Origin of the sequence: Mesobacillus harenae (assembly GCF_013343715.1) — a bacterium.
Lineage (GTDB): Bacteria > Bacillota > Bacilli > Bacillales > Cytobacillaceae > Mesobacillus_A > Mesobacillus_A harenae.
The window spans coordinates 57,672-115,342 of the sequence record NZ_JABUNR010000006.1 but is presented as its reverse complement, the minus strand read 5'-3'; the positions used below and the strand labels follow the sequence as shown (position 1 = coordinate 115,342).

General features: G+C 39.6%; 55 protein-coding genes and 2 pseudogenes. 10 read left to right on the top strand and 47 right to left on the bottom strand.

All coding sequences use genetic code 11. The annotated features are described in order from the left end of the window. Window positions 1-42: 42 nt before the first annotated feature. Window positions 43-831, bottom strand: a complete 789-nt coding sequence (locus HRJ06_RS09175) for a PAS domain S-box protein (protein ID WP_174732251.1) — start codon at window positions 829-831, stop codon at window positions 43-45. A gap of 254 nt (window positions 832-1,085) precedes the next feature. Here HRJ06_RS09175 and HRJ06_RS09170 point away from each other — a divergent pair, with 254 nt between their 5' ends. Further along, the gene (locus HRJ06_RS09170) at window positions 1,086-1,259 is read left to right on the top strand and encodes a hypothetical protein (RefSeq protein ID WP_174732249.1); all 174 of its coding nucleotides are present in this window, start codon (window positions 1,086-1,088) and stop codon (window positions 1,257-1,259) included. A gap of 39 nt (window positions 1,260-1,298) precedes the next feature. On the opposite strand, the gene HRJ06_RS09165 is transcribed toward HRJ06_RS09170, so the two are convergent. The 9 genes from HRJ06_RS09165 to HRJ06_RS09125 all read right to left on the bottom strand — a co-directional run bounded on the left by HRJ06_RS09165 (window position 1,299) and on the right by HRJ06_RS09125 (window position 9,836). Continuing rightward, a complete protein-coding gene (locus tag HRJ06_RS09165) occupies window positions 1,299-1,505 on the bottom strand; it encodes a hypothetical protein (protein WP_174732247.1) in 207 nt (68 codons plus the stop codon). Between the two features lie 89 nt (window positions 1,506-1,594). Then, window positions 1,595-2,884 carry a DUF2254 family protein gene (locus HRJ06_RS09160; RefSeq protein ID WP_174732245.1) on the bottom strand — a complete coding sequence of 430 codons (1,290 nt, stop codon included), beginning with the start codon at window positions 2,882-2,884 and terminating at the stop codon, window positions 1,595-1,597. A 267-nt stretch (window positions 2,885-3,151) separates the two neighbouring features. Further along, entirely contained in the window at window positions 3,152-3,268 is a 117-nt protein-coding gene (locus HRJ06_RS09155) for a YjcZ family sporulation protein (protein ID WP_174732243.1), read from the bottom strand. Between the two features lie 158 nt (window positions 3,269-3,426). Beyond that, entirely contained in the window at window positions 3,427-3,753 is a 327-nt protein-coding gene (locus HRJ06_RS09150; RefSeq protein WP_242035179.1) for an inner-membrane translocator, read from the bottom strand. Window positions 3,754-3,973: 220 nt separating this feature from the next. Beyond that, the gene (locus tag HRJ06_RS09145) at window positions 3,974-5,347 is read right to left on the bottom strand and encodes an amino acid permease (RefSeq protein ID WP_174732241.1); all 1,374 of its coding nucleotides are present in this window, start codon (window positions 5,345-5,347) and stop codon (window positions 3,974-3,976) included. A gap of 92 nt (window positions 5,348-5,439) precedes the next feature. Beyond that, window positions 5,440-6,195, bottom strand: a complete 756-nt coding sequence (locus HRJ06_RS09140) for a class I SAM-dependent methyltransferase (protein ID WP_174732239.1) — start codon at window positions 6,193-6,195, stop codon at window positions 5,440-5,442. A gap of 146 nt (window positions 6,196-6,341) precedes the next feature. Then, window positions 6,342-7,331 (bottom strand): DUF3231 family protein, encoded by a 990-nt coding sequence (locus HRJ06_RS09135; protein WP_174732238.1) that lies wholly within the window; start codon window positions 7,329-7,331, stop codon window positions 6,342-6,344. Window positions 7,332-7,531: 200 nt separating this feature from the next. After that, window positions 7,532-8,989 (bottom strand): glycoside hydrolase family 1 protein, encoded by a 1,458-nt coding sequence (locus HRJ06_RS09130; protein WP_174732235.1) that lies wholly within the window; start codon window positions 8,987-8,989, stop codon window positions 7,532-7,534. 442 nt (window positions 8,990-9,431) lie between these two features. Next, entirely contained in the window at window positions 9,432-9,836 is a 405-nt protein-coding gene (locus HRJ06_RS09125) for a hypothetical protein (protein ID WP_174732233.1), read from the bottom strand. A 336-nt stretch (window positions 9,837-10,172) separates the two neighbouring features. Between HRJ06_RS09125 and HRJ06_RS09120 the strand changes: the two genes are divergently transcribed. Then, window positions 10,173-10,853 carry a serine/threonine protein kinase gene (locus HRJ06_RS09120; RefSeq protein ID WP_174732231.1) on the top strand — a complete coding sequence of 227 codons (681 nt, stop codon included), beginning with the start codon at window positions 10,173-10,175 and terminating at the stop codon, window positions 10,851-10,853. A 29-nt stretch (window positions 10,854-10,882) separates the two neighbouring features. Here the strand turns inward: HRJ06_RS09120 and HRJ06_RS09115 are convergent, their stop codons facing one another. The 7 genes from HRJ06_RS09115 to nadB all read right to left on the bottom strand — a co-directional run bounded on the left by HRJ06_RS09115 (window position 10,883) and on the right by nadB (window position 19,487). Beyond that, a complete protein-coding gene (locus HRJ06_RS09115) occupies window positions 10,883-11,602 on the bottom strand; it encodes a LutC/YkgG family protein (protein WP_174732229.1) in 720 nt (239 codons plus the stop codon). Next, the gene (locus HRJ06_RS09110) at window positions 11,599-13,029 is read right to left on the bottom strand and encodes a LutB/LldF family L-lactate oxidation iron-sulfur protein (RefSeq protein WP_174732227.1); all 1,431 of its coding nucleotides are present in this window, start codon (window positions 13,027-13,029) and stop codon (window positions 11,599-11,601) included. The genes HRJ06_RS09115 and HRJ06_RS09110 overlap by 4 nt, the downstream gene beginning before the upstream one ends. 3 nt (window positions 13,030-13,032) lie before the next feature. Further along, a complete protein-coding gene (locus HRJ06_RS09105) occupies window positions 13,033-13,761 on the bottom strand; it encodes a (Fe-S)-binding protein (protein ID WP_174732225.1) in 729 nt (242 codons plus the stop codon). A 300-nt stretch (window positions 13,762-14,061) separates the two neighbouring features. Then, window positions 14,062-15,507, bottom strand: a complete 1,446-nt coding sequence (locus HRJ06_RS09100; RefSeq protein ID WP_242035178.1) for an alkaline phosphatase — start codon at window positions 15,505-15,507, stop codon at window positions 14,062-14,064. 482 nt (window positions 15,508-15,989) lie between these two features. Beyond that, window positions 15,990-17,096 (bottom strand): quinolinate synthase NadA, encoded by a 1,107-nt coding sequence (gene nadA / locus HRJ06_RS09095; RefSeq protein ID WP_174732223.1) that lies wholly within the window; start codon window positions 17,094-17,096, stop codon window positions 15,990-15,992. After that, window positions 17,093-17,950: a carboxylating nicotinate-nucleotide diphosphorylase gene (gene nadC, locus HRJ06_RS09090; protein ID WP_174732221.1), complete on the bottom strand. Its 858-nt coding sequence runs from the start codon at window positions 17,948-17,950 to the stop codon at window positions 17,093-17,095. Before nadC ends, nadA begins: the two co-directional genes overlap by 4 nt. Continuing rightward, entirely contained in the window at window positions 17,919-19,487 is a 1,569-nt protein-coding gene (nadB, locus tag HRJ06_RS09085) for an L-aspartate oxidase (RefSeq protein ID WP_174732219.1), read from the bottom strand. The genes nadC and nadB overlap by 32 nt, the downstream gene beginning before the upstream one ends. A gap of 102 nt (window positions 19,488-19,589) precedes the next feature. On the opposite strand from nadB, the gene HRJ06_RS09080 reads away from it, so the two are divergent. After that, a complete protein-coding gene (locus HRJ06_RS09080) occupies window positions 19,590-20,732 on the top strand; it encodes an IscS subfamily cysteine desulfurase (protein ID WP_174732217.1) in 1,143 nt (380 codons plus the stop codon). Window positions 20,733-20,899: 167 nt separating this feature from the next. After that, the gene (locus HRJ06_RS09075) at window positions 20,900-21,436 is read left to right on the top strand and encodes a transcription repressor NadR (protein WP_174732215.1); all 537 of its coding nucleotides are present in this window, start codon (window positions 20,900-20,902) and stop codon (window positions 21,434-21,436) included. 46 nt (window positions 21,437-21,482) lie between these two features. Here the strand turns inward: HRJ06_RS09075 and HRJ06_RS09070 are convergent, their stop codons facing one another. The 4 genes from HRJ06_RS09070 to HRJ06_RS09055 form a co-directional block, all read right to left on the bottom strand. Beyond that, the gene (locus HRJ06_RS09070) at window positions 21,483-21,677 is read right to left on the bottom strand and encodes a hypothetical protein (RefSeq protein WP_174732213.1); all 195 of its coding nucleotides are present in this window, start codon (window positions 21,675-21,677) and stop codon (window positions 21,483-21,485) included. Window positions 21,678-21,881: 204 nt separating this feature from the next. Next, complete coding sequence (locus HRJ06_RS09065; protein WP_174732211.1) at window positions 21,882-22,889, bottom strand: CE1 family esterase; 1,008 nt, start codon at window positions 22,887-22,889, stop codon at window positions 21,882-21,884. A gap of 297 nt (window positions 22,890-23,186) precedes the next feature. Then, window positions 23,187-24,161, bottom strand: coding sequence for a bile acid:sodium symporter family protein (locus tag HRJ06_RS09060; protein WP_242035177.1), 975 nt, complete (start codon window positions 24,159-24,161; stop codon window positions 23,187-23,189). 211 nt (window positions 24,162-24,372) lie between these two features. Further along, window positions 24,373-25,026, bottom strand: a complete 654-nt coding sequence (locus HRJ06_RS09055; protein ID WP_422392722.1) for a 2OG-Fe(II) oxygenase — start codon at window positions 25,024-25,026, stop codon at window positions 24,373-24,375. 342 nt (window positions 25,027-25,368) lie between these two features. Here HRJ06_RS09055 and HRJ06_RS09050 point away from each other — a divergent pair, with 342 nt between their 5' ends. Together HRJ06_RS09050 and HRJ06_RS23680 are read left to right on the top strand one after the other, a co-directional pair. Continuing rightward, a complete protein-coding gene (locus HRJ06_RS09050; protein WP_174732207.1) occupies window positions 25,369-25,533 on the top strand; it encodes a hypothetical protein in 165 nt (54 codons plus the stop codon). Between the two features lie 200 nt (window positions 25,534-25,733). Then, window positions 25,734-26,033, top strand: a pseudogene (locus tag HRJ06_RS23680) (DUF7010 family protein). A 165-nt stretch (window positions 26,034-26,198) separates the two neighbouring features. On the opposite strand, the gene HRJ06_RS09045 reads toward HRJ06_RS23680, so the two are convergent. After that, on the bottom strand, window positions 26,199-27,095 hold the full coding sequence (locus HRJ06_RS09045) for a LysR family transcriptional regulator (RefSeq protein WP_174732205.1): 897 nt from the start codon (window positions 27,093-27,095) through the stop codon (window positions 26,199-26,201). A gap of 332 nt (window positions 27,096-27,427) precedes the next feature. Here HRJ06_RS09045 and selD point away from each other — a divergent pair. Further along, window positions 27,428-28,411, top strand: a pseudogene (selD, locus tag HRJ06_RS09040) (selenide, water dikinase SelD); the annotation flags it as partial. 525 nt (window positions 28,412-28,936) lie between these two features. Next, window positions 28,937-29,509 (top strand): class I SAM-dependent methyltransferase, encoded by a 573-nt coding sequence (locus tag HRJ06_RS09035; protein ID WP_174732201.1) that lies wholly within the window; start codon window positions 28,937-28,939, stop codon window positions 29,507-29,509. A gap of 206 nt (window positions 29,510-29,715) precedes the next feature. On the opposite strand, the gene HRJ06_RS09030 is transcribed toward HRJ06_RS09035, so the two are convergent. After that, entirely contained in the window at window positions 29,716-29,919 is a 204-nt protein-coding gene (locus HRJ06_RS09030; RefSeq protein ID WP_174732199.1) for a hypothetical protein, read from the bottom strand. A 266-nt stretch (window positions 29,920-30,185) separates the two neighbouring features. On the opposite strand from HRJ06_RS09030, the gene HRJ06_RS09025 reads away from it, so the two are divergent. Continuing rightward, the gene (locus HRJ06_RS09025) at window positions 30,186-30,539 is read left to right on the top strand and encodes a hypothetical protein (RefSeq protein ID WP_174732197.1); all 354 of its coding nucleotides are present in this window, start codon (window positions 30,186-30,188) and stop codon (window positions 30,537-30,539) included. Between the two features lie 69 nt (window positions 30,540-30,608). On the opposite strand, the gene HRJ06_RS09020 is transcribed toward HRJ06_RS09025, so the two are convergent. The 7 genes from HRJ06_RS09020 to HRJ06_RS08990 form a co-directional block, all read right to left on the bottom strand. Beyond that, on the bottom strand, window positions 30,609-32,588 hold the full coding sequence (locus tag HRJ06_RS09020; protein ID WP_174732195.1) for an acetoacetate--CoA ligase: 1,980 nt from the start codon (window positions 32,586-32,588) through the stop codon (window positions 30,609-30,611). Window positions 32,589-32,788: 200 nt separating this feature from the next. Beyond that, window positions 32,789-33,424: an O-methyltransferase gene (locus HRJ06_RS09015; protein ID WP_174732193.1), complete on the bottom strand. Its 636-nt coding sequence runs from the start codon at window positions 33,422-33,424 to the stop codon at window positions 32,789-32,791. Between the two features lie 490 nt (window positions 33,425-33,914). Continuing rightward, the gene (locus tag HRJ06_RS09010) at window positions 33,915-34,379 is read right to left on the bottom strand and encodes a DUF2062 domain-containing protein (RefSeq protein ID WP_174732191.1); all 465 of its coding nucleotides are present in this window, start codon (window positions 34,377-34,379) and stop codon (window positions 33,915-33,917) included. A gap of 222 nt (window positions 34,380-34,601) precedes the next feature. Then, the gene (locus tag HRJ06_RS09005) at window positions 34,602-35,225 is read right to left on the bottom strand and encodes a histidine phosphatase family protein (RefSeq protein ID WP_174732189.1); all 624 of its coding nucleotides are present in this window, start codon (window positions 35,223-35,225) and stop codon (window positions 34,602-34,604) included. A gap of 312 nt (window positions 35,226-35,537) precedes the next feature. Next, on the bottom strand, window positions 35,538-36,041 hold the full coding sequence (locus tag HRJ06_RS09000; RefSeq protein WP_174732187.1) for a hypothetical protein: 504 nt from the start codon (window positions 36,039-36,041) through the stop codon (window positions 35,538-35,540). A gap of 472 nt (window positions 36,042-36,513) precedes the next feature. Continuing rightward, the gene (locus HRJ06_RS08995; protein ID WP_174732186.1) at window positions 36,514-37,515 is read right to left on the bottom strand and encodes an LLM class flavin-dependent oxidoreductase; all 1,002 of its coding nucleotides are present in this window, start codon (window positions 37,513-37,515) and stop codon (window positions 36,514-36,516) included. A 108-nt stretch (window positions 37,516-37,623) separates the two neighbouring features. Continuing rightward, on the bottom strand, window positions 37,624-39,015 hold the full coding sequence (locus tag HRJ06_RS08990; RefSeq protein ID WP_174732185.1) for an MFS transporter: 1,392 nt from the start codon (window positions 39,013-39,015) through the stop codon (window positions 37,624-37,626). 325 nt (window positions 39,016-39,340) lie between these two features. On the opposite strand from HRJ06_RS08990, the gene HRJ06_RS08985 reads away from it, so the two are divergent. Next, the gene (locus tag HRJ06_RS08985) at window positions 39,341-39,997 is read left to right on the top strand and encodes a nuclease-related domain-containing protein (protein ID WP_174732184.1); all 657 of its coding nucleotides are present in this window, start codon (window positions 39,341-39,343) and stop codon (window positions 39,995-39,997) included. 355 nt (window positions 39,998-40,352) lie between these two features. Here the strand turns inward: HRJ06_RS08985 and HRJ06_RS08980 are convergent, their stop codons facing one another. The 17 genes from HRJ06_RS08980 to HRJ06_RS08895 all read right to left on the bottom strand — a co-directional run bounded on the left by HRJ06_RS08980 (window position 40,353) and on the right by HRJ06_RS08895 (window position 57,339). Continuing rightward, window positions 40,353-40,808 carry a redoxin domain-containing protein gene (locus HRJ06_RS08980; protein ID WP_277874665.1) on the bottom strand — a complete coding sequence of 152 codons (456 nt, stop codon included), beginning with the start codon at window positions 40,806-40,808 and terminating at the stop codon, window positions 40,353-40,355. A 158-nt stretch (window positions 40,809-40,966) separates the two neighbouring features. Then, complete coding sequence (brnQ, locus tag HRJ06_RS08970) at window positions 40,967-42,325, bottom strand: branched-chain amino acid transport system II carrier protein (protein ID WP_174732182.1); 1,359 nt, start codon at window positions 42,323-42,325, stop codon at window positions 40,967-40,969. Between the two features lie 332 nt (window positions 42,326-42,657). Continuing rightward, a complete protein-coding gene (locus HRJ06_RS08965; protein WP_174732181.1) occupies window positions 42,658-43,716 on the bottom strand; it encodes an LLM class flavin-dependent oxidoreductase in 1,059 nt (352 codons plus the stop codon). Between the two features lie 159 nt (window positions 43,717-43,875). Further along, window positions 43,876-44,754 carry a proline iminopeptidase-family hydrolase gene (locus HRJ06_RS08960; RefSeq protein ID WP_174732180.1) on the bottom strand — a complete coding sequence of 293 codons (879 nt, stop codon included), beginning with the start codon at window positions 44,752-44,754 and terminating at the stop codon, window positions 43,876-43,878. Window positions 44,755-44,911: 157 nt separating this feature from the next. Beyond that, window positions 44,912-45,097 (bottom strand): hypothetical protein, encoded by a 186-nt coding sequence (locus HRJ06_RS08955; RefSeq protein ID WP_174732178.1) that lies wholly within the window; start codon window positions 45,095-45,097, stop codon window positions 44,912-44,914. Between the two features lie 126 nt (window positions 45,098-45,223). After that, window positions 45,224-45,463 carry a DNA-binding protein gene (locus HRJ06_RS08950; RefSeq protein WP_174732176.1) on the bottom strand — a complete coding sequence of 80 codons (240 nt, stop codon included), beginning with the start codon at window positions 45,461-45,463 and terminating at the stop codon, window positions 45,224-45,226. 162 nt (window positions 45,464-45,625) lie between these two features. Continuing rightward, window positions 45,626-46,084 carry an SMI1/KNR4 family protein gene (locus HRJ06_RS08945; protein WP_174732174.1) on the bottom strand — a complete coding sequence of 153 codons (459 nt, stop codon included), beginning with the start codon at window positions 46,082-46,084 and terminating at the stop codon, window positions 45,626-45,628. Window positions 46,085-46,352: 268 nt separating this feature from the next. After that, the gene (locus HRJ06_RS08940; RefSeq protein ID WP_174732172.1) at window positions 46,353-47,750 is read right to left on the bottom strand and encodes a M20/M25/M40 family metallo-hydrolase; all 1,398 of its coding nucleotides are present in this window, start codon (window positions 47,748-47,750) and stop codon (window positions 46,353-46,355) included. Window positions 47,751-47,808: 58 nt separating this feature from the next. Continuing rightward, window positions 47,809-48,855: a helix-turn-helix domain-containing protein gene (locus HRJ06_RS08935; RefSeq protein WP_174732170.1), complete on the bottom strand. Its 1,047-nt coding sequence runs from the start codon at window positions 48,853-48,855 to the stop codon at window positions 47,809-47,811. Between the two features lie 328 nt (window positions 48,856-49,183). Further along, window positions 49,184-50,062 carry an aminotransferase class IV gene (locus HRJ06_RS08930; RefSeq protein ID WP_174732168.1) on the bottom strand — a complete coding sequence of 293 codons (879 nt, stop codon included), beginning with the start codon at window positions 50,060-50,062 and terminating at the stop codon, window positions 49,184-49,186. A gap of 3 nt (window positions 50,063-50,065) precedes the next feature. After that, window positions 50,066-50,962 (bottom strand): acetamidase/formamidase family protein, encoded by an 897-nt coding sequence (locus HRJ06_RS08925; protein WP_174732166.1) that lies wholly within the window; start codon window positions 50,960-50,962, stop codon window positions 50,066-50,068. After that, window positions 50,959-51,924 (bottom strand): branched-chain amino acid ABC transporter permease, encoded by a 966-nt coding sequence (locus tag HRJ06_RS08920; protein ID WP_174732165.1) that lies wholly within the window; start codon window positions 51,922-51,924, stop codon window positions 50,959-50,961. Before HRJ06_RS08920 ends, HRJ06_RS08925 begins: the two co-directional genes overlap by 4 nt. Beyond that, window positions 51,912-52,793: a branched-chain amino acid ABC transporter permease gene (locus tag HRJ06_RS08915; RefSeq protein WP_174732163.1), complete on the bottom strand. Its 882-nt coding sequence runs from the start codon at window positions 52,791-52,793 to the stop codon at window positions 51,912-51,914. Before HRJ06_RS08915 ends, HRJ06_RS08920 begins: the two co-directional genes overlap by 13 nt. Before the next feature lie 13 nt (window positions 52,794-52,806). Beyond that, window positions 52,807-53,517, bottom strand: coding sequence for an ABC transporter ATP-binding protein (locus tag HRJ06_RS08910; protein WP_174732162.1), 711 nt, complete (start codon window positions 53,515-53,517; stop codon window positions 52,807-52,809). Window positions 53,518-53,528: 11 nt separating this feature from the next. Further along, window positions 53,529-54,230: an ABC transporter ATP-binding protein gene (locus HRJ06_RS08905; RefSeq protein ID WP_174732159.1), complete on the bottom strand. Its 702-nt coding sequence runs from the start codon at window positions 54,228-54,230 to the stop codon at window positions 53,529-53,531. Between the two features lie 58 nt (window positions 54,231-54,288). Continuing rightward, entirely contained in the window at window positions 54,289-55,527 is a 1,239-nt protein-coding gene (locus HRJ06_RS08900; protein WP_174732156.1) for an ABC transporter substrate-binding protein, read from the bottom strand. Between the two features lie 240 nt (window positions 55,528-55,767). Beyond that, a complete protein-coding gene (locus HRJ06_RS08895) occupies window positions 55,768-57,339 on the bottom strand; it encodes a sigma-54 interaction domain-containing protein (protein ID WP_338421069.1) in 1,572 nt (523 codons plus the stop codon). Window positions 57,340-57,671 lie beyond the last annotated feature (332 nt).

Here is a 57,671-nt window from a genome sequence, read left to right as displayed (position 1 = left end):
TCATTATCCTCCAGCAGTTTTTTTCTTGTTTAATTTACATAATCACTTTAAACTTAACTGTTTGATCGCTTGCTGTACGGTTGCCATTTTTTTCACAGAGGATAGATCCACTCCGAGATCTGTAACGGTCTGAGCAAGTTCTGGCCGCAAGCCTGTTAAAATAGATTTGACACCAAGCAAACTCATAACAGTGCTCATTTTCAGTAAATAATCAGCTACTAATGCATCAAAATTATAAACACCAGAAAAGTCGATAATTAAATGTTGAACATGCAGTTTCTGAATTTTTGAAGGAATGCTGTCCAAAAGCTGTTTGGCCCTGTCAGAATCAATTGATCCGACAAGCGGTAAAATGTAAACTCCGTCTAATGCGGGCACGATTGGTGCAGAAACGTCATTTATTTGTTTTAGCAGTTCCTTATGTTTTTTTTCAGCTTCTCTTCGTTCAGTAACATCTCTTAATACAGATTGAATTGCTGGTTTGTTGCCAAAGATAGTCGGTTTACAGTTAACTTCCGTATCGAATGGTGAACCATCCAGTCTAAGCATGGTTTGCTCAATAAGTTCAGCTTGTTTATTTTCTTCCATCACCTTTTTAATTCTTTGTCTTATTGCCTCTTTATGGTCCTCCTGTATTATATCGAGCACGTTCGCACCAATAATCTCTTCCTTGGTCCCTCCCAAAAAACGTGCACCAGATTCGTTAATATATAGTACTTTATGGTCAGCATGTATAATAATGATTTCAATTGATTCTTCAATAATTTGACTGTAGATCTTTTCTCTTTCGATGATTGCCTCAATAGACTCTTGCGGGGCTGTTTGTTCCATTGTCGATCACTCCCTCCCCATAAGTTTATACGAGCCATTGAAAATCCACAAGTGAAAAGGGCAAGTGCAAGACTGAAACTGATGGAAACAATCCTACTAATCCCCAGGCTGTACGTTTAACAGAATATCTTTTACACAATCGATCCACTAGAATAACTAGCTTCTTTTTTGGACTCCTCATAACAACCTGTTCTCCCCCCATTTAACTCTTTATGGTAAAATATAGTCTAATAGACATTTTCTGAGGTGATACCATGCTTAGTACAATTATAATGGCCATTGTGTTAGTGCTAGTCGTATTCGCTGTGATTGCAGCTTGGCTGAATACACAGTTAATCTTAAAAGACTTAGCAATGATTAAACAAGAGCTCGGGATAAAGGATATAAAGAATCCTTCTTTTCTTGACGATGACCTCGATAAAAACTGATTAAGCACTATTTCGAATTGGTTTGGGATGTTTGTTCCTTCAGATAAGCTTGTTAACCTCCTTTGCCCGATCTTTTTTTGGGAAAGTTGCTGATAGCCTATTATGTATGTTGGTAAGTAAATACAATCCTCTGAATAGACAGCCTGCAATAATTCCAAATGCAAGCAATCCTCCAAACAGCGGGCCAGCCATTAGCAAAACATAGCCTAATAGTGTGCTTAGAACGATTGATAAAAGCAAATACATATTTCCACCCCTTCCTCTTTAACTTAACATATTTTACCTATTTCTAAACATGAAAAAGGATTCCGGCAGCTTTACCGGAATCCTTTTTATTACTCTAATAATTCATCCAAACGGCTTTTCTTATTTTTAATAATTTCTTTGTCCAGCTTAGTAAAAGAGCCAGGATCAATTTTCTCAACTAAGTAATCACTAAATTTAACCGTCTTCTCTTTAATCGAGACTGAATGATCCTCTGCAATGTCATACAACGCATCAAAAATAGCTGTAATAACGGAAATATCATTTTTTCCATAATGGGCAATTTGATAAAATGAAGATCTTAGTAAGTCTTCAAACGGCCTCTGAGGTATAGATACTGCTGGACGATCAAGTTTGTCGTAATAAACAAGATAAGACCCATCAATTTCGGAAGCGGCTCTTAAACATAAACCGAGATGACGAATACATTGGATTGCCGTATTGGGATCGTTTATCCCCGGAGAAACAGCTCTTAACGCTACCTCTGTGATTTTTTGGAGGCCAAATTCCGTATCCTGCATGGTTGTCCGTTCTTTTCCGATTGTTAAATCCTGACCATCAAGCTTTGCTTCAGATTGGTCACCGTAAAAAACAGTCATGACAGGTTTGCTTTCTAATGTGAAATCACCAATTTTTTTAGATATTTCTATGTAACACTCTTGCTCATTGGCCTTTTGAAATAGTTTTTTCTCATTTATAAGCTGAATATATCCAAATTGCTCGCTTCTTATATTTGTGTTTTTTGATAGGTTGATTGGAGGTACCGGTGGAACATGCAAGAGAGAAATATGCTCGTTCTCTTTTATATGGTCGGCTCTCTTATTTATAGTTTCCAGTGAGTCTTTAGCTAGACGTTCAATTAGCATGCTCACTTGGACAGAAGATGCAACATGGTGAATAAAATAAGCGAAAATAGCCACGCAAATAAAAGCAATGAGCACTCCGACTGATGCAGCTCCTACGTGATTATCAACCGATCGTTCTCTCATAAACAGAAGGGAGAAAATTGAATAAACAAATCCCCCTATAAAAATACCTAGCACACGCATGGTTACATGGTCCTTAATAAAGTTCTGAAGCGTCCTAGGTGAGAATTGTGACGAGTAGGTTGTTAAAACTACCATAATAATTGAAAAGGTAATCGTAGTCATGGTCAGCAACGAACCAGCAATTGTCCCTAAAATCGTCTGGGCCAAGTCAACACTAACTAAAAAAATAGAGGGAAAAACAGATGATGCTTCTTCAAGATAATAAATATCAAGCCAAACCACAGCAACAGCCAGTAAAAAGGCTGTCAAAGATAAAAGAGCGGGCATAAGCCATATACTATTTTTTATACGAAGAAACACACGATTAAACACGATTTACCTCCATGAAATTCCTGACGTCTAGGTTAATTGCCCTATTCCTTCCTAATCTAAACTTAGCAAACTGAGCTTCTAACTTTAAAAGATACTCTGCAATTAGGGGGTTCATCAGAATTTGGTTAAGTCCTTAAGTGCCTGCTCATATCAAGTTATAGCCTATTTCTAACATAAGCAACCCCGAAAAATAAAAAGCTTACCAGAACCAGAGGTCCCGGCAAGCTGCAACCCCTAAAGGGCCCGTTCTGTGTTAACTTTTAATGACTAGTAACCACCGTATCCTCCGCCTGAAAAGCCACCGGCACCAACGATGATCAACAAGATAAATAGGACGACAATCAACGCAAAGCCTCCACCTGCGAATCCTCCATATCCACTCATCTATATACACCTCCATATTTAAGACTTCTCTTTATCTTATACAAGCTTCAGTCATTATGATTGGACTTTCACCGCGAATCAGCTGAATAGACTGCCGAAAAGCATCAGTGAGGCATAATCAATGAATAAAGTTTAGGTGAGTACGTGCGTAAGGCCGATTACTTTCTTTTGATAAAAGTTAACGTCCACTTAATCAGCCCTGTGCCTAATATGAAAAGCCCGTTTAAAAACGTAAGCAAACCGATAACAGCACCGCCGATGCCTGCCCCCTCTCCGGTTCCCCCTTCACTCCATTCATAAAAGTGCAGAAAAGCTGACCCGGATGAAAACCCAAAAATAGGCGCTAGAAAGATCATAATAATTCCGGAAGTCACAAGGTTTACCTTTTTATGTTTGTGAAGAATATAAATTATGATATTAAGAGAAGTAACGAGGATAAGAAACAAGAATAAAATAACGAGGTCCATTTGCCGTGTTCCTTTCATAATAAATTTTCCGGTCCATAAGTGCCTTTTCATTAATGGAAAACTTCTAAGCTGCAGCATTAATAATATGTATTAATATCCTTTAAATTTATGACATGCCCTCGATTCTTCATATTTCGCCATTTCCATAAAAAACCCTTCCCATAATAAACAGGCTGCCCTTATAGAGGACAGCCTTAATTTAAAACAAAGCAAACTGTGGAATGCTCCTTCCAGCCTGCTAATCTGCCGAATGATTTTCTTTCTCCCATACCTTCTTCTGCATAATTACTGCAACAATTCCAATGATACCTACAAACATTAAACTGACAAAAAAGCCAAAGCGAATGGTTTTTTCTGCGAGGGTTCCGCTAACTGCAGCGACAATTAGCGCCAGGCCTATAAAAGCCATTACTTTCCCCATCACCTTCGTTTCCAAAATCCGTAGTGACGATAAGATAATGAAAGCCCAATTGAACAAAATTAGGATACCAGCCGCTGTTGTAATATATTCATAAATCTTCCCTGGCAAAAGTAAGGCAGTGATGATCGAAACTAACAGTCCTGCTGTTGCCAATCCTAATGATGGGAGAGGCAGGTGATGGAACTTTTTCAGTTTTTTTGAAAACAAGGCGGGGGCGTTCCCGTCCTCTGCCAGAGTAGCCAAAAGAGCTGTTACTCCAAACAGGGCAGCCGTCATGGTCGAGAAACCAGCAACAATGATCGCACCATTAAATACATGAGGGAAAAATGCGAGATCATACTGGCCTAGCGCCGTAACAAAAGGACTTTCTTTTTCATGAAAGGCACCATGCTGAGCCATGAAAACGGCTAGCCCAAGTGAAATGACATAAATGACAACAAGGACAATTAGCATAATTACTCCCGCTTTGGGAGCGTCTTCTTTCTTTTTAAGCCTAGTCGCCATCAATCCGATAACTTCAATCCCACCATATGCATAATAGGCATAAATCAAGGAAGACCAAAAGCCCCTTAACCCCTCTGGAAACAGCTGATTAGCTGAATCTGGTATTCCGGCATGCTGAGCATCTCCACCTACCATTCCAAAAATTGCTGCTGCAGCAAGGATGATGAACATGACGATGGCTGATGTTTTGATGATGGCCAAAACATTTTCAACCTTATCAAAGCCTTTATTTCCCGTTAACACAACGAGAATTGAGAGGATTGCATACCCGGCTGCAAACAGCCACAGAGGAACATTTGGTAACCAAAACCTTGATAATATCGATAAAGCTGTTAGCTGGCTCCCCATAATGAGGATATTTGAACTCCAATAATTCCAGCCGGCACTAAAGCCTGCCCATTTTCCGTAGGCCTTTTCTGCATAGTAACAAAAGGAACCATCCTGAGGATCTTCGGCCGTCATTTTAGCCAGTAAGTTATAAACAATATAGGTGCCGAAAGCTGCCAGCATAAAGGAAAAAACAATCGATGGCCCAGTTATTTTAATGCCGATGGCTGATCCAAGAAAAAATCCTGTTCCGATGGTACAGCCCACACCAATTAACGACAATTGCCACCATTTTAAAGTCCCTTTACCGCTGCCTTTCCCTTTTTTTGAATTGCCGGAAACAGGAATAAAAAATTGCATGCAATACCCTCCTCTAGGGTAATAGCATTCGATTCCAGTCAGCTTTTTATTCGCCTTTTGACCAGTGTTATTATGTAAAATAAATGGTGGTTTTACCTGCGATTGGCCTCGAAAGTAATTACTTGATTTGAACCAGTCGGGTATTTTCCATATTTGTAGTCAGCTGAAATGAGGACATCTGAGTATCCAGTTTGCTCAAGAAGCATTTTTAATTCTTCAACACCATACCATCGAAGGGGGAACTCTTCTAATTCTGTTTGAATTAATTGTCCATTTCGCCATTTTTCATAGCGCCCATGAGATAGGGTGTACTGGTTGATATAATCAACCTTGACCGTTTTGTTTTCTAATGTGATAGTGTCACCATTCTCACATTCCCATGATCTAGTTGATACTATACCTGTCGTAAAATCAGTTGGTAAAAACGTATCAATTATTAATTTTCCTCGTTTACCAAGATGCTTATGGAAGTTCTTTAACGCTCTTATAGAGTCTTCTCGTCTATGCAGCATCAAAAAGGAACCAGCTGGAATGATAATAGCCTCATATTCTTTATCTAAGACAAATGACTCCATCTTTCCTTCGAATAAAATTGGGAGAAGCCCTCTTTTTTCACAGTTCCTACGGCATATTGTCAGCATTTCTGTTGAAGCATCGATCCCTTCCACTTTTAAGCCTTTTTCTAAGAGTGGAATAAGCATACGTCCAGTTCCCGTTCCTGGTTCTAGTATACTTCCAGTACAAGAAGAGAGCCTTTCCTGATAAAACTCCACATCTCCAAAAGAACGGCCAATGAACTTATCTAAATCATATACTTCAGAAGAAAGCTTACTATAGTACGCTAGCATGAATTGTCCTCCCTTCATTAACCTAAGCCATACCTTAAATTCGTTGTAAACAAACCAATATCCTTTCCACTCTCTAAAAAACAAAAAATGCATTACCTCAAACGGAAGTAATGTAGCAGGTAAAATGATTTCAGTCTCCTTTTCAATTAGGATGAGTTATTGTTTTTGGCTAAAGGAAGATGGTCCATGAAACCGTGCTTGATCATAAGATTGGCACTGTCTTCTCCATATTTTAAAACTTCGGCGATTAGGCGTGTATAATGTCCCCCTAAGTCTCTCCTTTGAACTGAGGAAAGCGAAGTTCCATATCTACCGGATGCTTCGGAAGCTAATAAAGTCATTTTGTATAACATTAACCTTTCTGAAAATGGAGTCACCTTAGTATTGGTGAGTTCGCTCTCCCATGTAGGCAGTCTTGGCAGTCCGTTTTCCGTAAGAATAGACTGGAAAATGTCTAAGTGCTTTTCAAGAATGTCAGCTCCACGATGAAAATGCTTCTGTATATCTTTTGATGGGGTAACTTTTGCCAAGCTTTTAAGAAAGGTTTTATGGAATTCTGTCGCTCTGAAATTGTATTCAAGTTGGGTAATTTCCGCAGAATTAACCGACCGGCGTTCACCAAACCAGCCATCTAAAAAGTGTTGGTCACTGACTTTTTCAGCAATATTAGGAGTTGAGATATAAATTGGAGGCTGATGGAGCCCTTTTTTGATAAGAAAGTCTGCTAACCGATTGAAAAGCTCGGCTGAGTTTTTCAAGCATTCCTGATAAAATTCACGGATATCCTTACGTGTTGAGGTGCTTAGCGACAGGGAATAAACAATATGAGCAGCCTGGCATAACTGGTATTTAATGATGGCTGTAAAATTATCTGTACAAATAGCTGGAGCATTCAAATCCACATCAGTTTTACCGAATTTTTGCGGGAGAGGTTGATTTGCTTTCACTAAAAAGCTTTCCGATTTATCCACTTCAATTGAGGCTATTTCTTCGGCATATTCTAAAATTGCGTGTAATTCTTTGTCCTGTGTTTTAGCGATAAAATATTGTGTGACCCAAAATGTCATCGTATTGGTTAAATAAGAGTTCCATAAGTTTGTGATTTCAGCAGCAGTTAATTTGTTTATCGGTTCCATCCATATTCCTCCAAGTACAATTAGGCTTCTAGTGAAACTGTCGAAAAATGACAAAATCATTCTTATTATCCTCGTTTGTTTAAGCGTTTATCCAATGAATTAAGTAATAAAATCACAATGTTTTTTAAAAAAACAAAAAAGCCGCCTTAATGGCAGCTGATCTTGTCGAATTGCACCTATAAGTTGATCAAGGAATGATCTTACAGTTCTTCCCCATTGCTCTCGATCACTTTTTTGTACCAGAAAAATGATTCTTTCCGGCGTCTTTCCAATGTACCATGGCCTTCATCATCCTTATCCACATAAATAAAACCATAGCGCTTTGACATTTCACTTGTAGACATGGACACTAGATCAATCGGCCCCCAAGAAGTGTATCCGAGTAACTCTACACCATCACCAATAGCTTCTTTCATTTGTTCAATATGCTGTCTTAAGTAATCGATTCGATAGTGATCGTTGATTGAACCATCATCTTCCACCGTGTCATAAGCACCTAACCCATTTTCTACAACAAAAATAGGCAATTGGTAACGATCATACATTTCGTTTAACACGACCCTTAACCCAATGGGATCAATTTGCCATCCCCAGTCCGATGCCTGTAAATAAGGGTTTTTCAGGGTGTTCATTAAGTTCCCTTCCGTCCGGGCTCCTTCTGGTGAAGCTGAAGACAGCATTGACATGTAATAACTAATTGTTATGTAATCGACTGGATGCTGTTTTAAAATCTCATCATCACCAGTTTCTCTGACAATCTCAATATCATTTTCAATAAAGAACCGCTTGATATAGTTAGGGTATTCACCGCGGACATGTACATCTGTAAAGAATAGATTATCTTGATTATCTTTTTGTGCTTTCAAGACATCCTCAGGGTTCGGTGTATAAGGATAGTGGCTCATTCTTGCTAACATACAGCCCATTTTTCCATCTGGAATAATCTCATGAAGTCTCTTGGTAGCAAGCGAACTTGCAACAAATTGATGATGCAAACCTTGATATTTTGCCTGCATTGCATTTTCCTCTTTATCTGACAGAATTCCCCCTCCAGTAAAAGGGCTAATCGTGATCATATTTATTTCATTAAAGGTAATCCAAAATTTCACTTTGTTTTTATAACGGGTAAAGACAGTTTCTGCATACCGAACAAAGTGGTTTATGACTTCACGGCCAACCCAGCCATTGTACTTTTTCGTTAAACCATACGGTGTTTCATAATGAGATAAAGTCACAATGGGTTCGATATTATGCCTTGCTAATTCATCCAAAACAGAATCGTAAAATTGCAAGCCTGCTTCGTTTGGTGTTTCATCATATCCGTTCGGAAAGATTCTTGACCAATGAATCGAAAAACGAAACGCTTTAAAGCCCATCTCTGCGAGTAAGGCGATATCTTCCTTGTAACGATGGTAAAAGTCAATTCCTTCCCGCTTCGGATGCCGAGCCTTCGATTCCCCGCTCAAGGTTTTCCTTATTTGCTCTGACGTAATCTCCATCGCATTATCTTTCGTCCGCTGTGCTTTTGGTATGTATTCGACAAAGTCAGCTGCAGACAGTCCTTTTCCGCCTGCATCAAACCCGCCTTCAATTTGGTTAGCGGCCGTTGCACCGCCCCAATAAAAATTCTCTGGAAATTCTACTTTAAACTTTGCCATGCTATCTCTCCTTGGTATTAAGCTTTAATCTTAAAATAAGATCAGTCTATTTTACCTTACTCTTGCTTCATTCACTCATCATTTGCTTAAATGGTAAAACGGCTGTTATTTAAGAAAAAGCATTTTGTTTAGTTATCGACTCAAAGCAAAGATGATTTCATCGATTTCTGCTGCTATCCATCAAGTTTCTAGTCTCGTTGGATCGCTAGCTGTTACATAAAAGGTTTTTCATCAGAAGAATGACCCGTTAGTCGATGTCGTTCGATATTTTGTCTGTAAGTACTGAATGAATCAGATTCACTCAATAACTTTGTCGTTTTCAAAGAGAGACTTAATGGTTTCCAAATGATCAGTCTCGCTGACTATTCGATAATCATTTATATAGTTGCTATCCATATCCATGGTAAGGCTGGCAGTAAGGGAATGATCGTCTTCAATTTTGTTAGTAGTAAGAATATTCTTTCAGTAATTGCCGGGCATCTCGATCCCTTTTTAGTTTAACTTCTGAGAAATCATCTAGAATCTGTTGGAGTGTTTCCTCATCTACAATCGTTACCCTGCTTGTCTTTTGGTTATTCTCAACCAGCCCGTTCTTCCTAATCGTTATACTTCTCACGGTACTTTCCTCATTGAGCTCCTCTGAAACAAGCTTTTGAAAGGTTGTATACTGCAACCTATCGAGTATAAAAGTGCTTCCTAAAATAATTACCATCATAGCAGCCAATAAAGTCATCTTCTTTTTAAAAATAAGGCTCATTAAAAATGTAACTAAAACCAATAAGATTCCAATTAGCAGGACATTGGACAGCTCCCAAAAAATATTGATAATCTTATTTATCCATTCCATCTATTCAAGTCCCCCCTCCTACTTAATTATTTCAAATTTGTGTCAGCTGAGCAACAGCGAACGGGGTAGTGAGTCTAAGGGGGTGAAACCTGCTTCCTGTGGGATATTAGGTAGATTTAATATAATTCAACTGTAACATGTCTGCCATATCAGCCGAATATATTGTAAAAGTACGTTTGCCTTCTTATAAATTTGTGAAAGGGAATAAAGAACTATATGATGAGTAATACAGTCCCTAAACAGACCTTTGCGGCCGAATATTTTAATTAGAATTAACTAATAATTAACATGATTTTTTTATTGATAGTGTTTTATATAGGCGAGGAGGAACAATTCGTGGAACAAGACTGGAGCGGAGCAGCAAACGAGCTCTCTAAAATCACCATTACTGCAAACCCCAATAATGAACCAGTTACGATACATGGCAGCTCAGAAGATTTATGGTGTATCGGTGTGGGAACAGATGCAGCTGTTTTTCAATCGATTCATGCACCTGGATATGCTTTTAAAATATACGCGGAAGGAAGACGCTCTAAAATTGAAACAGAAGCTTATGTGTATCAACAATTAGGTGATTCGGCCTACTTTCCAACATGTTATGCTTTCACGGACAAATATCTTGTTTTAAGCTTTGAAGAAGGGACAACCCTGTATGACTGTATCCTACAGGGCATTCACATCCCTGAGCAAATTGTGCAGGATGTCGAGGATGCGAGAGATTATGTCCGGCAAAAAAGCTTGAATCCCCGTGATATTCACCTAAAAAACATATTATGGCAAAATGGCAGAGCAAAAATCATTGACGTTTCCGAGTATGTTTTGCCGGGAAATGATTTTCGTTGGGAACATTTAAAAAAGGCATATTACGAATATTACCATTTGATTGATGGCAGGTCTGTTCCTTCTTGGTTATTAGAGACGGTGCGCAAATGGTATAACCATTGGACCGCCTCAACTTCTACTTTTGATGAATTTATGAAAAATATCCTAAAACTGACCCATTTCAAGAAGAATTAGCCAGCAGAACATATATGACTGATCCTAGCTTACATATCTGTAACTACGATATAAGCTGCCTTTACCGGGCCGTGCACTCCGACAACAAGATTCATTTCGATGTCAGCGGAATTGCTTGGTCCGGTAATAAAATTTATACAGGATGGAAGATGCTCTCCCTTTTCTAATTTTTCTCGTAAAAACCGGGCTGCCTGGGTCATCCTGGGAACAAGGCTGCTTTTAGGGATAATCGCAATAAAGTGGGTTGGTAAAAAGTTTACTGAGCGGCCTTTATTCATGCTGCTTTGCAAAACAACAGTCCCTGATTCAGCAAGCGTCATATCACTAAATACGATTCCGATGTTGGCCCGCTCTGCTTTTTGAACGTTATGGTCCCCCCTAGCAGGATCCCAGACATGAACATCTACATTCTGGTTTGGCCATTCCCTGTCCAGCAGTTCATTTATTCCGTATTCAGTGAACCGTTCATCCTTTACGGCAACAACTGAGCTCCCTCCATATGATTCAGCAATACTCGCTAATACATCTTTTAAGGAAGAAAATTTTGTTTCCAGCAAATCAGTATGAATGTTAACACACTGCTTTTTCAAAACTTCCAGCAATTCATCTGGTGAAGCATCTTTTAATATACTGTCTTGCGGATTATAGGTCCATTTCGGTCTTGTAATAGAATTAGGCGCTTTTTCCCTGCCAAGGCGATTTGAGATCCTTGCAAGAAATGAATCGCGGTTTGAAATCAACCCAGTCATGATTGATCATCCTCCTGTTTGCGGTTTTTAAACCAGTCCCTGAACCGCTCTTTATTTGGAGCAGGAAATTCACGAATGTCTGTCCATGCTTTTAATGGTCCCGGACCTTTTGAAATCCACCCATCATTCGTAAACGGGTTCATTGCTGTTGGTGCCAGCTTCGATCCCCATTTATACAGAGACGGGGAAGCCGCTCCTAGCCCAAATGCCCTCATCGCTAGTTTTTCAGAAATCGGTGCTTTTCCTTCTTGTTCTACAATGACCTGACGGTGCTTATGCAACAGCTCATGAAGCGGGATTTTCACGGGACAGGCTTCCGAGCAGGCTGCACAAAGCGTTGAAGCATATGGAAGTTCCTTAAAGTCCTCGTAACCGCCGAGCAATGGCGAAAGCACCGCTCCAATTGGGCCAGAGTAAATGGATCCATACGAATGGCCGCCAACATGGCGATAAACAGGACACACGTTCACACATGCAGCACAACGGATGCACTGAAGCACACTCTGGAATTCACTTCCGAGAATTTTACTTCGTCCATTATCAACTATGACTAGATGGAATTCCTCTGGTCCGTCCACATCCCCCTCATCACGGGGTCCTGTTAATACTGTAATATAGCTGGTTAGCTTTTGTCCTACAGCGCTTCTGGTTAACATGCTCACTAAAACGTCGAGCTCATCAAAGGTTGGCACAAGCCGCTCCATTCCCATTACAGTGATCTGGGTCTTCGGAAGTGCCGTAACTAGATCGGCATTACCTTCATTTGTGACAATGCAGATTGAACCTGTTTCAGCGACTGCAAAATTACAGCCGGTAATCCCAATGTCAGCTGTTAAATATTCGTTCCGAAGCATTTCACGTGCATGCCAGGCAAGCTCTTCTGGCTTGGAGGTTTTCTTGTAATTAAGTCGCTCTGTAAAAACATCCTTGATTTGTTCTTTGTTTTTATGAAGGGCAGGTGCAACAATATGGGAAGGAGGATCATGGTCATCCACCTGGAGAATGTACTCTCCCAGGTCGGTTTCTATCACTTCACAGCCTGCTGCTTCAAGGCTTTGGTTCATACTGATTTCCTCAGTGACCATTGATTTTGATTTGACCACCTTCTTAGCCTGCTTCTCAGTTGCCACCTTTGTTATATATGCATTGGCTTCTTCCGCTGTTTCTGCAAAAAAAACATGGCCGCCGCGCTTGGCAACATTTTCACTTAGCTGATTCAGGTAATAATCAAGATTCTCAAGAACATGCTGCCGAATCTCTTCCCCAAGTGACCGCCAATCTTCCCAGTTACCAAGCTCAGCCGCTGCGCTAAGGCGCCGATCCTGAAGCCGTTCCTGTGCTCCGCTGACAGCATTCCGCATAAACGTATTGCTAATGCCACCGTCGACGCGTCCATTAAAATCATCCGAGCCGATCTTCATAGGCATCGTTTATTCCCCCTTCTCATTGCTGTTTAGAACTTCAGCAATATGCAAAACTTGAACCGGCTTCCCTGTTCGCTCGATACGTCCGCCGATGTTCATCAGGCAGCCGGCATCGGAGCCTATTAAAAAGTCAGCATGGGTTTCATCTATATGTAATACCTTTTCATCGACCATCTGTTCAGAAATGGCTGCCATTTTTACAGAAAAAGTGCCACCAAACCCGCAACAATTTTCCTTCCCAGGCAGTTCCGTCAATTCTAGTCCTTTTACATAGCTTAACAATTTCATAGGAGCATCCTTCACGCCAAGCAGCCGCGTCATATGGCAAGAAGTATGATAGGTGGCGCGACCGGTAAAGCTTGCACCCACATTCTCTACTTTCAGAACATCAACTATAAATTCGGTGAGCTCAAAGGTTTTATTGGCGAGCTCTTCGGCTTTTCTCTGCCAAATCGGATCACCCTTAAACACATGCGGGTACTCGCGGAACATAGCAGCGCAAGAACCCGATGGTGACACAACATATTTAGCGTGATCAAAAGCTTTGATCATTCTTTTCATTGCTTCCTTGGATTCCTTCACATATCCGCTATTGTAAGCCGGCTGACCACAGCAAACCTGAGACTCAGGAAAATCAATCTCACATCCCAGCCGCTCTAGAAGCTCGACGGTGGCTTTTCCAACATTACCATGAAATAAATCAACAAGACAGGTTGCAAATAATGAAACCTTCATTAAGGAACCCTCCCCTTCAAACTGCTTCTCTATTAGTTCAATTATAAAGATTATTGTTGGTGATTTGTTAACTTTATCAGAAAAAACAAATTGTTTTCCTTTATCCTCAAATTAAAGGACAAAGATGGCTGATTCGGACAGCTCAGCCTGGGAAAGTAACGGTGAGTCCGAATGCGTAGCTGATCCGGACAGCCAGACCGTGAATATTCTTATGTTTCTAAGAAAACAACTATTTACCACAAAGTAAAGAAACCCTATTAATAGACAGTGTGCCTATTAATAGGGTTTGTGTTAACTTTCTTATTTACCGCTTGGTTGGGCATATTCATGCCGAGCAGCTTCAGCGATTAATTTAATAACCTCGGTATTATCCAAGACACCCTCAAAACGTTCTGAACCAAGACCTGTTGCAAATACAGGTACCATATTTCCTGTATGTCCACCAGTAGCGCCTTCTGCACGAATTTCTCTGCTCACAACACCTACATTATTGTGTTTAGCAATTACAGAGCCGATTTCCCAGCCTGTACGATAGGCAGCATACACCTTGCCGTCTGTATCCTTAATGTTATTCTTTAATTCCGCTACTTCTGCCTCTGTCAAGTCGATGTTTGCATATTCCTTAAAGACACTTTTAATACTTTCGTCAGTAACAGTTCCATTTTCTTGTACCAATTTACCTGCCATAAATTCAGGTGAAACATCGATTGCTTTTAAGCCCTCAATATCCATCGTTTCTGTTGCTGAAATACCCATCGTTTCGTGGTCAGCAAGAACAACTACAAGAGTATCGTTCCTGTCTTTCGCCCAGTTGACGACTTCTTCTACTACACTATCAAACTCGACCGTTTCCTTCCAGATGCCTGTCGCATCAGCAGCGTGTGAAGCATGGTCAATACGAGCACCTTCGACCATCAGGAAGAATCCGTCTTTCCCTTGTGATAAAACCTCAATGCCTTTTTTTGTCATTTCGTTTAATGTTGGTTCTTGGCTATTAACATCATCTTTATCTGTTTTGTAGTTCATATATGAAGAGTGAAAAAGGCCTAGCAATTTATCAGGTGTTCCTACACTATTTAATTGATCACGATCACTAGCAAACGCATAGCCATTTTCTTGGAATTCTGCAACTAGATCGACACCATTTTGTTTTTTAGGGCCAAAATAACTTGCACCGCCTCCAAGAAGAACATCATATTCAGCTGCAAGCATTTGTCTTGCCACTTCTTCCTGTCCGCTCCAACGGTTAGCAACACTAGCTGTGAAAGCCGCAGGAGTTGCATCTGTTACCGTATTATTAGAAATGACACCCACTTTCTTTCCGCGTGCTTGAAAGGCATCGAGCATACTTTTCACTTCATTGCCCTCAGCATCCACACCGATCGATTCATTGTTTGTTTTCGTGCCAGTAGCAATCGCTGTGCCGGCAGCGCCTGAATCTGTAACATTATTATTAGCAGAATAAGTGTGCATAAGTGCGACATTTTCAAGAGACTCCATAAATAAGCGGCCATCTCTGCCATGCTCCAACAGCCTGGCAACCTCTAGCTGACCGATCCCCATTCCATCTCCGACCATCACGATCACGTTTTTAGGTGCTTTTTGGCTAACATTAGCCTTTGATACTTCTGCCTTTGCAGCTACGGTCGCAGCAGGCGAGTTTGATAGATTGTTAATCCCAACGAAACCGCCAGCTGCAAGAGTACCAGTTAATGTAACCGCTAACACTTTAGATTTTAAAGACATCTGTTTTTCCTCCCAGTTGAGTTGTTTATGTACAACTATTAATTTACTTTATAATAGAGAAGGCGGTCAATGGATCTATTTACTTAAATCTCTAGGGCTATTTTAATAGAATTTGCTGCTGATTCCGTCTCTATTTCTTATAAAACCCTTTAATAACACAGAACAAAGGAAATACAGAGGTTTCTATTAAAAACAGTTTAGTGCCTTTCGCATAGCCGAATAGTCCCACGAAATAGGTTTTAAAAAATTCATCATGTTAGTTTAAGGTTAATCGAATCATATTTATTTGCTGAAAAATCTCATTTGCAAAATATCGCTTTAAACAAGTAGCCTAAATAAAATTTCTCGTTACTTATCTCACTCTAAAAGGAGATCGGTCACTCCAGAAAGCAGTCTATCGAATTGGTTCTATGCTAATCCTTTATTCCAGAACTCCTTAACACACAAAAAAAGAGCCACAACGGCTCTTAAATCAAATTCTATTATAACTTTCTGTTCAGCATCCGGTCGAGTGCAAGCTTTGCATCTTTCGCGATTTCTTCACTCACTTTTATGATATTGTGCCCTTCCGCAGATTCCAGGTTTTCAAGCGACCACACTAAATGAGGAAGGTCAATCCGATTCATCGTCAGGCAGGGACACATATGCGGATTAAGAGAAACGATATGTTTGTCTGGGTGGTTTTCAATCAGCCTGTTAACGAGATTCATTTCTGTTCCAATCGCCCATGCTGTACCTGATTCCGCATTTTTAATGGCATCAATAATATAACTGGTTGAGCCAGCCATATCAGACAGCTCTACCACTTCACGACGGCACTCAGGATGAACGATGATTTTCATATCAGGATAATACCGCCGAGTGTTCATGATATTCTCAACTGTAAAATTTTCATGGACTGAGCAATGTCCTTTCCAAAGGATTACCTTGATATTAAGAGGGTTTCCCTCATATTCCAATGTATCAGTGACCGGATTCCAAACGGCCATCTCATCAAGAGGGACTCCTAGATTCACGGCTGTATTTCTGCCAAGATGCTGGTCTGGCAGGAATAAAATCCGCTCCTTTTGTGAAAAAGCCCATTCCACCATTGGCTCTGCGTTGGAGGAGGTCACAGTTGCGCCTCCGTTTGCTCCGACAAACGCTTTAATTGCAGCTGTGGAATTCACGTATGTTAACGGTAAGATGGTATCTCCGAAGATTTGTTGGAGTTTAACCCAAGCTCGCGCCGTCTGGTGGATATCGGCCATATCGGCCATCGAGCAGCCAGCCCTCATGTCCGGCAAGATGACCTTTTGGTTGTCTCCACCTAAAATATCAGCTGTTTCAGCCATAAAGTGCACTCCGCAAAACACTATAAAATCTGCTTCCGTGTTTGCAGCCGATAATTGGGCCAATTTTAGGGAGTCGCCCGTTGCATCGGCAAATTGGATGACCTCATTCTTTTGATAATGATGACCAGGTATGAAAAGACGCTTTCCATATTCACTTTTTAATTCTTTTACCCTGGCTTCAAGCTGTTCAACAGACATGTCTCTGTATTTTTCGGGCAGCATATGACTCTTATCGAGTGAAGCAAGCAAACTCATTTTTGTTCCTCCCCTTTTCGATCCCAGGAAACTTTTACACTTATATCCAAGGCTTTTGCAGAATGAGTTAGAAAACCTAATGAAATATAGTCAACACCGGATTCGCGATAGGAACCTAAGCTATCAAGGGTGATTCCTCCTGATGCTTCTGTAATGATGGCTGCAGGAACGAGACCAATCCACTCCCGAATTTCTTCTGGTGTGCGGTTATCAAACATGATAACATCAGCCTTTGCCTCGATCGCTTCAAGAAGCTGTTCACGTGACTCGATTTCTACCTCCACCTTGACCATATGGCCCAATTTGCTTTTAACCGACGAAACGGCATTTGTAATCGAACCGGCAAAGCTTATATGATTATCCTTAATCATAACTCCATCATACAGGCCATATCGGTGGTTAAAGCCACCGCCGCAGCGAACAGCGTATTTCTCCAACATTCGCAGCCCCGGTGTTGTTTTCCGTGTATCACAAATTCTTGTATGGCTGCTATTTAATGTATCAACAGCACGGCGAGTCAGGGTAGCGATACCGCTCATCCGCTGGACAAGATTTAAAATGACTCGCTCGCCCTTTAATAAATCAGCAATGTTGCCTGAGGCAGCGGCTATCGTTTGCCCAACCTCAAATGGTTCTCCATCCTTCACCAGCACCGAAGCTTTTATATCCGGATTTAAAACGCTAAATCCTTTTTTAATTACCATTTCCCCGCAAAAGATACCAGATTCCTTAGCTAAAAATACAACCGTTCCTTCGGTTTTATCAGCAAAAATCAAATCACTTGAAAGATCTCGCTCTCCAATATCCTCGATAAAAAATTGCTCAAGTAGCGACTGCAATTTTAGTGTATTCACTCTGTTCTCCCCTTTTTCGTTGATACAAAATACGTTTCTTTAGCCAAGCCTGGTCATCCTCAAGCGGATAATCACTTCGAAAGTGACCGCCCCTGCTCTCCGTCCTTTCTAGGGCTGATTGTGTAATTAGTCCGGACAATATCCCCATAAATGCCTTTGTTATATCTTTTGTAGAGTATGAATCAAAGCTTTTTTGCTCTAAATCAAATTGCCTGATCCAACTCAATTGCTGTTCGAGCAATGTTTTAGTCCGGACAATGCCGACTCTTTCCATCATAGAGTTTTGTAACTGGGTGATGTCAGGCAGATTAAGGCCTGACATTGTTGTAAAATTGGCATTCATTACAATCTGTTGATCTCTCTGTAATCTCTGCTGTGCATTAATGTGTTCTGCAAGTGCCTTACCTTGATAAATCCCTTCCAATAAGGAGTTGCTTGCAAGCCGATTTGCTCCATGCAACCCTGTGCATGCCGCCTCGCCAATCACATAAAGTCCTGGGATAGAAGTCCTTCCGGCAAGATCCGTTTTGACGCCTCCCATTAGGAAATGGCTTCCTGGAGCGACAGGAATTTTTCCATACTCAAGCTGAATTCCGTTCGCTTTGCACATAGCCGAAATTGAAGGAAAGCGGCCCTCAAAATCTTTTATCATACTTATATCTAAAAATACGTCATCTTCGTTATGTAAATAATCATAGATTGTCTGTGCAACCACATGTCGTGGGGCAAGGTCCTTATATGGATGGACGCCAGCCATGATTGGGTGCCCGTACTGATTAATCAGAATCCCACCCTCACCGCGGACCGCCTCCGAAATAAGTCCTCTCGTTTCACCGTTCACATATAAAAGGGTAGGATGAAACTGGATAAATTCCATATCAATGATTTCAGCTCCTGCAAGATAGGCCATCGCAATCCCGTCCCCAGTGACGGTTTTTGCATTCGAACTGTATGTATAAAGCTGCCCGCAGCCTCCAGTTGCAAGGACGATATGGTCGGCATAATAGGTATGAATACTACCGTCGGGCGCTTTTCCTTTTACTCCAATACATTGACCTTTTGCATCTAGGAGAATCTCATAGACAAATACATCTTCCTCGGTCGCTACGTTACTCCTCAATTGCGATAAAAGAAAATCAACCATGTGTTTACCTGTAGCATCGCCGCCTCCATGGATAATCCTTTTTTCACAATGGGCACCTTCTAAACCAAGAAGAAGCCGTTTTTCTCCGTCTCTGTCAAAAGCACAGCCCTCATCGGCCAAACGTTGAATCAAGTGTGGTGCTTCGTGAATGATCTGGTAAACAGCTGAAACCTCATTTTGATACCGGCCCGCTTCAAGCGTATCGGCTGCATGCTTTTCGGGATGATCCTCGGAGCTAAGAGCTGCCGCAATGCCACCCTGAGCTAAATAGGAGTTAGCGTTCTTAATGTTTGATTTTGTGAGAACTCTCACATTCTTTTCCTGCCTTATCAGCCTGGCGAGCTGCAGGGCTGCCACTCCGCTGCCGATGATTAACACATCAGTGTAAGTCATGTTCACCCTCCATATCATTACAGGTGTCTTGACATCTATATTCACACATATTTAAACTATTGACAAGAGTTTTATTAAAGCCTAATGAAAATGGAGATAGCCATGAAATATTTTGATTATGCAGCAACTTGTCCGATGGATCCTGAAGCATCAAAAGTATATGTTAAAGCTGCCTCCGATTATTTTGGCAATGCAAGCAGCTTGCATGATATTGGCGGGAAGTCATCCGTCCTGCTAGAGCAATGCCGGGAAGAACTTGCGAGGCTATTAGGAATCGAGCCAGCAGGTCTTTATTTTACCAGCGGCGGTTCAGAGAGCAATTTTTTAGCGATTGAGGCGCTGTTATCGGATACCCCTAAAAAAGGCAAGCATATTATCGCAAGTATCGGGGAGCATTCGTCGATCCATGGGACCCTGGCCAGATTAGAAAAAGCTGGCTATGAAACTACCTATCTTCCGTTTATGCCTACTAGCGGTGTGATTTCATTGGAGGATTTTAGAGCTGCCATTCGGGAGGAAACGGTATTGGCTGTCATCCAGCATGCCAATTCTGAACTTGGGACAATCCAGCCGATCAAAAGTATTGCGGAAATTTGCAAGGCTAACAACATTTATTTACACAGCGATTTTGTACAGTCTTTTGGAAAGCTGCCGCTTCGTTCCGCAGAGCTTGTCAGCAGCTTCTCTTTTTCAGCTCATAAATTTTATGGACCAAAAGGAATTGGTGGAGTTTACATTGATCCATCAATAACTTGGAAACCGTTTTTCCCGGGCAGCACCCATGAAAAAGGCTTACGGCCTGGTACCTCGAATGTCCCTGCGATAGCAGCCATGACAGCCGCAGCCCAACTAGCCTTTAGCGCATTGGAAAAGGATAATATTAACTATAAACAGCTTCGGCAGCTGCTAATAGGAGAGCTTGAGCCAATTAAAGCATGGATGTCGATCCATGAAGCCTCTGAAAAATCTCAGCTTCCTGGTATCCTTGGTTTAAGGATTGCTGGGATCGAAGGCCAGTACGTGATGCTAGAACTCAACCGGAAAGGCTTTGCTGTCTCGACAGGAAGCGCCTGCCATGTGGGCTTGCATTCTCCATCAAAGGCCATGCAAGCTCTTGGCATATCAGGCAAGGAAGCAAAGGAATTTTTGAGAATCTCACTTGGCCGTTTTACGGAAAAAAAGGATATTATTCAGTTGGCTCAAGAAATCGTACTAATTGTTCTGGCTATGAAGAAAATTAGTTAGTTTGGTTATGGGATTTTAAATCTGTGTCCAAGTTGTGACATGGGATGTGCAGAAGAAACTAAAAGAAGAGGTATTAGTGGAAAAGCAAGGTTTCTTTTTACTTAAAAGTATACTAAAGTAAGGTTTCACCTTATAATAAATCGGATTGAGCGTATAGGAGTGAAATAATGAAGAATCAGAAGAAGTTATTAGGCGAAGAACGGCGAGAAATGATCTTAAATCTGCTAAAAACAAGTCCAGCTCCTGTAACCGGAGGCGAGCTCGCGTCTCAAGCGAACGTGAGCCGGCAGGTAATCGTTGGAGACATCACCCTGCTCAAAACGAAGAACGAGCCAATTATCGCAACTAGCCAGGGGTATATCTATATGCAGTTGCAGAACTCCCTTCACCTTTTTGAGAGAACCATAGCCGTCTGCCATACTCCCGACCAAACTGAGGAGGAACTTAATCTGCTCGTCGATCAAGGTGTTACAGTTAAAGACGTAAAGATTGAGCATCCCGTATACGGTGATCTTACAGCCTCTCTAATGGTATCCAACCGTAAAGATGTTAAACAATTCTTATATAACATTAGAAACACAAAAGCGGCCCTTCTATCAGCATTAACAGGCGGAATCCATCTCCATACCATATCTGCAACATCAGAACAAACATTGGATGAAGCCGAAAAAGCCCTTGCAGAAGCTGGATTTCTATTAGAGTAGTTTTTTATAAAAAGAGCCCGGGCAAAGCCCGGACTCGATCTTTCATTTAATTTGTGGCTTCAACCGTATACAGCTTGATATCTTTAGTATCAAAGCGATAATACTTATCCTTCTCGGTGAACTCAACCAATCCAGCGTTATCTTTTACCTCTTGAATCACTTCTGCCTTTTCATTCTTCTCTACTGTTTTTGAGATGGATAAATCCCCACCGAAAAAGTACGTTATCTTGAACTGTGACATATAAATAATTTCCTCCTAAAACAAAGTTGACACTATATTAATTGCCCTTTAGGTGGATAGTGTAAACATTAAATTAAAATTCGACTATAACATAATGTAGAAATCGTAACCGTATGGGGGGCGGAAATACGCTTGCAGGACTATTTTACATGAAACATCCCCTTATCTTTGATAAGGGGACTCTAATGTTAGGTTACTTTTACTTTATTTATGATTCTCACTATTCAGCTTTGGTATTTTATGGGTTTTAAGATCATCCCAGATCACTTGGCTAGCATCCATTTGCTTACTGGCTAAACCAATAACATTAGAAGGTAAATATTGTGGTCCTCCTGGCCAGGTATGACCCCCACCTTCAACCTTATACAAGATAACCTCAGTTCCAAATTTACCGCCACCATAAATCTCTCTACGGATCTTGGTTGGATCATCTTCTGCTATTTGCGGAAGGTAACTTACTCTCGGTCTTTCCACCGTCTTGTTTGCCGCTGTCCAATAATCGATTGTTGAATCAACAGAGAGTAAAGATCCCGGTCTTCCTTCATATGGAACCACAGGATCGGTGTCCCCCATAACTAACACAGTTGTAATTGGATTTTTCGGGGCTATCTCCGCCATGTTGTGTCCTAGTTGACCTGTCACTGCTCCAATTCCAGCAATCCGGTCTGATAACTCTACCGCTAAACGGTTTGAAAACATCGCTCCATTAGACATGCCAGAAGCATAAACCCGGCTTAGGTCAATGTTAAAATCATCATTAAATGAATCGATCAAGGCAGAAGTGTATCCAACATCATCAATACTAGCAAGAGTTCCAGTAGCTGATCCAGTATTCCATCTTCGAACTAGTGGTGAATTCGGATCAAAATCATCATTCTCAGGAATAATGACTTCATCGTTTTCGTTAATGACTGTGCTATCAGGAAATATAACGATGAATCCTTCCTTTTCAGCAATCTTCTGATACCCTGTCAACAAAATTTGGCCAGCGGAACTGCTACCTGACCCATGAAACGAAAACATAACCGGAAGCGCTTTCTTTCCTGTGTAAGAAGTAGGGACATAGTATTGGAACGTTCGCTCATATCCTCCAAATTCCATTTTTCCGCTCTTTATATCGTATGTAGGTTCCTCTGCTGCGACTACCGAATACATGGACATAACGAGCCCTAGGACAAGAAAAATAGAGAGCTTTTTTTTAAAACTTTTCATGAATACCTCCTATTTAATTAAATATTCTGAACACTTATAGTATAAGCAAGCTGGTTAATAGTAGCAATGTCAGATACAACAAATGGGTCTTTAGTTTACCTATAAAGGTTAATTGTACCTAGTCAGCACAATTCCTCCTATTAAAAACCAGTTTGCATCAGAAAAATCCAGCTATTGTCTTATCATTCGGATTCCTATTACAGCAAAATCATACTCCCATTTAGAAGGTTTACATCACCATAGAAGTATTACATTCACTTGGCGAACTCTCCCCTATCTTAAATTTCTTCCTCAAACTCATCCAACCTTCTCATTTAAACTTTTAGCTCTTACTGATTTCTTATAATGTCGGCTTAGAATTACACCATAAACTGATGCCAGTACTTGCTGAAATAGCATTCCGATTACGACCGGTACAGCTACCGCTGCAGGGAAATAAGTAACAGCTATTACGGCCCCAGCACTTATATTACGCATCCCTCCTGTAAACGTTAAGGCTATTACGGTTTCTCTATCATTCTTAAAAAAGTTTGCCGATAAGAAGGAAAGCATATACCCCATAAAAGCTACGCCCAAGACGGTTAACGCTATTCCTATTAGTTTCAAATCAACGTTTCTTAAATATGGTGCAACAACGGATGCATTAATCATAACAACAACAGCTAAACCTAGTTTAGAAAAAGGTGCCAGGCGTGGGCTAAGTACCTCCTTGCATTTCCCTTTCGTTACTTGATTTAAGAGCATCCCCAAAAAGGAAGGAATAACAATCATAAGGACTAGTCCCTTCATCATACTCATCACCTCGATCTCGACACTTGTCTGTAAAAGGATGGATAAGGTGAAGGGTACGATCAATGGTGAAAGAAAAGTATCGATCAGAATAATCGACAAGGTCAGCGGGATGTGCCCCCGATAAATGGAAACCCAAATAAAACTGGATATACCAGTTGGAATAGCCATAGCCAAGACCAAGCCAGTAATCGTATAAGTGTCGCCAGGAAACGCCACTAAGCCTGTTCCCCATGCAAGGAGTGGCATTACAATATGTAAAATGAAAAATACCAAAAAAAGTGGCTTTGGATGATAGATCGTTTGTGTAAGAGAGTTGAAGTTTGAGCTTATACTCCCTGAAAATGTCATGAATGCAAATAGCCATGGGATGAGGTAAGCATAACCGCTCAAATGTTCCGCCAGTAATACCCCTATTATGACGCTTGCTGGAGTAATGATCGGCATTATTTTTTCCAGTCGTTTATTAATTCTGTACAGCAACTTTGATCACTCCAATAAAAAAGTGGCAATAGCCACGATCCAATTCTAATTCAATCTAGCAGATCATTTAATTGTATAGCAATAGAATAAGAGGTCCAAATATTTTGTAAGAATGATTTTACTTTTTTATAGAAATTCATAAAAAATGAGAGGCATCAAGGATGCTTCTCACACATTTAAATTATAAAAATGGCTAACACTCCAGATTTGTTTATACCTTTTGCCTTCTCATCCATTGCGTTGCAGCCCACTTATCTCCGACTATAACAGGAGCCCCGCCATGTAAAGTTAATTCATTTAAATTTTGATTATCATAGAAATATTCGAAGTATACTGCCATGCCTTTTTGTGGTGATACGGACAAATTGAGTTGTGGGAAGAATGTTTCGCCGCCATATTCTACATCATTTAAGTACATAACTAGCGTGCTGATTCTGGGATTGCTGATTTGTTTGCTGGCTGACGCAAAATAATCATGATGTGCTTTGTACTCTTGGCCAATCTTATAATTAAGAATTTGAAGGCCTTCACCATGCTCCGTAGGTATACTCATGATCTGTGCTATTCTCTTTTCAATTCGTGCAACAACGTCACTTTCGCCGTCTTGAAAAAACATGCTGCTGTTTGTTCTAAGTTGATCTGCTTCACGTGTCTTTCCAATCTTGGCACGTTGCATTCTATCTTGAGATAAGTTAATTAGCTCATCACATTCTTCATGGCTCAACACATTACCTAAGATTACAATCAATGGTTCTTCTAATCTGGCAATTATATTAATTTCTCGATCTTCAGTAATTATTTTATTTCCAATATGATTGAAAATAGTTTGTTCCTTAATAGTAACTTGGTTAGCATCCATTATCACGTTCATCAACCTTTAAGTTTATTTTAATTTTCGGAAAAATAAGATCGAAAGCGACATTAGGTTATTGAGAAGAACGATTTTCTATCTTTAGGTTTTTGCCTCCTGCATTAAAAAATGGATGTTAATGTTTGATGTTATTTTACACCCTGTAATCAACTATATCTATCTTTTATTTTTTATTATTAAAAGGATATTCTTTCTTTCAATAGCCGTTTTATTGAACCTTTTTAATTTGATCCATATTAATGCCATTAAAACCTCTTTCTTATGGTCAAATATGGTAATCTTGTTTTATAGAGGTTTTACTCTCTTCATTTATATAAAAGTTTTTGAGGTGATAAGATGATTATTTTTATAACAGTTATTCTGCTTATATACTTGTTTGATTTTACAAAAATAAGAAAGCAGAACGAGACGATGATTGAACAAAATGAAAAGATTATTTCATTACTGGAACAACTGAGGAATACAGTGTCGAGCATTAAATATCTCAGCCATCCCGGTTAATAGTGATTACCCAACGATTATACCTAATTTGATTTATGGGGTTTTCAGTCCCCATCTCTAGTTAATTATGGAAGGTTAATAGAGTGTGTAAAAAAATTATATTTTATATAAGGAGATCCTATGAAAAATTCACTTGAAGATAACCACGAGGATATTAATTTAAGAGCCAAGAAGGGTTATCCTATCTTACTTTCTGGGCAATCGTCTTCCTGCTTTTCACTTGTTTGCCATTTATATTTCCAATGAAAATCGTTTATTTAATCTGGATTTTTGGCTTAGGGGCAATTTTTCCCTTTGGCATTCTACTTAGTAAACTGCTGGGAATTGATATACTTGCTGCTTGAAACCCTTTAAGTGCGTTAGGTGGAATTGTTGCTGCTCCTCAGGCATTTTTCATTCCTGTGTTCATAATCGTCTACATGCACATCCCAGAATGCCTTCCGTTTACGATTGGGTTACTAGGAGGATCACATTTCTTGCCTTATATGTGGCTCTATTAAAGTAAGGCTTATTTATTCGTTACATTGGTTGGCTTCATAAAAAGCTTCTGCAGATAGTGAAAATGCAAACCAAGACCATAAACACGACATGCTGATTCCCCCGATACTCTTTATTTTACGATTTATGGTTTACATAATAAAATTATGTTTAAAATGTTGTGAGCTTTATACTACAGTATATTTTTTTATAGTTTTCATCAAAAATGAAGTGAAGATTAATACAATTGGTGATATGTATTTTCCTTTTGGGGATATAACCGAAAACTCTCGCTTGCACTCCTTCTCTATTGGGAGTTTATACATGAGATGGTGTTTAACTTCGGTACGAACTACTAATGAAGACAAAAAGCCAATTCCATGCTTATTTAAAATGGCTTGTTTAATGGCTTCGTTTGTACCTAGTTCATAAAAAGTATGAAGTGACCGGTCTTCTTCGCTTAGAAAACTCTCTACGCATTCCCTTGTATGTGATCCCTCCTCCCTCATAAAGAAGGTTTGATTTCTCAAAGCATCAAGTGTATTCTTGTCCGAGTACGTTTCCTTTAGGTCAATGGAACAGTAAATCCCAATCTTGTCTTGAAAAAGAGTTTGAAAGGTAAATCTTGAATCGTTAAATTTTTTACCTACTATCGCAAGGTCAATCTTACTCTCATTTAATTTTTCTATGATGTAAGACGTTTTTTCATTTATTAAGTTCACTTTAATATTCGGGAACTTTTTTTGGAATTCGATCACTAAGCTTGAAAGAACAAAATCTCCTATCGTTGTTCCACACCCAATCGTCAATTCACCGGATTCTAAGTCTTTTAATGAGACTAGCGCCTTTTCAGCTTGATTTGATAAGGATATAATTTGAACAGCATAAGTCATTAGTTTCCTTCCGCCATCAGTCAACTCGACCCGTTTCTTTGATCGGTAAAATAAAGGTAATCCAAAATACCGTTCAAGTGCTTCAATTTGTCGGGAAACAGCAGGCTGACTAAGAGATAGCTGTTCAGCAGCTTTTGAAAAATTCAGGTGTGTTGCTACATAATAAAATGTTTTTAGCTGATGGAACTCCATTAAAATTCACCCTCGTCCTGTATAAATGTTACACTCGTATTACATAAAAAAGAGATGTGCCTTGTACTGAAAAAGCACAAGAGCCCACAGGTAAAGTAGTCCTTTGATTTTACCCTTGTATTCGTGAGCTGCTCGAAGACAAGCGGCACTATGCAAGATATGAAGGTAAGCTAACTCCTTGTGAAAACTGTCTAGTCGCTAGATGCTAGACAGTAGTCTAATGACTAACCCTTTATGCTTCCTATTTCTAAAAAAAGGAGACCAATATGGAACCCACTCGGATATCACTAACCTCGTTTTCAACCGGATCTGGCTGAGCGAGTAAAGTCCGGTCCTCTGACCTAACGCAAGTTTTGCGTAATATACCCGTTTCAAATGATAAAAAACTGCTTGCTGGCATTGGAGAAGATGCCATTGGATATCAGTGGGATGATGATATTATGGTTCAATCAGTAGATATTATTACCCCAGTTGTTGATGATCCTTATCAATTTGGCGCAATTGCCTGTGCTAATGCTTTAAGTGATCTATATGCCAAAGGAGCTGACCCACTTTTTGCCCTTAATATTGTAGGATTCCCTGCTTCCACCCTTCCTTTATACTATCTTGAGGAGATTCTTAAAGGTGGTGCAGATAAACTAAGAGAAGCAGGCGCACATATTGTAGGTGGTCATACGATTGATGACCCTAGCCCTAAATATGGCCTGTCTGTTACCGGTACAATTCCAAAAGATAACTTTTACATAGGGAAAAAGGGAGCTGCAGCAGGAGATCTAATTGTCCTAACAAAACCAATTGGCATTGGGGTTTATACTACTGCAATTGATCAAAAGCAGGCAACTGAAACCCAGCAAAAAGCGGTAGTGCAAGAAATGTTAAAGCTCAACAGATCCGCCTCACTTGCAATGAGACAGGTTGACACTCACGCTTGTACAGATGTTACAGGGTTTGGCTTAATTGGACATTTAAGTGATATTGCCTTTCATAGTGAAATATCATTCCGCATCCAAGTGAACAAAATTCCCTTTTTACCTGACTCCCTCCAATTATTAAAGCAAGGCTGCGTGTCTGAAGGGCTATATAATAACCTTTCTTCCTATAAAAACAATGTTCAGCACTTGACTGATTTATCACAGGAAGAGGAATGGCTGCTTTATGACCCTCAAACCTCAGGAGGCTTGTTAATCTTCGTACCAGAAAATCAGGCTGAAAAACTTCTCTCCCTGTTAGCCGAAAGTGGGGAAACGGGCGAGATCATTGGAGAAGTTATCGAGAAAAATGATTATCATATTACTACTAATAAAAGATTTCTTTAAAAAGCAGCATCATTAGCTGCTTTTTTTATTTTTAGTAATTTAAAAGTTTCAAGTTATGGATAATCGTTTGGGTTGGCATCCCCGGCACGGTATTACCGAAGAATTAGCTGTCTAATTTAGCCATGCATTCGGACTCCTGGTAGCTATTTCGTGCTCGAGCTGTCTGAATCAGTCATGCATTCGGACTCCCAACACTCAATCCTCGACTTTCCTTATCTGATTATAACCGTAGAATCTAGAATGCCATAAAAAGCGGATTCCATAGTCAGCAAGCGCTCTCTCAGTTGCGCCTCCTATTCAAACGACTTCCCCATTAAACCCTCCAGCCTTATAAAAGTTAACCAGCCGACTTCCCATCCATTGACTATGCGGCGCTTCTAGACACTTGACTTACTTAGATAACCATTTTGCATTATAAATATAATAATTATGCATTTCCCTTATTATTATAAACACCATACACTATATATAGAAAGAAATAAATTATTGGGATGTTAATAAAGAAACCCTCTGGAGGTTAACGGGATGAAATACAGAGACTCAGGAATGCCAGAGCAAACGGTTTGGGATACATTCTTTAATGCTGAGCAAACTCTAGAACTCTTAGAAGTTTCACATAACATAAAAAATTTGGTTGATATAGGCTGTGGCTATGGGACGTTCCTATTACCAGCTTCTAAAATTATTTCAGGCACTGCCATTGGTATAGATATTGACCAGCATCACTTGAAAATATGTCAAAATCAAATTAAAAACACTGGTGCTCAAAACATTCATTTAATCAATGGCGATATATCAGAAGAAGAGACGATTAAGGCTATTTCCACGAGAGTTAAAGAAGTTGACTATATTACTTTATTTAATATCCTTCATTGTGAGGAACCCTTAAAGTTGTTAGAAAACGCATATGATTTATTAAAGCCAGGTGGCCAAATTGGGGTAATTCATTGGATCCATGGAGATACAGGTAGAGGTCCTTCTCTAGAAATCCGGCCAAAACCTGAAGCTATTATTAAATGGGCAAACACCGCAGGTTTAACCCTTCTTAAGCAAGCAGCACTCCCTCCTTTTCATTTTGGACTCGTTTTTAAGAAATAGAGAAAATCAAAGAGAAAGCAAAAGGAAAGATGCTTTCTCTTTGAAAGTTCAATTAATAATCAAGAAATCAAAAAAGCTGCCTATAATAAAGGCAGCTGATTTTAATTCATACATTTATGAGTAAGTCAGTTGACGAAAACCTGGCTTAAAGGTTAATCTTTTAATTTTTTATCTGGTAAGAAAATGGTTAACCTTTATAAGGAGTCTTAATCCTCAACAAGCTTTGTCTTTAAAGAAACAGCGAGTGGTTTTTTATCTAAGCAATATTCCAGTAAGACAATCTTCCCTTCATGTTCCAAATGTTTAGCTAAAGAAATAAGGTTTTCGCCCTCCTCTTTGGTTGAAATAGAGGATATAGTTAATTCTCCATCACTTTTGTTAATTTGTTTTAAGAGCTCTTCCTTTTTCATTTTCTCACCTCATTTCGAATATTGCCTTTTTAATACCCACTCCTTCAGAAAAATACTCCTAAATAATAGTTTCGTAATAATATTAAATTTTTTATACCAATTAGGTTAAATAACTAGGAATACCTTTTAAAGTTGCAGGTTTTAAGATAGAGGTCTAAAAACACATTATGGTTTTTTACCTTTCCCATATAGAGTATTTCAAAGAACGATCAATAATAACTTCTATCTGTCTGTACATACTAATAGTAAAACTGGAGGTGTACTAATTGGCTGGATTGTTGGTAAAGATTTTGGTATGTCCGATTACCGTCATAATAGCTTCTTTCTTATTTCCAAATGTATTTTATAGTAACCTGCTTCAACCCATAATTGTTGGTTTGGTTCTTGCGTTCTCAGCTCATATGATGGAAATATTTATTTTAAAAGAGGGTATGTTTTGGTTAAGTACAATTGCTGACTTTGCAACTGCAACATTGATTGTCTATTTTGTATCATTATTTTTTGTTACAGCAACAGTAACTGTTGGCGGTGCCATTTTAACTGGATTATTGCTTGCAGCAACTGAAATCGTTCAGCATTATTGGTTAATCGGACGCGGCAGGACAGAAAAGTCGGCTTAAAATATTCAAAAAGACGCCATCCTTAATCAAGAATGGCGTCTTTTTGCTGTAAACAATCGCGAAAAATTATTACGAATCCTCTTTATCATTCAATTCCTTAGCTAACTCTTGGAAAAACGCGAGAGATTCTGGGTTTGCCATTGCACCAGGATTAGCGGCTTTTTCCAACGGGAAGCCTAATAGAATTTTCCGGATCGGTACCTCAAGCTTTTTGCCATTTAAGGTTTTTGGTACCTCCTCTATTTGATAAATTTCATCTGGGATAAACCGCGGTGAAACATGATCTTTTACTGCTGTCTCAATTTGCCGTTTTAGAGAGTCATCCAAGCTTTGTCCTGGCTTAAGAACAACAAATAGCGGCATAAATGATTTTCTGCCATGAGAAGAAAGGTCAATGACCAGACTCTCGACAACTTCGTCTAACGCCTCAACTGCACGGTAAAGTTCACTTGTACCCATTCTGACTCCATGGCGGTTAAGGGTCGAATCAGATCGGCCGTAAATGACACAGCTTCCATCTTCCTCAATCTTAATCCAATCTCCATGTCTCCAAACATTCGGGTACATTTCAAAGTAGCTTTCCAAATACCGTTCATTGTCAGGATCATTCCAAAAATAGAGCGGCATAGATGGCATCGGTTCCGTGAGCACTAACTCACCTACCTCATTCATTAGCGAATTGCCGCTATCATCAAACGATTCCACTTTACAGCCCAGTGACCGGCATTGGATCTTCCCAGCTTTTACCGGCAAAATTGGCGAACCTCCAACAAAGGAAGTACAAACATCTGTCCCCCCGCTTGTTGATGAGAGAACAAGATCTCCTTTTACATTTTCATATACCCAATGAAACCCTTCTGCTGTGAGCGGAGAAGCGGTTGCGCCAATTGCCTTTAACTTGGGCAGGGCTCGGTTTTCTTTAGGGACAATTCCATTTTTCATACACAGATTGATATAGGCAGCACTTGTTCCAAAGTTCGAGATTTCGGCCTTTTCAGCAAGATCCCATAATACATAGAGATCTGGATAAGCTGGACTGCCATCATACAGGACAATCGTTGAACCTGCAAGCAGTCCGCCTACCAGGCTGTTCCACATCATCCAGCCTGTGGTTGTAAACCAGAATACCCGGTCCTCAGGCATATAATTTCCTTCCACCGTCATGGTTTTTAGATGAGTTAGCAGAATCCCTCCCTGTCCTTGCACAATCGGTTTTGGAAGGCCGGTGGTCCCAGATGAATAAAGCACCCATAGTGGATGGTCAAACGGAACAAACTCAAATGCCAGCTCTTCGGATTCCTTAATCAGCTCAGACCAGGTTAAGGTATCTTCATGTGTAGCCTCACTATTTAAATAAGGAACAAGGATTGTATGCTTTAAGCTTGGTATTTCATCCTGCAGCTGAGTGATTACACTTGATTTATCATAGGGTTTGCCATTATATTGATAACCGTCGATTGTGAATAACACAACCGGTTCGATCTGTTTAAATCGATCAATAACACTGCCTGTGCCGAAGTCAGGTGAACAACTTGACCAAATTGCCCCGATACTGGCACAAGCTAAAAAGGCGATGATCGTTTCAGGAATATTCGGCATAAACGCCACGACACGATCACCAGGTTTAACGCCGAGATTTTTTAAGCTGGCAGCTACAGCCGCTGTCTTTTCCTGCAACTCGCTCCAGCTGATTTCACTATATCCCACATGCTCTGATTGAAAAATAAGTGCTGGTTTATTCCCTTTTCCATGGCGGAACACGTGGTCAGCAAAATTTATTCTTGCGCCAGGAAACCACTTTGCACCAGGCATCTCTCTTTTAACTAAAACTGTATCATAAGGAGCCGCTGATCTGATATTTGAAAACTCCCAAATCGATTCCCAAAAGTTCTCAAGCTCCTCCACAGACCATTTCCACAACTCTTGCTGCGTGTTAAATGACAAGCCCTTATGCTTTTTTAGCCAAGTCATATACCGGCTCATATTACTTTCATCTAATTGTTGTTGACTTGGTTCCCATAATATTTGACCATCCGTAACCGCTTTCATTTGCAACCTCCTGATTATGTAAAAAAATTATTAGGACTGAAAAAGCAAGCTAATTTTTAAAAATTTATAATATTTGCTTTAATTAAATGATAGTCAATTATTTAAGTCAGGTCAATTATTTTACAGGCTTTGATAAAAATGATCATCCGATAATTTGGCACAAAAAAAGACCATCAGCTTCGATGGTCTTTTCCTGCGTGTTATTTTACTCTCGAAAGTGTTAGTCCATCACCGATTGGAATAAGTAGTGATTCTAATTTAGGGTGCTCAGCTACAGTTTTGTTGAATTTCCGCATTACCTCTGTATAACCTTTGGGCTCAGCACTGTCGTCAACTACACTGCCGCCTGCAAGCACGTTATCTGAAAGGATAAGAGCACCCGGTTCTGCAAGCTTAATGCAATACTCTAGGTAATTTTCGTAATTTTCCTTATCAGCATCGATAAAGAAAAAATCAAATTTTTTGTTATCTTCGAGTAGTTTTTCAAGGCTTTGCAATGCTGGTCCTGTCATATATGTGACCTGATTGCCAAAACCCGCTTTTGTTACATTTCTATGGGCTAACTTGGCGTAACGTTCCTCTAATTCAAGGGAAGTTAAGTTCCCTTCTTCACCAAATCCTCTAGCAAGACAAATTCCGCTATAACCACCAAGAGCCCCTATTTCTAATACATTTTTAGCCTGCGAAATAGATGTAAGCATTGTTAAAAACTTTCCAGAAGACGGAGATACTGATATAGCCGGCATTCCGTTTTCTTTTATGGAGGTTACAACTTCCTCCAAAAGAGCATCCTCGCTATTAAACACCGAATCAATATAACTGTTAGTTTGTTTCATTCATTTCATCGCCTTTCTGACCATTATGTAAGACTCATATATAATTTACCATTTTTCAGTGAGCTATTGCCATCTCTTCGACTGGCTACTATCCGTTAAAATATTTTATAGATTAATAATCCTTTTATAATGGTTTGCCATCTATCCTGCCATCCCCTTCAAAATAGTTAAAAGATCTTCAATCAGATGTATTTTGTATCTGTCTTTATTTTCCTTAAAAAGTGAACAATTCCTTGGTCAATTAGATTAACAATTTAAGTTAAAGGAAAAAACCCCTCATCGTCAGCTGTTTGACAATGAGAGGTTCTCTCTTATGTTAAATTTCCCAATCTATTAGTAGAACTTTAAGTAACTGTATTTGCTCAACACCTATATTTTCCGCAATTTTATTCTCAAGCTGTACTTTAAGAGCAGCGTTTTCTTCGTAGCATTCTTCTCCTAATGCTACACAGTCCTCTATACTAACTTAGTATTATGTTCGAAAGACATACTACTTAAGCTTAGCCAGAATATCCATGCGGTATCTCTTAAATATTACATAACTAATTAGATAAACTGCCCAGGAAGAAATGACGATATTAATTAGGGCACCAGTTAAAAATTGCAGGCTTCCTGATTGCAGGTTCCCGATTGTATTATTGAACACCTCTAGGTATTCTACTTCTTTAAGCTCTATTTCCTCACGAGGCTGGTTTAAGAAAAGGCTGCCTGTTTTGTAGTTTAGCAGAAAAAATACAGGCCAGAGTGGAGTGCCGATGACTCCGCCCATAAAAGCAGAGATCACATTTACCTTTGTCAGCTTAGCAATGCCAATCGAAAATACGGGTCCCAAACCAAACGTTGGAAACCAGTTAGGCACAAAACCTACTGATAACCCCATTGCAACCTCATGCGGGCTAGACTTTTGGCGGAACAAACGGATCAGAAAATATTTAGATTGGCGTTTTAGCTTCATACAATTCACCTAACATTCTTGATGTTTTTGAATCCTCCACCAGATTCTATGCTATCAGGCATCTAAAAAAGAGGCTCATTCACAGTCAGGACACTGCTTTATCGAATGAACCAAATATTTGACGCAATTACCTAAAGAATTGATTCAATCATAATCATAAACGACGCAATCATGACATTATATGATGCAATCAATAAAAATGCTTTCATCGCCTTTCATGAGCTAATCGATTTGCGGCACAAAAATCTTCTCGTACCCAAAATCGCCTTCTGACTCGTTGATTTTGATTACGGATGCATTTTCAATTGGCTTAAAATTCAGTAACTCTTCAACAGGCCAATTCATGAGGAAAGCTTTAAACATCTGGATAAAGGCTGCATGCGTAACGATGACAATATTTTCATAGCGTTTCTGCTGCTTGGCCCGATCTACAACTGTATTCATAAACATCGTTGCACGAAGATATACGTCTGCCAAAGACTCACCATTTTGATAGCGGAAATAAAACTGGCCAGCCGCTTTATATTCTTTCTTCGCTTCAGGACTGCGTTTTGTAAAATCATATAAATTTCCAAGCTCCCATTCTCGAATCAGCGGGCTCTGGTAAAAAGGGACCTGATCTGGCAGCTTTGAATAGATTGCCTCTGCCGTTTGCATGGTTCGCAAATAAGGTGAACTGTATAAAACCGTTTTCTCATTGATGAGCGCTTGCATAAACTCCCCAGTTTTTTGTGCTTGTTTTTGTCCAAGCTCGGTTAAACTATGCTGGGAATCATGGGTATGCGCCATTACAGTACGATCTACGTTGTGTTCGGATTCCCCATGACGGATTACATAAATATTCAACTGCTGCTCCACCCCTTGTATTTACTTTATCTATTTTGCTGTTTGAAACTGCTTTTTTCCATAAAAAAATCGTATTATGTTTTTTCCTTCTCTATACTTTACCAAGTAGCAATTGTTAGGTAAAGAAAATTGCAGTAATATTCCGAATAAACATAATCTACTAAACCCTCCACCCTCTAACCAATAGCCAATTATTCCGGTACTAAAAGAAACGAAAATGTTTTCGGTCCCTATTTGGATATATCTTTTCTATGTATGTTGATTTTAAACTAAAAATAGGGGAAACCCAAAATATAGGGTTTCTCTTTATTTTTATTTAGTTTCCAACGGGACAGTCGTTTCTACCCCACCTTGAACAATAACTACGTTCTCTATATCTTTGGATATTCCTTTATCAATCTGGACTACAAAGGTTCTTGGTGTTGCGTCAGAAGTGCAATCTCCTTTTGGTTCTGACAAAGGCACTGTAATAGTATTATTGTCAGAGCTTAACTCAACATTTTTTATCATGTAGGGACAACTTCCAGACTCATTAACTCCAATGAAAAAAGCACCTTTCTCGTTAAAGTCTACGTTTGGTATTTCACTTTCAAATCCATATAAGTTCCATGTTTGTTCAAATTCAGATTGATTAACCGTTTTTCTTACCAAAAATTGAAATAAAGGTGTTGTTTCTCTTTCAAATGCAATCTCATGAAAATTAGAAGGTAATGTCTTTTCACTTGCTACCACATTATCATCTATATCGTTGCTACAACCGACTAACAGTAAAGACAAAAACATGGCAAGAGCTAGAAATGATTTAAAACTCGTCAATTATATTCCCTCCCTTCTTCAGATTAGACCACCTTTCATCATAAAAGTTTCACACATTAAATATTACATGGCAGAATTTCTAGTAATAACTATCTCTCATTTCAAACCAAACGACAGAGCCTTTCTTTTAAACATGCTAAAAATGGAAAGTATGATGCATTCGTATCAATAACGTAGTTGATTCTGGTGGTTAGGAAATTTCCTTTTATCGGTTTTTAATTAGAATAATTATCGTTATGGAATATATCACTTTTTTTTGGAATATATCGATTTTTTTTGGAATATATCGATTTTTTTTGGAAAATAAGGAGGTTATCATAGAATAAAACTCCACAACACTCGTTAGTTGGCATCAAACCTAGTGAAGACCTACTATTTTACGGTAAAATTGTAAGCCGTAACAGCTTTCCCATTCGATTAAACCAAAAAACCGAGCGGAATTGAAAACTCCGCTCGGTTTTTTACGTTATATTTACCTACCGTCAATCACTTCTTTAAAAATTTCATATGAGCGCTTTTGCTTTTCGCGATCATAAATATAAGAAACGGCCATGATTTCGTCAACGTTATAATGATCCTGGAAAGCTGTTAGCTGATCACGGATGGAATCCTTGCTGCCCAACAAAGTTACACTGGACATACTGTTCGCCATTTCTTTTTCAGCTGGGCTCCAAATATGATCGAGGTTTTCAACCGGTGGCTTTAACGGCGATTGAGTACCGCGCACAACATTCAAGAAAAACTGCTGCATTGTCGTTTTCTCAAGTTTTGCTTCCTCATCACTTTCAGCTGCAATAACATTTAAACAAACCATCATATATGGTTTATCCAAATACTCAGATGGCTTGAAGCGTTTCCGGTAAATCGCGATCGCTTCCTCCATGTACCGTGGAGCAAAGTGTGACGCAAATACATAAGGCAAGCCAAGCTCAGCGGCTAAGTAAGCTGAATCAGTTGAAGACCCTAGGATATATACAGGAATGTTTGTGTCAACACCCGGGTAGGCTTTTACATAGTTCTGTTTCTCGAGCGGTCCGAAATAAGTCAGCAAGGCTTTAACATCCTCAGGGAAAGTGTGGACAGAATCACTGTGAGATCGCCTTAGCGCACTTGCTGTCATCATATCAGTACCTGGCGCCCGGCCAAGACCAAGATCCACACGATTAGGATAAATCGTTGCCATTGTTCCAAATTGTTCAGCTACAACCAAAGGTGCATGGTTTGGCAGCATAATACCGCCGGACCCGACCTTAATTTTTTTTGTATGTTCTAATGTATGTTTAATTAACATAGCTGTGGCTGAACTTACAAGAGTCGGAGTGTTATGGTGTTCAGCTATCCAATAGCGTTTATAGCCCATTTGTTCCGTCGCCTGGGCCAGCTCAACCATTGCATCAATAGCTTGTTTGGAACCTTCGCCCTCACGGATAGGCGCTAAGTTTAATACTGAAACTGGTATTTCTATATTTGCCATTTAAATTTGTCCTTTCTTGATGAAGATTCACTCCTATTTTATCAATTGGAATACAGGAAACAAACTTAAGTGCCTGAAACAAGACTTTTTAAAGAAGAAGAGGTGATCTCAACCCTCTTGTTTTTTAAAAGCGGAGTGAAAATAAAAACCGTTTAAAACCGTCAGCACAAGAAGGCCAATAAAAACATTGCTGTAGATCATTTCATTTCCCTCTGCTACCGATAAAGGATTTAATAAGAAGCTGCTGTCATAATCCAGCATTTTCGCTATAACCGCTCCCCCAAAGGCACCGGACATAAAGTTAAATAAGTTATAGATTCCCATTCCGACTCCCATTTCATTTCTAGGAAGTGCTGATGCGATTAAACTTGCAGTCGCCGTCTGAATAAAGGGAAAAGAGATATAACTTATTATAATTACAATACTTAAAACCCAGGCACTGCTTCCAATAAAGGTAGATAACAGAAAGAAACCAAGGATCATTAAGGCGTAAGCAATGTAAACCACCTGCTTGCCGCCCCTCAAATCGGTTAAAATTCCTGCCCACTTACCTGTTAAGGCAGCAGCCATCGCCCCTGGAAATAGGGTGAGACCAATAAATAACGTGTTTAACTCGTTTACCTCACTTAACATTAACGGCATCATGATCATCATCCCAAACATGGTCATGATTGCTAAAAAGCCGGAAATAATGGTCGTTCGATAAGGAGCGTTTCGAAACAAGTCAGGATTAATAAATGGATCATCTTTGGTGAATATTCTCCAAGCAAATAAGCAAAAGAAGCCTATGCTGATGCCGATAAACCACCAGTTAAACGTCGTTATAAAAAGAATTAGAGTAGCAACTGCAACGGCCACAAACAAAGCACCCAGGAAATCAACTTTCCCTGTCTTCCGGTCCTCTTCAGGCATCCAAATTCGAAAAAACGGAATCGTAACGATTACACACGCAGAAATTAAAAATAAAAACTTCCAGCCGATCGCACCTGCCACAAATCCACCAATCACGGGGCCGATACCAGAGGCAAAAGCCATTGTACTAGAGACAATCCCTAATACCCTGCCCCTTTCTTCCGGAAAATATCTTGATGGGACAATAAATACAAGTGCAACGATTGAAGATGCTCCCGCAGCCTGGATGATTCTAGAAAGGACTACCAATATGTAATTTGGGGAGAAAAAGCCTAAAATCGAACCCAGCGCAAACAAGCTAAGCCCTATCGTCAATAGTGTTTTCAATGGATAAATATCTGCTAATTTCCCATACATTAATGCGCCAATTGCGTATATAATAATATACCCTGTTACAACCCAGCTTACCTGTGAAGGCAAAAGCGCAAACGATACAGCAATATCTGGGACAGCAATCATAAACATGGTTCCATTCATAACAGAAAATAACAAGACAGAACAAATCAATATGAGGAGCTTCTTTTTCTCTGCTTTGGTCAGGTTATATTCCTCACCGAGTTGTCCAGCAATTGTGGTCACTTCTTTCATTCTCCCTTTGCCTTTTAATTTCCATCTTATCTAATTATCATAAACAGCAAAACCAATAAAATCCAGTAAAGTGATTAGGAAGGAAAATTATAAATGGGATTCCTCACGATAAAATTACGTTTTCAGCACTATTGACTGTATTATTTGTGATGCACTTTTATTATAAGTAACTGAGCCACTTAGTAAAACTCAGCAAATTGAGATTAAAAAGAAGACAAAATCTTTACAATCTTAATTTAAGGGTAAGTAAGCCCTAAGGGGCAACTTCGGTTCAAATTACATGCAAAATGGATCATCAGATAAATTATCCCGGGGGAGGCTAATAATGATAACCTATTTAATCATGGTTATAATAGGTGCTGCACTCGCGATGTGGGTGCTTAATCGGAGTAATGGAAAAATAAAAGGTCCTTTTGGAGAAAAGCATGTTGCAAAAATTCTAACCAACCTTGATTCTGACGAATACACTATTCTCAATGATCTGTATCTCCCTAAAGAAAACGGCGAAACCACTCAGATTGATCATATTGTTCTCTCTTCTAAAGGGTTATTTGTTATTGAGACCAAAAACTATAATGGAGTTATTACTGGGGCTGAACAAAAAGAATTTTGGAAGCAGACTAATCAAAACCGAAACGATCAAATTTATAATCCTATCTGGGAAAACGCTGGACATATTAAAGCCTTGCAGGCCTGTCTTGGGAAAAGTAGTAAGAATGTCCATGTCCATTCAATTATTGTATTTGGTCCAGATACCCAACTCGAATATACACAGCCATTTAAACAGGCCGCGGTCATTAACAGCAGCAACGTTCTTAATGAAATTCAATCAGCAAAAGGACCAAATATGCTTAGCCATTTTCACAGACAAAAACTAAAGCAGCTTCTATCAGCCTATTTTCTATATAATAAAAAAGGTCAAACAGACCCTGCAGAGATAAATGAAAGAAATCATACTATTAAAGGCAATATCTATCCTTAACTTTAAGAAGATCGTGGCCAAGTTTTTTGGTTAAGATCTTCTTTTTCATATAGATTTCGAAAATCTCAACCTTAGGCCAGCGCGAGTCCCTCGAAGTCTTCGCTAATTCTCTTTTTAACTTTTTAATATTCAATTGAGCAAATCAGTAACAATACCTTACTTCACAAATTGGACACTGCTTTGTCAATAAACTAATTTTATGATCGATAAAACTCTGCTAACGATCGATAAATGCTTTTTTCTGATCGATAAAACACCCCGAATGATCGATAAACCATACGCGACCCTCTCATACATACAATAAGCCACCCTTAACCGACAAAAATCCCACACCTAAGTGTGGAATTCTCTTGTTTTACATTAATTTTTCCAGTTCTTCGAAAACTGCTTCATAATCTTCTTTTTTATCGGCTTTAAAAGAGGTATTCAGGTATGTAATGATTCCCTCTTTATTAACCACAAATACTGAGCGTACTGCGACTCCACCCTTTTCATTAAAAACCTTATAGCTCTTTGCTGTCTCTTTATCCCAATCCGACAGAAGCGGGTATGGCAATGTGCCCATACTTGCAGCAAAGACACGATGTGAGTGAATATGGTCCACACTGATCGGCAAAACTTCTGCACCTGACTTTTCAAATCGTTTGTAATCCTCTTTCCAAGAGGTGATTTCCTTAATTCAGCCAGGTGTGAAGTCCATACCATAAAAAGCGACCACGACATTGTTCTTCCCGCGGTAATCCAACAAAGAAATCTTATCCTTTGTTGTCGCACTCAATGAGAAATCTGGCGCAGTATCACCTTTCTTCAAAGAATCTCCCAAGAATAGTTCCTCCTAGCAGCTTAATTTTTAAAAATTCTCCTTTAAATATTATTGCCCTTAAAGGCTGCAACTAGACCTATCAGAGCAAACTGTGCTGGGACATCAAAAAAACCGATCTCCTTATTTGGAGACCGGGTTTTAAAATTCTAGTTAACTTCTGCAGCGGTAACTTTTTGCATACGGGAAGCAATTCCTGTAATCACGATAACAATAAGGGCTGGAAGAAGCCAGCCAAGTCCTTTGCCGTAAAGTGGTAAAGTTTGCTCAAGTACACTTGAGACCGAAACCATCCACCCTGCATGATTAATTCCGAGTGAATCAAATAATATCTTTAATCCATCAAATAAACTAAGAACAAATGTTACGGCAATGGTTGCAACGTAGACAAGACGTGAGTGATTGAATAATGGCGATAAGAAAGCTAACAGGATTAGGACAATCGAAAGCGGATAAAGGAACATTAGTACAGGGATAGAGAATGTAATAATGTTGGCTAATCCAAAGTTTGCAATTACGAAGGTAATCCCTGAAAAGAACACGACTAGTGTTTTGTAGCCAAATTTCGGCAATAAGCTATGGAAATATTCAGCACATGCAATCGTTAGTCCGATTGCTGTAGTTAAGCACGCAAGAGTAATAAGGACCGCTAAAAGCAAGGATCCGACAGTACCAAAGTAATGGGCAACTGCCCCATTTAGCACCTGACCGCCTGTTGGCACAAGACCGATTTTTTCAACACTTGATGCTCCAAGGTAGGCAATTCCGATATAAATAACAGCAAGCAGCCCAATTGCTACTCCGCCCGCTTTTGCAGTAGATACGAGAATACCTTTAGTCGACGTAACGCCCATTGCTTGAATAGCTTTGATCACAATGATTCCGAAGACAAGTGACGCAAGAGCGTCCATCGTGTTATATCCTTCTAAAAAGCCTGTGACAAATGATCCACTTTGATAAGCTTCCTGAGCTGGTTGAAAGCCTCCCATTGGATTAAATACTGCAGCAAGCAATAGAATGGCAAGTAAACCAACTAGACCGGGAGCCAAAATCTTACCGACTGTATCAACAATCTTGGCCGGATACAGTGAGAAAAGAAGTGTAGCGGCAAAGAAAATGATCGTGAACACAACCAAACCAGTTTGCTGAAGACCTCCGCTTAAAAATGGAGCGACCCCAACTTCATAGGCAACTGTTCCTGTACGTGGGGCTGCAAAGAAAGGTCCGATTGTTAAATAAAGCAAAACTGTAAAAAAGATTCCGTAAGCTGGAGTTACCCGACTAGCAAGCTCCTGCAAATCCTTGCTCCCTGAATAGCTCATAGCCAAAATTCCCAGTAAGGGCAGGCCTACTCCGGTAATTAAAAAGCCTGTGATAGCTGGCCAAAGATTGGTTCCGGCATTTTGGCCTAACTGTGCAGGGAAAATTAGATTCCCTGCCCCGAAAAACAATGCGAACAACATGACTCCAATCGCGGTATATGCTGAAAATGACAATTTTTCTTTCATTAGTAAGTTCCCCCAAAGTAAGTGATTTCTAATTTTTGCATTTGCTCAATTATTAGAATATTATTTTAATATATTAATATGCCGGCAACCAAAAAGCAACATTAATCGACAAAATTCTACAAATACTTTTCGAGGAAAAATAAGTCAGTAAAGTCCAAGCTCCCTTTCATTGGGTTTGGACTGGGGCAATTACAAGAGCGAAAGCGGTACTGTGTTGACCTGGAGCTGTGAGCTAGATGAAGACAACCCCCACGATTATCGCAACTTGGAACTAAAGCTTCCTAAAAAAAAAAGACCGCAGCATCTTTAGCTGCGGTCTTGCTTAGTCTTCGTTACATTCCTGCGTTCTCTGCTTCCCACTTGGCTATTTCTGCGCGAACCTTCGGAGCCACTTCTTTTCCAAGCAATTCAATCGATTTCATCACCTCATCATGAGGCATAGTGCCTACAGGCGTATGAAGCATAAAACGAGTAATTCCGACATTTTTTCTGAGGTGAATGATTTTTTCAGCCACCGTATCCGAATCGCCTACATACAAGGCTCCTTCAAAACTGCGCGCCGCATCAAAGCTTGTCCGGTCATATGGTCCCCAGCCTCGTTCACGGCCTAGCTTGTTCATAACCTGCTGAGTTGATGGGAAAAATTTATCAGCTGCCGTTTCGGTATCTTCAGCGATAAACCCGTGCGAATGGGAAGCAACCGGCAGCTTTGATACATCATGGCCTGCTTTTGCAGCAGCTCTTTTATAAAGTCTTACTAATGGCTCAAACTGAAGCGGCCTTCCGCCAATAATCGCTAGTACCAAAGGCAAACCGAGCAGTCCTGCTCGGACAACAGATTCAGAGTTGCCACCGCTGCCAATCCATACTGGCAATGGGTCTTGAACGGTTCTTGGATACACCCCGCGATTTTGAATAGCCGGCCGATGCCCGCCTTTCCACGAAACAATCTCAGATTCCCGTATTTTTAACAGAAGCTCAAGGTTCTGTTCGAATAACTCTTCATAATGCTTTAAATCAAAACCAAACAAAGGAAAGGATTCAATAAAAGAACCCCTCCCTGCCATAATTTCTGCCCTGCCATTTGAGATCGCATCAACTGTAGAAAAATCCTGAAAAACACGGACAGGGTCGGCAGAAGAAAGAACCGTCACTGCACTTGTCAGCCGGATCTTTTTCGTCTGCGATGCAGCGGCAGCGAGGATAATCGCTGGAGAGGAAGCTGCGAAATCCTCACGGTGATGTTCACCGACACCAAATACATCGAGCCCTACCTCATCTGCAAGAACGATTTCCTCGACAACTTCGCGAATGCGTTGCGCGTGGCTTATTACCTCACCGGTTTTTGGATCTGGTGTTGTTTCTACAAAAGTACTTAACCCTATTTCCATTTAAAAATACCTCCAACTTCTCGTAACCGATTTCATTTATGTATGTTCACACTTGATTCATCTAATATACCATTTGGTTTGATAGGAACAAAAATAAAAGACTCCCTGGTATGCTTAGGGTTACCTATAAAGTTCCCGTGGGAGTCTTTTCGGTAAACTTTACAAGTCCTTTTTATCAACGAAATTCATAAACTTACCGATAGCAGTCAAATACGCCTCAGGCTCTTCTACGTATGGCATATGAGCACTGTTTTCAAACACAAAGAAACTCGAATCAGGAGTGAGGCGGCTGTAATACTCTGTTGTTTCCGGAGTCGCTTCATCATAACGGCCGCATGTAAAAAGAGTAGGACAAGTGATTTCCTTTAATTTTGGTGTACAATCAAATGATTTAAGATTTCCCTTCACGGAAAATTCAGACGGCCCCCACATGATGTTGTACACTTCAGGACTACGATAATGTGAGCCCTCTTTTAACCACTGTGGAAATGGATCTAGGCGGCAAACAAATCGCTTGTTAAATTCTTCGATCGCTTCGTCAAATTCTTTTGAATCAGTTGTCCCTTCTGCCTCACAGCGTTTGATCGTTTCTTGAACTTCTATAGGAAGCTCCAGTAGATTCTTGGCTTGGTCTTGTTCCCACAGTGGCGCACTCAGGCACGGGCTGGAGAAAATCACACTCTTTACCCCGCTGGGTTTCGTTAAACAATACGCTGCGGCAAGCGTTGTCCCCCATGAATGGCCGAGGATATGGACTTCATCAAGGTTTAATGCTTCTCTCACTTGAGCAAGCTCCTCCACAAACCGCTCAATTGTCCATAAAGATGGGTCATTCGGGCGCCCTGATTTCCCGCAGCCAAGCTGATCATACAAGATAACAGGCCTGCCATCACCTAGATCTTTCAAGCCCTTAAGTGAATAGCTAGATGACCCTGGTCCCCCATGCAGAACAATCACGGGCGTGCCACTTGCACCTTTATTGTAATACTCGAACCAAACCCTTCCCCCTGATACCTTTATGTATCCCTCTTCATACATGATGCTTCCCCCTTGTTATGTAAATAGATGCTTCCTTTAATCCATATATCTCGAGTTGGCCCCGGTCAAATAATAAAACTATCAGAAGGCAAAATAAGTCTTATTAAAATCACCTTATAAAATAAGAACTTCATTTTGACTAAGATTATACCAAAGCTCAAAAACTCCTGGAAATTTCGTTGTTCCGAACAGGCAACTGCTTAACCATTAAGGTAGGAGTCGCAATCATAATCTTCAATTTGGCAACATTCCTGTTCTGTTGTTCTTTCAAAATATCTTTCTCTTTAAGACGCCCACCCGTAAATTCAGTCTCACTGAAACTCTTGGAAATGTTCGATATCATATATTCGCCTCCGAATTTCGAATCAAGACTCTGTTGGAGATTGAGTGCTCCATTCTCTCTCAAAAAATTGTAAGAGAGTTGGCTGCAGCCTTTATTCAAATACATACCCTTTTCTACAATGAGAGCTCAAGCTTCTTTAATCCACTCCTCTATATCCTCCTCACTATGAAGATAAGAGGTTGGTGAATATAAAATATCTATGCCGCTAATTATTATTAATAAGTCCCAAACCTTCTCATCCTCGATTGCAGGAATATCACACATTACAAAGAACTCAGCCCACTCGGCTGCCTCTTCTCTTGTCATCTCACCGCCCAGAACTAACTTTAATTTACCGATTCCTTCATCTATTGTTGGCTGATTCATATTTTCACCTCGTACTCTAATCATCAAAATGGTCCAATTGACGAGTTCAACCCTGCTGGTTACAAAGAGCTTCCTTTGATGGCAGCTAACACTTCACAGCCTTCATGAGTAACTAATAGTAGAGATATATTTTTTTATTTGGAACAGTATTTTTTAATCTTCTTAAGAGTCGGTTAACAGATTCAAAAGAAAATCAGCAAAGGTGTCAGCGATAATCTCAAATTGCTGTTCTTCGAGCGCGAGCCCACTGAAGAAAGAAACAACTTTTGCATGATCATCTTTAATTCTCTTGATATTAGAACAGTCTAAGCAAAGATATTCACCATCATATCCGGTGAAGTAGAAACAAATTAATTGTTTAGGAAGCTGTGCTTCTTCCCTCAGCTGTTCAGTAATCCAAACCATATTAGGTATACCACTTTCCTCAATCCCCAACCCAAAGATTTCTTCTCCAAAAATATCCCCTGCACCATACTTTTGTAAAAAGAGTCTGTAGCTTTTTGGTAATGTTACTTGTAATTTATTTTCTGCTGCTATAATGTTCTCTTCCTTTATTTCTCCAATAAAGTCTGCTTCCTCGTAATTGTCTTCTATAATTTCAAATGCTTTATTAATAGTCACAGTAACCTTCCTTTCAGAAAAACCTTAGAAATAATTACATTTATATTATCACTATGCCTACTACAAAACACTACCCTTATAAGGGAGAATTTGCACCTATTCTCCTAACCGGTAGTACTTTTTTCACCTTCTAAACAAGCTGGCAAATTTGCATCACTGATTGTTGAATTATTTTTAGCTGCCACTTTTATCCCGAAGACAAAAAAAGAACAGTAGAATCCTCTACTGCCCTCAATTGCTCATACGAAGTGACCACATCAAAACACCTTTACAGAGCCTGCCGAAGAATTGTTGAAGCCATTCTCTTTCTCTTGATCTCTCTTAATATTGTTCTTAGCTCACTACTTCTCTTGAAAACACCCTCGATCAGCTTTGCTGTTTCATAGCAGGCCGACACATCAAGAAACTCTTGATTAGTATGTTCCTTGCCATACCCAGCCGAAAGGTTAACACTTTGTATCCCATGCTCCGCCCAGATTCTTGTATCGCTGCTTCCGCCTATAGTTGCTGCCCAGCCCTTTAGCTCTTCTTCTGCTGCTGCCTCTTCAAAAAACGTTCCGTAGCTTGCGTCACAAAAAGGGATATATCCCCCACACGAAGTCACAATATCGCCCTTGCCGGAACGATCAACTACAATTGCTGCATCTGTCCCCCACAAAAAGTACTCATCAACCTGGCTTGCTCCCACCAATCCGCATTCTTCCTCCACCGTAAAAATAAACTTCACTTTGCCGCTGAATGTTGAAGATAGATGGAGCTGTTCGGCTATATGGAGCAGGATAGCTATCCCTGCACGGTCATCAGCTCCTAATATTCCTTTGCTGCTATACCACACTCTTCCATCCTTTAGAATCTCTCTCCCAGATTCGATTTCGAATACTGTGTCAAGATGGGCATTCAAAAGGATCACTGGTCCATTCCCTGTCCGATACGTTTTTTCAGCTAACAAATTCCCAGCTCGGTCCACTGTGATAAAATCGACAAATGGAGCGAGCCGCTCTTTTACAAATTCCCTAACCCTTTCTTCCCTGCCGCTTACTCCAGGAATAGCTAACAGGTTTTCAAGCAGCACATAGAATATTTTTTCTTTTATAAAATCGTATCCTTGCCCGATCCAGCTCTCTTCAATCAAGCTTAGTTTCTCGGCTAGGTCCAGCAGTTCAGTTTGCTGCAACGGCAAGGATAGGTGAAAACTATTTCGCTGTTCCCTAACATGCACTCGTTTCAAGCCTAATGCGTGGAGCAATTCAGATAGTTCCTCCATCGTACGGTGTAAGGTAATCATTACATGTGCGGTTCTATTGCCATGCCCATCACAGGAGCCGGCCGTGTAAAAGCCGAGCCGGTTCAGCTGGCGGACAATTCCGCTAATGTACACATCCAATTCACGAAGCTTAGGCTCCTCTACACCCGGTCGGAACCACAAACCTTCCCCTCTGCCCCTGTATTGAAAACTAACCGCCTCCAGCCAGTCTTCCTCAGAGATAGCTAAAGCAGGCAAACTTAACATGCCGCCATTCAACTTGTACTGGACCCGTGACTTTTCAAGGCATTCCAGCAAAAAGCTGATGTTTTCCTCTGTTTCACCTTTAATGTCAAAAAAGTTCTCTTTCTTTTCAGCAAGCTTCCAGCCATGACGAATGAATAATTGATTCCAGTTTTTCATCGTATCATCTCCCTTTTGTTTGTAAACTTATTATCTCAAAAGGTCGATGACACCCCTGTCATTCACTCAGAAGAAACGCTTCATCGCTGCGATGCATAATCAAATACGGAAACTGTTGATTGTAAAAGTAAGCCGTTTCCCTGCTGCCGGCTTTGTTTTCAATGACCATTTTTTCCAAACCTGCTTCAGCAAGCTTATATCTCAGCCTCGTAATATTTCGTGTATAAGTGTTCGAGAGAATCTCCCCATTGTCACCCGTCCTCGAGAAAAGGTCGTAAAAATGATTCTTCGTTAGCGGATTATCCTTGTTGCTTTCCATCAAAAATAACCGCAGCATCTCTACGTGATTTTTTGACAAGCGCACCTCTTTGCCGCCATTAAAACTGACAACCGATTCATTGTTGATTAGGTCTAGAATAATCGTATTGGCTGGTTCCGACAACTCCTCGCATTCCTCTTTGATGCAGAGTCTTTTTCCATCAGGGGTCACAATCGTATAAGCGTTGTTTGCTATATACAGCTCATTCTGGGAGATCAGGTCATATAAAGGAGACGTTTCATAGTTGGGGAGGTTTTCCATGTTAACGTTAAGTTTTAAACCCTTTAGAGAGTCCTGAGTTTCCTTCGCAATAAAAAGGGCACTGTTGGCCAAATAAAGATGGGTATTATATACTTGCTGATCATTCATCTTGTATTCTTTATTGATCCCCTTCTCCTGAAATCGGAGAGCGTGTTGAAAATGATTCATGGTCTTCGTATAATTCTTTTCTTTATATCTTAAAAATCCTAAACGATAATGCGCAATTGGAATATCCTTCTCAATACTTAAAGCCAGTTTCAACGCAGATATTGCCCCATTGTCATCCTTCCGATATTCAGTCTTCATGTATGTACCATATTTAACAAGATAGTTAATAAGCTTCTTTTTGATGTTAGGCAAACTCGTTGTGTACTCACTCTCAGGGTCAGCGGAAATCTTGTTGAACAGTGCTTCATAAACTGAAACTAGCTGGTAAAGAGCACCACCTTGCTCATCGGTTCTGGCCTGAATCAATTCACCTTCTAAATCTAGCAGCTCTTCTATCGTCTTTCTCCTAATTGACATCGTTCCACCTCTTTAGTTCAATGGCTTCTAGTGTATTATAAAACTTCTTTTATCATCAAAAAAGAGAAACTAGACAAGGCGGTCTACTTTCTCTTTTTTAAGTTGGCTGTTTTCGTATACTTTGTTGCTATTTAGAATGCAGTCGTCGATTTCCGCTTCTGATGCTCGCTTTCCGCGGGACGGGCGGTGAGCCTCCTCGGCACAATAGCCCCTCTGTGGTCTCACCTGTCCGCTGATCCCGCTGGAGTCTCGCACCTACCGCTCCAATCAAATTTAGTTTTACAACTCATACAAAAACAACAATCTTTTAGAAAAATGCCTTGAAGTTTTAATCAGACTGCAATTCTATTACAGCCCGGCACTCTTCTTCAATAGCCTCGCTAAATAATTGGTGGATGAGCTTGTATGTTTCACCAGGCTTCCCATCCCCTATTGAAAATTGATCTACTTTTGTGACCGGAACAACTTCCTTGGTTGTGCTAGTTATGAACACCTCGTCTGATACTTCTACGTCATCCATTGAAAGTTTAACTTCTAGAACGACAAGTCCCGCTCTTTTAGCCACTTCAATGACTTTTTGTCTGGTAATCCCATTTAAAATAGATTGATCTGCTGGAGGAGTTTTAATGATCCCGTCTTTGACCAAGAATATATTCATTGAGGAACATTCTTTAATCTCGCCGCTTCGGATAAATAAGGCTTCATAAAAACCGTTTCTTACTGCTTTTTCTTTAGCAATAACATTCGGCAACAAGCAGGTTGATTTGATGAAGCAGTTACTCCAACGTTCATCAGGTACTGTAATTAGAGATTTACCTTCACTAATTGTTCCGGAAAGACCTGCTAAACCCGTTTTCCAGATCATAATAATATTCTCCTGGCTATTTTCCGGAAACTCATGGTTCCTGTCTGCATTTCCTCTTGTTATCTGAATATAGACCGTACCATGGTCCATATTCAATTGAGAAATACCATCTTTTGCAATCTCCATTATTTTTTCAGAAGGAATAGGCAGATCCAAAAGAATGCTGGTTGCTGAATGATTCAGCCTTTCTATATGTTCAGGTAAGGTAAATGGAACGCCATTGTAAACTTTAACCACTTCATAAACACTGTCACTAAACTGCAGCCCCCTCTCCTCCAGGGGTAAAACATTTTCACTTAACTGAATAAACCGGCCGTTTAGATATCCTAATGATCGCGTCAAATTTTACTGCACCTCCCCTAAATTGACCTTGAATACATCTTTTGGTACAACAAACTTTGCTGTTTTTAATGGATTAACAACCTGGCTAATTCTTAAATCTCCAACAATCCCCATTAACCTTATTACATCATTTACAGAAAACTTGGAACACTTGTCTTTTAAAAGTAAAAACATAGATTCTGTTGCTAACTGAGTAGCTTCATCCAACGTTTTAGCAGACGCCATTAGATAGTAATTTTTAGAATCCTCTAAGATTGGCCAGCTGCTTATTTTTTCTTTGATTACTTCAACCTTTACAGTTACCCTGCCACCAATTTCAACTCCGCAAATTGGAACCTCACCATCGCCCATTATCGCATGAAAATCACCAATCGCAAGATTTGCACCCGTTGTTAATACCGGTAAATAGAGTATTGCCCCCTCTGTAATTTCCTTAGTATCCATATTACCACCGTGCTGACCAGGAGAGAAGGTGCTAATTTCCTCCTCAGTACCCACTCCAATCACACCAATCATCGGTCTTATTGGAAAGGAGAAGTCGTCGTTGTAGATAATCCTTTTGTTCTCAATCTTCATTTTTTTTACCTCGGGCCGATCTACATAGCCCTTTAAGACTCCTGCCCCTGGTCGTAAATACATCGTGCCCTCTTTTTCTAACTTTAAAGAGATAATGGTGATTTTTATCGTATCTCCACGCTCAGCACCTTTTACAAAAACTGGACCAGTTGCTGGATTTACGCCTTCAAGTTTAAAGTATTGATCAACAATCTCACTCTTAAGCTGATCACGATAACTATCATAAGTTTCGAATTCAATTATTTCACCTGATTCAATAGATTCGACTGAAGTCAAATCAGGACGAAATGAATAGATATGGTGATCTTTCTTTATGACCTTCACTTCTGCACCTCATTTTCAAGACCCTTACTTTTTATAATAGGATTATTTTGCACTCTGCTTTTCTTCTTTAACAAACCAGCAATTCCCCTTGGTGAGAAACGAAGGACAAGAATCAAAAGTAATCCGTAGATCATTAAGTGGTAATTACCAAACTCTTTTACATATTCTGAGATGAGTTCTAAGCTTAACCCCCCAATAATAGGTCCTATGAATGTACCAAGACCGCCAATAACAGCCATGGCAATGACCATTCCCATCTGTGTAATGGTTGTCAGTTCTGGACTGACCAACATATTGTAATGAGCTAAAAACCCGCCTGCAATTCCTGCCATAAAGGAAGAGATCACAAAAACTATAACCTTATGTTTTACAACTTTTACACCCATTGCGGCTGCAGCAGTTTCATCCTCCCTAATAGATCGGACAGTTAAACCAAAATTGGAATAGACTAGTTTATATATACTAAAAACTACCAAACACACTAAGCCTAGAGCCGTATAGTAGTAAGGTATTTTTGAACTTACATCTCCAAATAAACCAGGGACACTTAAACCTACACTTCCATTCGTAACTTTATACTCAAGATTTAGTACTAATCTAATAATTTCCGAGAACGCAATAGTCGTTAATGCTAAATAGCTTCCTTTCATTCTTAAGGTAAGTACTCCAATGATGAGGCCTAGGAAACTTGCAGCAAGCGCACCAATTATAATCGTTAAGAAGGGGTGAAGATTCAAATGTGTACTAATCAAGCCTGAAGAATATGCACCAATGGCACATAAAGCCATATGTGCAAAGGATACCTGGCCAGAATACCCAGCCAATAGATTCCAGCTAGATGCAACCATTATAAAAAAGCAGGATAAAATGATAATGTGAAGAACGTAATCATCCATGAATAAAGGCAGTATTAAAGCAATTAAGAACAATGCTAGTAAAATCCTCTTCTCTAGTTGTTCCATTGTGACCCTCCAAACAAGCCCTTTGGTTTAAAGACTAAAATTAATATTAATAAGAGAAAACTGTATGCGTCGCGGTAACTCGGGGAAAGAAAGAAGACTCCTAAACTTTCGATCACTCCTAGCATAAGTGCTCCATAGATAGCACCTTTAACGGACCCCATTGAGCCTAGAACAATGATTACAAATGACTTGATTGCGGGCACTACTCCCATTATTGGAAAAACCAAGAAGACTGGCGCTAATAGTGCTCCAGCACCCGCCGCCATAGCTGCACCTATACCGAATGCTATACTGCCAAGGGCTTTTGCATCTATGCCAACGATTGTGCTTGAATCTCTATCTTGAGATATAGCTCTTAATGCTGTTCCTAACCAAGTTTTATTGATGATAAATAAGGTTATCCCCATTAAAATGACTGCTAAAATAACTGCATATAATCTTCCTGAGCTAACTGAGAGAACCCCTAAATCAAATACTCCATTTGCCAACGGCTGAGGGCTCATTTGGTAAGGTCCAAACACGACTAACGCAGCATTTATTAAAAATATAGATAGGCCAAACGTTATTAATAGGGCATATTCATCCTTCTGGTCTACTTTATTTTCATATATAGGAGTTAACAGAGCCTTTTCTGTTATCATCCCAATAATAAATACTGCAAAGACGGCTATTATGATACCTAGTACTGGATGTAAACCGAGCATTTGTGAAACTACGTAAGATATATAGGCACCCAGCATATAAAATTCACCGTGTGCGAAATTAATAACCTTTAATACTCCAAAAATTAACGTTAACCCGAGGGCCATTAATCCATAAATACACCCAATAATTAACCCGTTTGTTAATTGAGCTAGAAACGCTTCCATTTGTGACCCTCCTTTAAAATTTAAGCCATGATTCAACTACCTCTTTGAGGTTATCTTTAATATCAGCAGCGGGACTTTCTGAAGAAACACGTCCTTGCTCCAGGACATAGACGTGATCAGAATACCGGATTGACTCGCGGATGTTTTGATCCACCATAAGCATGGTTATCCCCTCATCCTTCAAGTCATGTAGCACCTGATAGACTTCCTTCGCAATTTTTGGAGATAGCCCTGCGGAAGGCTCATCAACCAAAATCATACGCGGACTTGACATCAATGTTCTTGATACTTCCAAAATCCTTTTTTGTCCGCCGCTTAACAATCCAGCTTGTTCATGTCGTTTAGTTTTTAATATCTCAAATTTATCGTACATATAATCTAGTCGATCCTTAATCCGATTTTTGTCTCTTTTGAATGACCAGGCACCCATTTTTAAATTCTCTTCGACGGTCAATTCTGGGAAAACACTGACTCGTTGTAACAAAAAGCCAATCCCTCGATTAACAAGAGTATGAGATGCAGCACTTGAAATCTCTTCACCGTCATATGTAATCGTACCATTCGTCGTTTTTACAAATCCATATATTGTTTTTAATAACGTCGATTTACCTGCCCCATTTGGGCCAATAAGCAATGTTAGTTGGTTTTTTCGAGCCTCAAGAGATAACCCGTTTAATATTTGTATATTTCCATAGCCAGAATCAACATCTTTTACGCTTAACAAATGAATCCCCCCTAACCTAGATATGCTTCAACAACTTCTGGATTTGAATGGACTGAATGCGGATCACCACTCATTAACACCTCTCCAGCTGCAATAGCAACTAATCTGGTGCTGATTTCCATAATTGCTGGAATATTATGTTCAATAATGACGAAAGTCTTCCCACGACGGTTTAATTCCTGCAAGGTATCAATAAACGTTTGGATCATATTCGGATGAAATCCGGCTGTCGGTTCATCAAGGAAAACAATTTTTGAATCAAGCATCATAGCACGAATAAATTCCAATAGTCGCTGCTGACCAATGGATAAATTCTGAGCCTGTTCATTTTTCAAATGGGATAACTTCACCAATTCCAATAACTCCGCCGCTTGTTCTTCCATTTCCTTCTTAGGTTTTTTAAGCTGGATAGCAGGAACAAGAAGGTTTTCCCAAACAGTTAATAACTTAAATAACCGTAAGTTTTGAAAGGTTCGACCAATTCCTAATCTTGCTCTTTTATCTATCGGAAGGTTAGTAATATCTGTCCCTTCAAACCATATATTTCCTTTATCAGGCAGATATAATCCCGTTATATTATGGAGCAAAGTTGATTTACCTGAGCCATTTGGACCGATAATACCCACAATTTCTTGTTTTTCTACTTCTAAACTAACTCCATTAAGCGCCTTTGTTCCCCCGAAATGTTTGGTTAATCCTTCAACCTTTAACATAGTTACCTCCTATGAAGGGAAAAGGTGGATTTCTATTTCCACCTTTTCCTTAATTTCTTTATTCTGGGACAATAATATCAGCCGTTGATACATTCTTAGGGAACACGATTTCTGCATCATCCGGACTCTGGTTGGTTTCTGTATATTGCATGAACAATAAATCTGGCAGCCAGTTGTGGTAATCAGGTCCCTTTTCAAGCGGGAATGTGATCTCACCTCTTGTACCAAGTAACTTTGTTTCTTCTAATGCTTTAATAATTGCATCGGGCTCTGTTGATCCTGCTCGTTCAATCGCATCTGCAAGAATAATTACAGTATCATAACCGTGAAGGCCAACATAAGAAGGATTACGGTCGTATTCCTTTTTAAATGCCTCTACAAAGGGTTTTGTTAGCTCAGTGAAATCTGCCTTTGGTGAATAAGGGGTCTGCCAGATTACATACTTTGATGCTTCGCCAGTCGTTTCCCAAATCTCTGGATAGGCTGCATCAGCACCACCCATAAACATGGCTGTTTCAGCAGTTGGTGAAATACCCAACTCATGAGCTTGTTTTACAACAAGATAAGCTCCGATACCTGTCATGATATTAAGTAAAATATCAGGCTCGTTCTCTTTTGTTAGTTCTAGTAACTGTGGAACAAAGTCTTTCGTATTACGATCCACAACAATGCTGTTGTATTTAATGCCTTTTTCCTCTAACTGTGTTTCCATTAACTCCACATTACCGATACCCCAGTCACTATCTTCAGCAATAATAGCTACGTTTTCATAACCAAATTCTTGAATAAACTCTATTACTCTCTTGGAAAACATAGAGTTATTTGGAGCCACACGGAATACTTGCTCGTAGCCTTTTTCAGTAATCGAATCAGACCAGGCTTCCGCTACAATAAAAGGAACGTTATTTCTTTTGGCAACTTCAATTTCTGCAAGAGCGGCAGAACTATGGCCTTCACCTGCAATTGCAACTACTTTTTCTTTCGTAACTAACTTTTCCATTGCGGATTGACCTTTTTCAGGCGTACCTGCGCTATCTTCGTAGAAAAGTTCTAAATCTTTCCCAAGAACTCCGCCATCCGCATTAATTTCGTCAATAGCCAATTGCATGGACTGCTGCAGTTCTTCACCTAAAGCTGGGCTTCCCGGAGGTGTTAATGGCCCAATCCCACCAATCCGAATAACGTCTTCGCTGCTAGAACTATTTCCTCCACCATCAGTTGAAGATGAAGATGCACAACCTACAATTGAAGCGAACATGAACATCATTACGAATAACAAACTAATTTTTTTTCTCAATAGAATTGCCTCCCTTTTTATTTACAACGATTTAAAACGACTATAAAAAACTTCCCCCTTCCTCCTTAGAAATCTATATTGCAAGATGCGTGCCAATTAAAGTTGCAGGTTGAATCTTAATTGTTTTTATAGTGTAATAGCTGAATTTACTTTATTTTCTTAATACTCTTATTAAACTTCTGGTTTTATGCCCAAAAAAAAGAAAGGGTAAGCTATTCACCAGGGAATAGCTTCCTTTCTTTACTGAATAGAATATTTAGTTAGTTTTCTGCTTGCACTTGCCTGGCTTATGCCTAAAGCCTTCGCGACTTTGGTAGTTGAGCCATGAAGTTTATACGCCATTAGCAGCAGCTGTTTTTCAACCTCTTCGATTGCTTCAGGAATGGGCATCATCTCGTGTACGGTTAAGCCTGTTAAATGAGACTGCAGTTTCTCTTTTATATAATAGGGAATCTGATCGCTTGTGATGATTTCTCCGTTGGACATGACGACCAATCTTTCGATAAGGTTTTGTAATTCTCTAACGTTACCAGGCCAATCATATTGTTCTAAAATTTGAAAACATTTTTCACTTAATCGTCGATCCAAAAAAAATCGATTAGAATATAAGTCTATAAAGTAATGAATTAATACGGGGATATCTTCTTTTCGCTCACGCAAAGGGGGAATTTCGATAGGTATGACAAAGATCCTGTAAAATAAATCCTCTCTAAAGGTACCTTCTTGTACCATTTGCCGTAAATTTTTGTTCGTTGCGGTAATTAGCCTAATATCTAGATCAACTGGTTTTGTACCTCCAATGCGGGTCAACTTTTTTTCCTGCAGGACTGTTAACAGCTTTACTTGGAGATTAAGAGGCAACTCAGCAATTTCGTCTAAAAATAAAGTACCTCCGTTGGCCTTTTCAACCAATCCTTTTCTGCCTTCTTTTTGTGCACCTGTAAATGCCCCTTTTTCATAACCAAATAATTCAGATTCAATTAGACTCTCTGGGATAGCGCCACAATTAATATGGACAAACTCCCCATTCTTCCGCAAACTGTTATCATGGATATACCTTACTAATACACCCTTTCCTACACCAGATTCACCTGTTATGATAATCGACGAATCTACCTGTGATAATCTGTTTGCCAATTGTATCGATTGATTCATTGATTCACTTCTGTATATGACTGGTGTATGTGTCTCGTTGTTATCTAAATGCCTTAAAGCCTCTTCAAAATAGATCGATCCTAGCTTTTGGACTTCTTTCTGCTCCTTAAGGAGTTTTTCTTTATGAGTAATGTCGGTTGAAAGATTGACTACTCCCTTAAAACCACCTTGCTTATCAAAGTATGGAATCCCTTGGACAAACAGCTTTCTATTTTTATATGTATTTTGAATGGTAGAAGTTTTTTTCTTTGTATCAATAACCCTTTGGGTAATAGAAGGCGTAAAATATCCTAGATTAAAAAAGTCTGCTACCTTTTTACCCATCATTTTTTCAGGATTTAATCCTATATAATCCTCATAGTTTTTGGAACAATAAATGGTATTTCCCTCAACGTCGGTAACATGTACAATATCGTAAAGAGAAGATAGAATCGTTTCAAAATCAATTCTATCGTCATTCTCGTTCCGTTTATCACTCATTTTTGAAAATAAAATATCTCTTCCTGAACGGTACTGTTTCAGAAAGTTGGCTACCTTTGCACAATAAACTTCGTCTTCCTTTTTCATGTATATATAATTGATTCCCTCTTTAATTAACGAGTCTTCTAAATTCTTCACATCTAACTTTATTGATTCAAATAAAAGATGCTTTTCCATTCTATCTCCCCTTGAAATCTATTTATTCTCTATAGTAGGTTTCCTATGTCAGATACATGTTAGATATGTCTGTAAATTGACAATATTCGATAATATTATTAATTATTCTAATCTAGTTTCTATTTTCTGTATAGTACTAGAATGATTAGATATTTTATAGACCTGGATCCTATAAGGAAGACTTCAGAGAAGAATGAATATGCGCATCTGGTCTAACCGACTGTCAACCAAGGTATCAACTTTTTATTTATAAAAAGAAGAACAGCATTTTTTCAACTGTTCTCTAGCCTATAATTGAGAAGCTTAATATTTGCTTTATAAACTTCTACCCT

Bases quoted from the DNA above. Each gene is read 5' to 3' on its own strand.
- HRJ06_RS09075 (WP_174732215.1), top strand. From the start codon at position 20,900: ATGAAGAATCAGAAGAAGTTATTAGGCGAAGAACGGCGAGAAATGATC.
- HRJ06_RS08990 (WP_174732185.1), bottom strand. From the start codon at position 39,015: ATGAAAGAAGTGACCACAATTGCTGGACAACTCGGTGAGGAATATAAC.
- HRJ06_RS08965 (WP_174732181.1), bottom strand. From the start codon at position 43,716: ATGGAAATAGGGTTAAGTACTTTTGTAGAAACAACACCAGATCCAAAA.
- HRJ06_RS09070 (WP_174732213.1), bottom strand. From the start codon at position 21,677: ATGTCACAGTTCAAGATAACGTACTTTTTCGGTGGGGATTTATCCATC.
- HRJ06_RS09135 (WP_174732238.1), bottom strand. From the start codon at position 7,331: ATGGAACCGATAAACAAATTAACTGCTGCTGAAATCACAAACTTATGG.
- HRJ06_RS09050 (WP_174732207.1), top strand. From the start codon at position 25,369: ATGATTATTTTTATAACAGTTATTCTGCTTATATACTTGTTTGATTTT.
- HRJ06_RS09140 (WP_174732239.1), bottom strand. From the start codon at position 6,195: ATGCTAGCGTACTATAGTAAGCTTTCTTCTGAAGTATATGATTTAGAT.
- HRJ06_RS08950 (WP_174732176.1), bottom strand. From the start codon at position 45,463: ATGAATCAGCCAACAATAGATGAAGGAATCGGTAAATTAAAGTTAGTT.
- HRJ06_RS09010 (WP_174732191.1), bottom strand. From the start codon at position 34,379: ATGAAGCTAAAACGCCAATCTAAATATTTTCTGATCCGTTTGTTCCGC.
- HRJ06_RS08985 (WP_174732184.1), top strand. From the start codon at position 39,341: ATGATAACCTATTTAATCATGGTTATAATAGGTGCTGCACTCGCGATG.
- HRJ06_RS09080 (WP_174732217.1), top strand. From the start codon at position 19,590: ATGAAATATTTTGATTATGCAGCAACTTGTCCGATGGATCCTGAAGCA.
- HRJ06_RS08895 (WP_338421069.1), bottom strand. From the start codon at position 57,339: ATGGAAAAGCATCTTTTATTTGAATCAATAAAGTTAGATGTGAAGAAT.
- HRJ06_RS09155 (WP_174732243.1), bottom strand. From the start codon at position 3,268: ATGAGTGGATATGGAGGATTCGCAGGTGGAGGCTTTGCGTTGATTGTC.
- nadB (WP_174732219.1), bottom strand. From the start codon at position 19,487: ATGACTTACACTGATGTGTTAATCATCGGCAGCGGAGTGGCAGCCCTG.
- HRJ06_RS09105 (WP_174732225.1), bottom strand. From the start codon at position 13,761: ATGAAGGTTTCATTATTTGCAACCTGTCTTGTTGATTTATTTCATGGT.
- HRJ06_RS09015 (WP_174732193.1), bottom strand. From the start codon at position 33,424: ATGAAACAAACTAACAGTTATATTGATTCGGTGTTTAATAGCGAGGAT.
- HRJ06_RS09125 (WP_174732233.1), bottom strand. From the start codon at position 9,836: ATGGAATGGATAAATAAGATTATCAATATTTTTTGGGAGCTGTCCAAT.
- HRJ06_RS09150 (WP_242035179.1), bottom strand. From the start codon at position 3,753: ATGAAAGGAACACGGCAAATGGACCTCGTTATTTTATTCTTGTTTCTT.
- HRJ06_RS08995 (WP_174732186.1), bottom strand. From the start codon at position 37,515: ATGGCAAATATAGAAATACCAGTTTCAGTATTAAACTTAGCGCCTATC.
- HRJ06_RS08940 (WP_174732172.1), bottom strand. From the start codon at position 47,750: ATGAAAAACTGGAATCAATTATTCATTCGTCATGGCTGGAAGCTTGCT.
- HRJ06_RS09100 (WP_242035178.1), bottom strand. From the start codon at position 15,507: ATGTCTTTAAAATCTAAAGTGTTAGCGGTTACATTAACTGGTACTCTT.
- HRJ06_RS09165 (WP_174732247.1), bottom strand. From the start codon at position 1,505: ATGTATTTGCTTTTATCAATCGTTCTAAGCACACTATTAGGCTATGTT.
- HRJ06_RS09130 (WP_174732235.1), bottom strand. From the start codon at position 8,989: ATGGCAAAGTTTAAAGTAGAATTTCCAGAGAATTTTTATTGGGGCGGT.
- HRJ06_RS09035 (WP_174732201.1), top strand. From the start codon at position 28,937: ATGAAATACAGAGACTCAGGAATGCCAGAGCAAACGGTTTGGGATACA.
- nadA (WP_174732223.1), bottom strand. From the start codon at position 17,096: ATGAGTTTGCTTGCTTCACTCGATAAGAGTCATATGCTGCCCGAAAAA.
- HRJ06_RS08935 (WP_174732170.1), bottom strand. From the start codon at position 48,855: ATGTCAATTAGGAGAAAGACGATAGAAGAGCTGCTAGATTTAGAAGGT.
- HRJ06_RS09020 (WP_174732195.1), bottom strand. From the start codon at position 32,588: ATGAAAGCGGTTACGGATGGTCAAATATTATGGGAACCAAGTCAACAA.
- brnQ (WP_174732182.1), bottom strand. From the start codon at position 42,325: ATGAAAGAAAAATTGTCATTTTCAGCATATACCGCGATTGGAGTCATG.
- HRJ06_RS08905 (WP_174732159.1), bottom strand. From the start codon at position 54,230: ATGTTAAAGGTTGAAGGATTAACCAAACATTTCGGGGGAACAAAGGCG.
- HRJ06_RS08955 (WP_174732178.1), bottom strand. From the start codon at position 45,097: ATGATATCGAACATTTCCAAGAGTTTCAGTGAGACTGAATTTACGGGT.
- HRJ06_RS09115 (WP_174732229.1), bottom strand. From the start codon at position 11,602: ATGACTGGGTTGATTTCAAACCGCGATTCATTTCTTGCAAGGATCTCA.
- HRJ06_RS09110 (WP_174732227.1), bottom strand. From the start codon at position 13,029: ATGCCTATGAAGATCGGCTCGGATGATTTTAATGGACGCGTCGACGGT.
- HRJ06_RS09045 (WP_174732205.1), bottom strand. From the start codon at position 27,095: ATGGAGTTCCATCAGCTAAAAACATTTTATTATGTAGCAACACACCTG.
- HRJ06_RS09145 (WP_174732241.1), bottom strand. From the start codon at position 5,347: ATGCAATTTTTTATTCCTGTTTCCGGCAATTCAAAAAAAGGGAAAGGC.
- HRJ06_RS08960 (WP_174732180.1), bottom strand. From the start codon at position 44,754: ATGTATGAAGAGGGATACATAAAGGTATCAGGGGGAAGGGTTTGGTTC.
- HRJ06_RS09065 (WP_174732211.1), bottom strand. From the start codon at position 22,889: ATGAAAAGTTTTAAAAAAAAGCTCTCTATTTTTCTTGTCCTAGGGCTC.
- HRJ06_RS08915 (WP_174732163.1), bottom strand. From the start codon at position 52,793: ATGGAAGCGTTTCTAGCTCAATTAACAAACGGGTTAATTATTGGGTGT.
- HRJ06_RS08920 (WP_174732165.1), bottom strand. From the start codon at position 51,924: ATGGAACAACTAGAGAAGAGGATTTTACTAGCATTGTTCTTAATTGCT.
- HRJ06_RS09170 (WP_174732249.1), top strand. From the start codon at position 1,086: ATGCTTAGTACAATTATAATGGCCATTGTGTTAGTGCTAGTCGTATTC.
- HRJ06_RS09030 (WP_174732199.1), bottom strand. From the start codon at position 29,919: ATGAAAAAGGAAGAGCTCTTAAAACAAATTAACAAAAGTGATGGAGAA.
- HRJ06_RS09175 (WP_174732251.1), bottom strand. From the start codon at position 831: ATGGAACAAACAGCCCCGCAAGAGTCTATTGAGGCAATCATCGAAAGA.